48 protein-coding genes, 1 tRNA gene and 1 pseudogene (2 of these 50 running past the window's edge) are annotated in these 56,943 nt (G+C 71.7%); 32 read left to right on the forward strand and 18 right to left on the reverse strand.

What is annotated here, in order from left to right:
- The 5 genes in view from ACZ45Z_RS20840 to ACZ45Z_RS20860 are tightly spaced (at most 59 nt apart) and all read left to right on the forward strand, a layout consistent with a single transcriptional unit that may run on beyond the window.
- Positions 1-363: the 3' portion of a Rid family hydrolase gene (locus ACZ45Z_RS20840; protein WP_468364324.1), read on the forward strand. 42 nt of this gene lie to the left of the window's left edge; only the last 363 of its 405 coding nucleotides appear in the window; its start codon lies beyond the left edge, outside the window; the stop codon is at positions 361-363.
- On the forward strand, positions 360-1,115 hold the full coding sequence (gene hisF / locus ACZ45Z_RS20845) for an imidazole glycerol phosphate synthase subunit HisF (protein ID WP_468364327.1): 756 nt from the start codon (positions 360-362) through the stop codon (positions 1,113-1,115). Before ACZ45Z_RS20840 ends, hisF begins: the two co-directional genes overlap by 4 nt.
- A 59-nt stretch (positions 1,116-1,174) precedes the next feature.
- On the forward strand, positions 1,175-1,444 hold the full coding sequence (locus tag ACZ45Z_RS20850) for a hypothetical protein (protein ID WP_468364330.1): 270 nt from the start codon (positions 1,175-1,177) through the stop codon (positions 1,442-1,444).
- Complete coding sequence (locus ACZ45Z_RS20855) at positions 1,437-1,721, forward strand: SH3-like domain-containing protein (RefSeq protein ID WP_468364332.1); 285 nt, start codon at positions 1,437-1,439, stop codon at positions 1,719-1,721. Before ACZ45Z_RS20850 ends, ACZ45Z_RS20855 begins: the two co-directional genes overlap by 8 nt.
- Positions 1,718-2,308 carry a nitrile hydratase subunit alpha gene (locus ACZ45Z_RS20860; protein WP_468364335.1) on the forward strand — a complete coding sequence of 197 codons (591 nt, stop codon included), beginning with the start codon at positions 1,718-1,720 and terminating at the stop codon, positions 2,306-2,308. The genes ACZ45Z_RS20855 and ACZ45Z_RS20860 overlap by 4 nt, the downstream gene beginning before the upstream one ends.
- 1 nt (position 2,309) lies before the next feature.
- Here the strand turns inward: ACZ45Z_RS20860 and ACZ45Z_RS20865 are convergent, their stop codons facing one another.
- From ACZ45Z_RS20865 to ACZ45Z_RS20875, 3 genes are read right to left on the reverse strand one after another with little or no spacing between them, the layout of a single operon-like run.
- Positions 2,310-3,053, reverse strand: coding sequence for a succinate dehydrogenase/fumarate reductase iron-sulfur subunit (locus ACZ45Z_RS20865; RefSeq protein WP_468364338.1), 744 nt, complete (start codon positions 3,051-3,053; stop codon positions 2,310-2,312).
- Positions 3,050-5,008 carry a fumarate reductase/succinate dehydrogenase flavoprotein subunit gene (locus tag ACZ45Z_RS20870; RefSeq protein ID WP_468364341.1) on the reverse strand — a complete coding sequence of 653 codons (1,959 nt, stop codon included), beginning with the start codon at positions 5,006-5,008 and terminating at the stop codon, positions 3,050-3,052. Before ACZ45Z_RS20870 ends, ACZ45Z_RS20865 begins: the two co-directional genes overlap by 4 nt.
- A gap of 1 nt (position 5,009) precedes the next feature.
- Positions 5,010-5,756, reverse strand: a complete 747-nt coding sequence (locus tag ACZ45Z_RS20875) for a succinate dehydrogenase cytochrome b subunit (protein ID WP_468364344.1) — start codon at positions 5,754-5,756, stop codon at positions 5,010-5,012.
- Positions 5,757-5,852: 96 nt separating this feature from the next.
- Between ACZ45Z_RS20875 and ACZ45Z_RS20880 the strand changes: the two genes are divergently transcribed.
- On the forward strand, positions 5,853-6,743 hold the full coding sequence (locus ACZ45Z_RS20880) for a LysR family transcriptional regulator (RefSeq protein WP_468364347.1): 891 nt from the start codon (positions 5,853-5,855) through the stop codon (positions 6,741-6,743).
- A 37-nt stretch (positions 6,744-6,780) separates the two neighbouring features.
- Here the strand turns inward: ACZ45Z_RS20880 and ACZ45Z_RS20885 are convergent, their stop codons facing one another.
- Positions 6,781-7,413 carry a TIGR03085 family metal-binding protein gene (locus ACZ45Z_RS20885; RefSeq protein ID WP_468364350.1) on the reverse strand — a complete coding sequence of 211 codons (633 nt, stop codon included), beginning with the start codon at positions 7,411-7,413 and terminating at the stop codon, positions 6,781-6,783.
- A gap of 142 nt (positions 7,414-7,555) precedes the next feature.
- Here ACZ45Z_RS20885 and hisI point away from each other — a divergent pair, with 142 nt between their 5' ends.
- The 10 genes from hisI (at position 7,556) to lgt (ending at position 17,109) form a co-directional block, all read left to right on the forward strand.
- Positions 7,556-7,948, forward strand: coding sequence for a phosphoribosyl-AMP cyclohydrolase (hisI, locus tag ACZ45Z_RS20890; protein ID WP_468364353.1), 393 nt, complete (start codon positions 7,556-7,558; stop codon positions 7,946-7,948).
- An 11-nt stretch (positions 7,949-7,959) separates the two neighbouring features.
- Entirely contained in the window at positions 7,960-9,525 is a 1,566-nt protein-coding gene (locus ACZ45Z_RS20895; protein WP_468364356.1) for an anthranilate synthase component I, read from the forward strand.
- 70 nt (positions 9,526-9,595) lie between these two features.
- The gene (locus ACZ45Z_RS20900; RefSeq protein ID WP_468364359.1) at positions 9,596-10,261 is read left to right on the forward strand and encodes a TIGR02234 family membrane protein; all 666 of its coding nucleotides are present in this window, start codon (positions 9,596-9,598) and stop codon (positions 10,259-10,261) included.
- Between the two features lie 83 nt (positions 10,262-10,344).
- Entirely contained in the window at positions 10,345-10,593 is a 249-nt protein-coding gene (locus ACZ45Z_RS20905) for an HGxxPAAW family protein (protein ID WP_468364362.1), read from the forward strand.
- A 193-nt stretch (positions 10,594-10,786) separates the two neighbouring features.
- Complete coding sequence (locus ACZ45Z_RS20910; RefSeq protein ID WP_468364365.1) at positions 10,787-11,317, forward strand: DUF2752 domain-containing protein; 531 nt, start codon at positions 10,787-10,789, stop codon at positions 11,315-11,317.
- Positions 11,318-11,558: 241 nt separating this feature from the next.
- Complete coding sequence (gene trpC, locus ACZ45Z_RS20915; RefSeq protein WP_468364368.1) at positions 11,559-12,368, forward strand: indole-3-glycerol phosphate synthase TrpC; 810 nt, start codon at positions 11,559-11,561, stop codon at positions 12,366-12,368.
- A 453-nt stretch (positions 12,369-12,821) separates the two neighbouring features.
- Positions 12,822-14,078, forward strand: a complete 1,257-nt coding sequence (trpB, locus tag ACZ45Z_RS20920) for a tryptophan synthase subunit beta (RefSeq protein WP_468364371.1) — start codon at positions 12,822-12,824, stop codon at positions 14,076-14,078.
- Positions 14,078-14,896, forward strand: coding sequence for a tryptophan synthase subunit alpha (trpA, locus tag ACZ45Z_RS20925; protein WP_468364374.1), 819 nt, complete (start codon positions 14,078-14,080; stop codon positions 14,894-14,896). Before trpB ends, trpA begins: the two co-directional genes overlap by 1 nt.
- A gap of 121 nt (positions 14,897-15,017) precedes the next feature.
- Positions 15,018-15,827 (forward strand): DsbA family protein, encoded by an 810-nt coding sequence (locus ACZ45Z_RS20930; RefSeq protein WP_468364377.1) that lies wholly within the window; start codon positions 15,018-15,020, stop codon positions 15,825-15,827.
- Between the two features lie 118 nt (positions 15,828-15,945).
- On the forward strand, positions 15,946-17,109 hold the full coding sequence (gene lgt, locus ACZ45Z_RS20935; protein WP_468364379.1) for a prolipoprotein diacylglyceryl transferase: 1,164 nt from the start codon (positions 15,946-15,948) through the stop codon (positions 17,107-17,109).
- A gap of 118 nt (positions 17,110-17,227) precedes the next feature.
- Here lgt and ACZ45Z_RS20940 read toward each other — a convergent pair whose 3' ends face one another.
- Positions 17,228-18,454, reverse strand: a complete 1,227-nt coding sequence (locus tag ACZ45Z_RS20940; RefSeq protein ID WP_468364382.1) for an ADP-ribosylglycohydrolase family protein — start codon at positions 18,452-18,454, stop codon at positions 17,228-17,230.
- A gap of 687 nt (positions 18,455-19,141) precedes the next feature.
- Between ACZ45Z_RS20940 and ACZ45Z_RS20945 the strand changes: the two genes are divergently transcribed.
- The 3 genes from ACZ45Z_RS20945 to ACZ45Z_RS20955 all read left to right on the forward strand — a co-directional run bounded on the left by ACZ45Z_RS20945 (position 19,142) and on the right by ACZ45Z_RS20955 (position 26,248).
- The gene (locus ACZ45Z_RS20945) at positions 19,142-19,873 is read left to right on the forward strand and encodes a VIT1/CCC1 transporter family protein (RefSeq protein ID WP_468364810.1); all 732 of its coding nucleotides are present in this window, start codon (positions 19,142-19,144) and stop codon (positions 19,871-19,873) included.
- A 290-nt stretch (positions 19,874-20,163) separates the two neighbouring features.
- On the forward strand, positions 20,164-24,795 hold the full coding sequence (gene gltB, locus ACZ45Z_RS20950; RefSeq protein ID WP_468364385.1) for a glutamate synthase large subunit: 4,632 nt from the start codon (positions 20,164-20,166) through the stop codon (positions 24,793-24,795).
- Positions 24,788-26,248, forward strand: coding sequence for a glutamate synthase subunit beta (locus ACZ45Z_RS20955; RefSeq protein ID WP_468364387.1), 1,461 nt, complete (start codon positions 24,788-24,790; stop codon positions 26,246-26,248). The genes gltB and ACZ45Z_RS20955 overlap by 8 nt, the downstream gene beginning before the upstream one ends.
- Before the next feature lie 150 nt (positions 26,249-26,398).
- Here the strand turns inward: ACZ45Z_RS20955 and ACZ45Z_RS20960 are convergent, their stop codons facing one another.
- A complete protein-coding gene (locus ACZ45Z_RS20960; RefSeq protein WP_468364388.1) occupies positions 26,399-26,971 on the reverse strand; it encodes a hypothetical protein in 573 nt (190 codons plus the stop codon).
- Between the two features lie 66 nt (positions 26,972-27,037).
- On the opposite strand from ACZ45Z_RS20960, the gene ACZ45Z_RS20965 reads away from it, so the two are divergent.
- A complete protein-coding gene (locus ACZ45Z_RS20965) occupies positions 27,038-27,799 on the forward strand; it encodes a winged helix-turn-helix domain-containing protein (RefSeq protein WP_468364391.1) in 762 nt (253 codons plus the stop codon).
- Position 27,800: 1 nt separating this feature from the next.
- On the opposite strand, the gene ACZ45Z_RS20970 is transcribed toward ACZ45Z_RS20965, so the two are convergent.
- The gene (locus ACZ45Z_RS20970; RefSeq protein WP_468364393.1) at positions 27,801-28,283 is read right to left on the reverse strand and encodes a hypothetical protein; all 483 of its coding nucleotides are present in this window, start codon (positions 28,281-28,283) and stop codon (positions 27,801-27,803) included.
- Between the two features lie 156 nt (positions 28,284-28,439).
- On the opposite strand from ACZ45Z_RS20970, the gene ACZ45Z_RS20975 reads away from it, so the two are divergent.
- The 3 genes from ACZ45Z_RS20975 to ACZ45Z_RS20985 all read left to right on the forward strand — a co-directional run bounded on the left by ACZ45Z_RS20975 (position 28,440) and on the right by ACZ45Z_RS20985 (position 30,470).
- A complete protein-coding gene (locus ACZ45Z_RS20975; protein WP_468364395.1) occupies positions 28,440-29,171 on the forward strand; it encodes an MBL fold metallo-hydrolase in 732 nt (243 codons plus the stop codon).
- A complete protein-coding gene (locus ACZ45Z_RS20980) occupies positions 29,168-29,698 on the forward strand; it encodes a GNAT family N-acetyltransferase (protein WP_468364398.1) in 531 nt (176 codons plus the stop codon). The genes ACZ45Z_RS20975 and ACZ45Z_RS20980 overlap by 4 nt, the downstream gene beginning before the upstream one ends.
- Positions 29,699-29,774: 76 nt before the next feature.
- Entirely contained in the window at positions 29,775-30,470 is a 696-nt protein-coding gene (locus tag ACZ45Z_RS20985; protein ID WP_468364401.1) for an alpha/beta fold hydrolase, read from the forward strand.
- 63 nt (positions 30,471-30,533) lie between these two features.
- Here the strand turns inward: ACZ45Z_RS20985 and ACZ45Z_RS20990 are convergent, their stop codons facing one another.
- Complete coding sequence (locus tag ACZ45Z_RS20990; RefSeq protein ID WP_468364404.1) at positions 30,534-31,433, reverse strand: hypothetical protein; 900 nt, start codon at positions 31,431-31,433, stop codon at positions 30,534-30,536.
- Between the two features lie 266 nt (positions 31,434-31,699).
- Between ACZ45Z_RS20990 and ACZ45Z_RS20995 the strand changes: the two genes are divergently transcribed.
- Both ACZ45Z_RS20995 and ACZ45Z_RS21000 read left to right on the forward strand, forming a co-directional pair.
- Complete coding sequence (locus tag ACZ45Z_RS20995) at positions 31,700-32,509, forward strand: S1 family peptidase (RefSeq protein ID WP_468364407.1); 810 nt, start codon at positions 31,700-31,702, stop codon at positions 32,507-32,509.
- 212 nt (positions 32,510-32,721) lie between these two features.
- Positions 32,722-35,802 (forward strand): endo-alpha-N-acetylgalactosaminidase family protein, encoded by a 3,081-nt coding sequence (locus ACZ45Z_RS21000; protein ID WP_468364410.1) that lies wholly within the window; start codon positions 32,722-32,724, stop codon positions 35,800-35,802.
- Positions 35,803-35,833: 31 nt separating this feature from the next.
- Here the strand turns inward: ACZ45Z_RS21000 and ACZ45Z_RS21005 are convergent, their stop codons facing one another.
- On the reverse strand, positions 35,834-37,648 hold the full coding sequence (locus ACZ45Z_RS21005) for a glycoside hydrolase family 35 protein (protein WP_468364413.1): 1,815 nt from the start codon (positions 37,646-37,648) through the stop codon (positions 35,834-35,836).
- A 147-nt stretch (positions 37,649-37,795) separates the two neighbouring features.
- Here ACZ45Z_RS21005 and ACZ45Z_RS21010 point away from each other — a divergent pair, with 147 nt between their 5' ends.
- The 4 genes from ACZ45Z_RS21010 (at position 37,796) to ACZ45Z_RS21025 (ending at position 44,436) form a co-directional block, all read left to right on the forward strand.
- A complete protein-coding gene (locus ACZ45Z_RS21010) occupies positions 37,796-38,683 on the forward strand; it encodes a helix-turn-helix domain-containing protein (protein WP_468364416.1) in 888 nt (295 codons plus the stop codon).
- A 140-nt stretch (positions 38,684-38,823) separates the two neighbouring features.
- Complete coding sequence (pepN, locus tag ACZ45Z_RS21015) at positions 38,824-41,373, forward strand: aminopeptidase N (RefSeq protein WP_468364419.1); 2,550 nt, start codon at positions 38,824-38,826, stop codon at positions 41,371-41,373.
- A 214-nt stretch (positions 41,374-41,587) separates the two neighbouring features.
- Positions 41,588-43,006, forward strand: a complete 1,419-nt coding sequence (locus tag ACZ45Z_RS21020; RefSeq protein ID WP_468364812.1) for a pyridoxal phosphate-dependent decarboxylase family protein — start codon at positions 41,588-41,590, stop codon at positions 43,004-43,006.
- Positions 43,003-44,436, forward strand: a complete 1,434-nt coding sequence (locus ACZ45Z_RS21025) for a lysine N(6)-hydroxylase/L-ornithine N(5)-oxygenase family protein (RefSeq protein ID WP_468364421.1) — start codon at positions 43,003-43,005, stop codon at positions 44,434-44,436. The genes ACZ45Z_RS21020 and ACZ45Z_RS21025 overlap by 4 nt, the downstream gene beginning before the upstream one ends.
- A 57-nt stretch (positions 44,437-44,493) precedes the next feature.
- On the opposite strand, the pseudogene ACZ45Z_RS21030 reads toward ACZ45Z_RS21025, so the two are convergent.
- A pseudogene (locus ACZ45Z_RS21030) lies at positions 44,494-46,301 on the reverse strand (bifunctional metallophosphatase/5'-nucleotidase).
- Positions 46,302-46,471: 170 nt separating this feature from the next.
- Here ACZ45Z_RS21030 and ACZ45Z_RS21035 point away from each other — a divergent pair.
- Together ACZ45Z_RS21035 and pyk are read left to right on the forward strand one after the other, a co-directional pair.
- On the forward strand, positions 46,472-47,161 hold the full coding sequence (locus tag ACZ45Z_RS21035) for an SIMPL domain-containing protein (protein WP_468364423.1): 690 nt from the start codon (positions 46,472-46,474) through the stop codon (positions 47,159-47,161).
- A 145-nt stretch (positions 47,162-47,306) separates the two neighbouring features.
- Positions 47,307-48,743, forward strand: a complete 1,437-nt coding sequence (pyk, locus tag ACZ45Z_RS21040) for a pyruvate kinase (RefSeq protein ID WP_468364425.1) — start codon at positions 47,307-47,309, stop codon at positions 48,741-48,743.
- Positions 48,744-48,795: 52 nt separating this feature from the next.
- Here pyk and ACZ45Z_RS21045 read toward each other — a convergent pair whose 3' ends face one another.
- Positions 48,796-49,569: a transcriptional regulator gene (locus ACZ45Z_RS21045; protein ID WP_468364426.1), complete on the reverse strand. Its 774-nt coding sequence runs from the start codon at positions 49,567-49,569 to the stop codon at positions 48,796-48,798.
- Positions 49,570-49,679: 110 nt separating this feature from the next.
- A tRNA-Leu gene (locus ACZ45Z_RS21050) sits at positions 49,680-49,754 on the reverse strand.
- Between the two features lie 96 nt (positions 49,755-49,850).
- Between ACZ45Z_RS21050 and ACZ45Z_RS21055 the strand changes: the two genes are divergently transcribed.
- The gene (locus ACZ45Z_RS21055; RefSeq protein ID WP_468364427.1) at positions 49,851-50,504 is read left to right on the forward strand and encodes an ANTAR domain-containing response regulator; all 654 of its coding nucleotides are present in this window, start codon (positions 49,851-49,853) and stop codon (positions 50,502-50,504) included.
- Between the two features lie 74 nt (positions 50,505-50,578).
- Here ACZ45Z_RS21055 and ACZ45Z_RS21060 read toward each other — a convergent pair whose 3' ends face one another.
- The 6 genes from ACZ45Z_RS21060 to ACZ45Z_RS21085 all read right to left on the reverse strand — a co-directional run.
- A complete protein-coding gene (locus ACZ45Z_RS21060) occupies positions 50,579-51,295 on the reverse strand; it encodes an ABC transporter ATP-binding protein (RefSeq protein ID WP_468364430.1) in 717 nt (238 codons plus the stop codon).
- Entirely contained in the window at positions 51,292-52,218 is a 927-nt protein-coding gene (locus tag ACZ45Z_RS21065) for an ABC transporter ATP-binding protein (RefSeq protein WP_468364433.1), read from the reverse strand. The genes ACZ45Z_RS21060 and ACZ45Z_RS21065 overlap by 4 nt, the downstream gene beginning before the upstream one ends.
- A 7-nt stretch (positions 52,219-52,225) precedes the next feature.
- Positions 52,226-54,031 (reverse strand): branched-chain amino acid ABC transporter permease, encoded by a 1,806-nt coding sequence (locus ACZ45Z_RS21070; RefSeq protein ID WP_468364436.1) that lies wholly within the window; start codon positions 54,029-54,031, stop codon positions 52,226-52,228.
- 5 nt (positions 54,032-54,036) lie between these two features.
- Positions 54,037-54,966, reverse strand: coding sequence for a branched-chain amino acid ABC transporter permease (locus ACZ45Z_RS21075; RefSeq protein ID WP_468364438.1), 930 nt, complete (start codon positions 54,964-54,966; stop codon positions 54,037-54,039).
- 125 nt (positions 54,967-55,091) lie between these two features.
- Entirely contained in the window at positions 55,092-56,312 is a 1,221-nt protein-coding gene (locus ACZ45Z_RS21080; protein ID WP_468364815.1) for a branched-chain amino acid ABC transporter substrate-binding protein, read from the reverse strand.
- Between the two features lie 487 nt (positions 56,313-56,799).
- A protein-coding gene (locus tag ACZ45Z_RS21085; protein ID WP_468364441.1) for a PaaI family thioesterase crosses the window boundary here: on the reverse strand, positions 56,800-56,943 show its end. Its footprint extends 330 nt past the window's final position; the window shows 144 of its 474 coding nt (coding positions 331-474); its start codon lies beyond the right edge, outside the window; it ends in the stop codon at positions 56,800-56,802.

Here is a 56,943-nt window from a genome sequence, read left to right on the forward strand (position 1 = left end):
GCCCTCGGCTTCGCCCGCGCGGTGGCGGCCGGCGACCGGGTCCTGGTCGCCGGCACCATGCCGCTGGCCGACGGCGTCCTTCTGGGCGAGGGCGACCCGTACCAGCAGACCAAGGCCGCCTTCGCGGGCGCCCTCGCGGCGCTGAAGCCCTTCGGTCTCGGCGCCGACGCCGTACTGCGCACCCGCATGTACCTCACCCACGCGCGCGACGTGGACGCGGTCGGCCGCGCCCACAAGGAGATCTTCGCCCCGCACCCACCCGCCGCGACCCTGGTCGTGGTCTCCGGATTCCTCGATTCCCGGGTGCTGGTCGAAGTCGAACTCGAAGCCTTCCGAGAAATCCCCGAGGAGCCTGACCAATGACCCTGGCGGTCCGTGTCATCCCTTGCCTGGACGTGGACAACGGCCGGGTCGTCAAGGGCGTCAACTTCCAGAACCTGCGGGACGCCGGCGATCCCGTCGAGATGGCCAAGATCTACGGCGACGAGGGCGCCGACGAACTGACCTTCCTCGACATCACGGCCTCCTCGGGCAACCGCGAGACCACCTACGACGTGGTCCGCCGCACCGCCGAGCAGGTCTTCATCCCGCTCACCGTCGGCGGCGGCGTGCGCACCGCCGAGGACGTCGACAGGCTGCTGCGGGCCGGCGCCGACAAGGTCGGCGTCAACACCGCCGCCCTCGCCCGGCCCGACCTGATCCGCGAGATCGCCGAACGCTTCGGCAGCCAGGTCCTGGTGCTGTCCGTCGACGCCCGCCGCACCGCCACCGGCTCCTTCGAGGTCACCACGCACGGCGGCCGCCGCTCCGCCGGCGTCGACGCCGTGGAATGGGCCCACCGCGCCGCCGAGCTGGGCGCCGGCGAGATCCTTTTGAACTCCATGGACGCCGACGGCACCAAGGACGGCTACGACATCGAGATGATCCAGGCCGTCCGCGAGCACGTCACCGTCCCGGTCATCGCCTCCGGTGGCGCCGGCACCCTCGACCACTTCCCCCCGGCCGTCGCCGCCGGCGCCGACGCCGTCCTGGCAGCTTCCGTCTTCCACTTCGGCGACCTGCGCATCGGCCAGGTCAAGGACGCGCTGCGCGAGGCGGGCCACCCGGTCCGCTGACGGCGGCGCGTCCCGCCCGGTCCTGTCCCGCGCCACCCCGCGCCTCGTAGGATCCGCCCATGAGCCGTGTCAACGACGTGGGTGGCCAGAGCGGATTCGGGGCGCTGGAGATCGAGGCGGACGAACCGCCGTTCCACGCGGACTGGGAGGCGCGGGTCTTCGCGCTGAACTCCGCGCTGGTGCGCGAGGGCGTCTACAGCCTCGACGAGTTCCGGGACACCGTCGAGCGGATGGAACCGGGGCGGTATCTGGCGACGCCGTACTACGAGCGGTGGCTGCTGGCGATCGAGACGCTGCTGCGGGAGCGGAAGGTCCTCGGCGATGACTGAGTTCCGGGCCGGGGACCGGGTACGGGTACGGGCCACCGATCCGGCGGGCCACACCCGGGCGCCGCGCTATGTGCGCGGGCACACCGGACGGGTCGTGGAGGCGCAGGGCAGTTGGGCGCTGGCCGACGAGATCGCGGCGGGCGCCGCCCAGCCACGGGTGGAGCCCGTTTATACCGTGGCCTTCGCCGCGCGCGACCTGTGGGGCGAGGGCGATCACGAGGTCACCGTCGACCTGTGGGAGTCGTACATCGAGCGGGCACGGAAGGACGAGGGATGAGCGGCGAGCACACCTCCGCGCCGGTCGCGGCGCGGGTCAGGCGGCTGGAGGAACGGCTGATCGAGGCCGGCGTGATCTCACAGGCGCGGCTGGACGCGGCGCTGACCGGGCTGCTCAAGGGCGCCGCGCCGGTCAACGGAGCCCGCATCGCGGCCCGCGCGTGGGTCGACGCGGACTTCCGCGCCCGGCTGCTGGCCGACGCGAACGCCGCACTGCCCGAGGTCGGCCTGTCGATGGCCGGCGGCATCAAGGAACAGCGCCTGAAGGTCGTCGAGAACACCGCGACGACCCACAACGTCCTCGTGTGCACCCTGTGCTCGTGCTATCCGGTGGGGCTGCTCGGCCCCTCCCCGTCCTGGTACAAGAGCGAGGCGTACCGCTCGCGGGTGGTACGCGAACCGCGCGCCGTACTCGCCGAGTTCGGGCTGGAGCTGCCGGCGGACACCACCTTGCGGGTGTGGGACTCCAGCGCCGAGAGCCGCTATATGGTCCTGCCGCGGCGGCCCGACGGCACCGGGCACCTGAGCGAGGCGGAACTGACCGCGCTCGTCACCCGGGAAGGGCTCATCGGGACCGCCGCGGTGTGACTCAGCGGCCCTTGCGGGCGGCCCGCACGAACTCGCGGTTCATCGTGGCGATGCTGAACAGCGGAATGCCCTTGGGGCACGCCGTCGCGCACTCACCGGTGTTCGTGCAGCCGCCGAACCCCTCGGCGTCCATCCGACCGACCATGTCCAGCACCCGGCTCTCGCGTTCCGGCGCGCCCTGCGGCAGGGAGTTGAGGTGGACGACCTTGGCGGCGGTGAACAGCATCGCCGAGCCGTTGGGGCAGGCCGCCACGCACGCGCCGCAGCCGATGCACTCGGCGTGCTCGAAGGCGGTGTCGGCGACCGGCTTGGGCACGGCCGTGGCGTGCGCCTCGGGCGCGGCGCCGGTCGGTGCGGTGATGTAACCGCCGGCCTGGATGACGCGGTCGAACGCGGAACGGTCGACCACCAGGTCCCTGACGACGGGGAAGGCGGCGGCCCGCCACGGCTCCACGTCGATGGTGTCGCCGTCCTGGAAGGACCGCATGTGGAGCTGGCAGGTGGTGGTGCGCTCGGGGCCGTGCGCGTCACCGTTGATGACCAGGCTGCACGCGCCGCAGATCCCCTCGCGGCAGTCATGGTCGAAGGCGACCGGATCGTCGCCCGCCAGGATCAGCCCTTCATTGAGGGTGTCGAGCATCTCCAGGAACGACATGTCGGGGGAGACGCCGTCCACCTCGTACGTGGACATCGCGCCGTCGGCGTCGGCGCTCTTCTGGCGCCAGACGCGCAGGGTGAGCTTCATGCGTAGCTCCGCTGGGTGGGGTGGACGTACTCGAAGACCAGGTCTTCCTTGTGCAGGACGGGGGGCCGGCCGGCGGGGGTGAATTCCCAGGCGGCGGCGTAGGAGAACTCCTCGTCGCGGCGGGCCGCCTCACCGTCGGGGGTCTGCGACTCCTCGCGGAAGTGGCCGCCGCACGATTCCGCGCGGTGCAGCGCGTCGAGGCACATCAGCTCGGCGAGCTCCAGATAGTCGACGACGCGGTTGGCCTTCTCCAGCGACTGGTTGAACTCCTCGCCGACTCCCGGCACCTTGACGCGCCGCCAGAATTCCTCGCGAATCCGCGGAATGCGCTCCAGCGCCTTGCGCAGCCCGGCCTCCGTGCGGGCCATTCCGCAGTATTCCCACATGAGTTCGCCGATCTCGCGGTGAAAGGAGTCCGGCGTACGGTCACCGTCGACGGCCAGCAGTTGCGCCAGCCGCGCCGTGGTCTCGCCGACCGCGGCCACGGCCGCCGGGTGGGCGGCGTCCACATCGTCGGTGAGGGGATTGCGGGCGAGATAGTCGTTGACGGTGGCCGGCAGTACGAAATAGCCGTCGGCCAGCCCCTGCATCAGCGCCGAGGCGCCGAGCCGGTTCGCGCCGTGATCGGAGAAATTGGCCTCGCCGATCGCGAACAGTCCCGGAACGGTGGTCTGGAGGTCGTAGTCGACCCACAGCCCGCCCATCGTGTAGTGCACGGCGGGATAGATCCGCATCGGCACCTCGTACGGATTCTCCGCGGTGATCCGCTCGTACATCTCGAAGAGGTTGCCGTACTTCTCCTCGACCTTGGCCCGGCCCATCCGTCCGATGGCGTCCGCGAAGTCCAGATAGACGCCCTGCCCGCCCGGGCCCACCCCGCGTCCCTCGTCGCAGACGTTCTTCGCCGCCCGGGAGGCGATGTCCCGCGGTACGAGATTCCCGAACGCCGGATAGATCCGCTCCAGGTAGTAGTCGCGCTCGCCCTCGGGGATCCGCTCCGGCGGCCGCCGGTCACCCTTCGCCTTCGGCACCCAGATCCGGCCGTCGTTGCGCAGCGACTCGCTCATCAGCGTCAGCTTCGACTGGTGCTCACCGGTCCGCGGAATGCACGTCGGATGGATCTGCGTGAAGCAGGGATTCGCGAAGTACGCGCCCCGCCGGTGCGCCCGCCAGATCGCCGTCGCATTGGAGTTCATGGCGTTGGTCGACAGGTAGAAGACATTTCCGTAGCCGCCGCTCGCCAGCACCACCGCGTCCGCGAAGTACGTCTCGATCCGGCCCGTGACCAGATCCCGGGCCACGATTCCCCGGGCCCGTCCGTCCACCACGATCAGATCGAGCATCTCGGTCCGCGCGTGCAGCCGCACATTCCCCGCCGCGATCTGCCGGGACAGCGCCTGATAGGCGCCCAGCAGCAACTGCTGCCCCGTCTGGCCCCGTGCGTAGAACGTCCGGGACACCTGCACACCGCCGAACGACCGGGTGTCGAGCAGACCGCCGTACTCCCGCGCGAACGGCACCCCCTGCGCCACGCACTGGTCGATGATCTCCACCGAGATCTGCGCCAGCCGGTGCACGTTGGACTCCCGCGCCCGGAAGTCGCCGCCCTTGACCGTGTCGTAGAACAACCGGTGAACGCTGTCCCCGTCGTTGCGGTAGTTCTTCGCCGCGTTGATACCGCCCTGCGCCGCGATCGAATGCGCCCGGCGCGGCGAGTCCTGGTAGCAGAACTGCTCGACGCGGTAGCCCTGTTCGGCGAGCGTCGCGCCCGCCGCGCCGCCGGCCAGTCCGGTGCCGACGACGATGACGGTGTGCCGCCGCCGGTTGGCGGGGTTGACCAGTTGCGCCTCGAAACGGCGCCGGTCCCATCGCTCGGCGATCGGCCCGCCGGGAGCCGCGGTGTCGGCGACGGGCGCGCCCGTCACGAATCCGCCCGTCATGGATCCGCTCTGCATGTCAGCTCACTACTCCGGTCGTCACGGACAGGGGAACGGCGAGGAAACCCGCGGTCAGCAGGGCCGCGAGGCCATTGGCCAGCCCTTTGAGCAGCCGGTCGCGGCCGGGCCGGTTGGCGCCCAGCGTCTGCGCGGCACTCCAGAAGCCGTGCCGGATGTGCAGCCCCAGGGCGAGCATCGCCACGCCGTAGACGGCGTTGCCGTACCAGGTGGAGAAGGTGGCGAGGACGTTCTCGTACGGGTGGCCGGCCTCGGCGCGCGGGTTCACCGTCAGCGTCGTCAGGTCCAGCAGATGCCAGACGAGGAACAGCCCGAGGATCACCCCGCCCCAGCGCATCGTCCGCGTCGCGTAGCTCACCCGGCGCCGGGGGAGGCGCGGCGTGAGGCGCCCCGGCCGGGGTCCGGACGACGGGCGGACGTACTTGACCGGCCGGGCGGCGAGGTCCCGGCGGCTCAGTTGCCAGGCGGCCACCGCGTGCGTGACGACGGCGGCGACCAGCACCACCCGCGCGATCCACAGGAACCACTCATGGTGCAGGAACGGCTCGCCGATCGTGCGCAGCCAGGCGGCGTATCCGTTGAATTCCGCCGGCCCGAAGAAGATCTTGAGGTTGCCCAGCATATGGACGACCAGATACAGCAGCATCACGATGCCGCTGACGGCCATCGCCGTCTTCTTGCCGACGGTCGAGCGCCACAGAAGGCCCGCGAAGGACGGCCGTCGATCCGTCCGAGTGTCCAGTGCCATGGGCCCTGACGTTAGGGACCGGCCACCGGATCAGTCCAAGACATGCACCGGCTCATATCCATAGCCAACGCCTATCGTCCGCCTAGGATGCCGCCCATGCAGCTCCAGCAGCTCCGCTACTTCACGGCCGTCGCCGACACCCGCCACTTCACCCGCGCCGCCGAACGCGAACACGTGGCCCAGCCCTCCCTATCTCAGCAAATCCGTTCCCTGGAACGGGAGTTGGGCGCCGAACTCTTCCACCGCGCCCGCGGCCACATCACCCTCACCGACGCCGGGGAGACCCTCCTGCCGCTGGCCCGCCGCATCCTCGCCGACACCGAGACCGCCCGCCGCGAAGTCCAGGAGGTCGCCCAGCTCCGCCGCGGCCGGCTCCGCCTCGGCGCCCCGCCCAGCCTCTGCGCCAGCCTTGTGCCCGACGTACTGAGCGCCTTCCACGCCGCCTACCCCGGCGTCGACCTGATCGTGAACGAGGACGGCTCCCAGGACCTCGTCCGCGCCCTCGCCGACGGCCAGCTCGACCTGGCCCTGATCATCACGCCCCTGCCCGTCCAGGCCCCCGCCCTCGCCACCTCCGACCTGCTGCGCGAAGAGCTCGTCGTGGTCTCCGCCCCCGACCGCCCCGCCCCCGTGGGCCGCCGCGCCCGCATCCGCGTCGAAGACCTCCGCGGCCGCCCCCTGGCGATGTTCCGGCGCGGCTACGACCTGCGCGAATTCACCACCGCCGCCTGCCGCGCGGCGGGCTTCGACCCCACCTTCACCGTGGAGGGCGGCGAGATGGACGCCGTCCTGGGCTTCGTCCGCGCGGGCCTGGGCCTCGCCGTCGTCCCCAGCATGGTCGCCGAACGCTCCGGCCTGACCATCACCCGCTTCGCCACCCCCGGCATGCACCGCGTCATCTCCGTCGCCCACCGCGCCGACGTCTCCCCACCCCGGGCCGCCCGCGAACTGGAACGCATCCTGAGAGCCCACCTGGGGGAGCCGTAGGCCCGGCGCGGGGGCGACCCCGCGCCCGAGCGCCCCGTCACACCCCCAGTTTCGCGGTCATCACAAGGTCGATCGCGTCCTTCTCGCCCTCCGCCGCGATGTCCGCCACCGCCTGCCGCCCGTACGCGAACATCGTCAGCTCACCCGGCTCGCCGACGACCGTCACGACCGGCGTGCCCCGCCGGGCCACCGCCGTCCGCCCGTCGGGCCGCCGCAGCACCAGACCCACCGGCGACTTCCGCCCCAGCACCCGCGCGATCTTCTCCAGCCGGGACCACAGTGCGTCCGCGAACACCGGGTCCAGCTCCCGCCGCGCCCAGTCCGGCTGCGCCCGCCGCACGTCCTCGGAGTGGATGTAGAACTCCACGGTGTTGGATGCCTCGTCGATCTGCTTCAGCGCGAACGGCGACAACCGGGGCGGCCCGGACCGGATGAGCTGGAGCAGTTCCTCGTACGGCTTGCTCACGTACTCCGCCTGCACCCGCTCCAGCCGCGCGGCCAGCGGCTTGATGACGATGCCGGACGCGGCGTCGGGGCGCCGCTCACGCACCACGATGTGCGCGGCGAGTTCCCGCGCCGTCCAGTTCCCGCAGAGCGTCGGTGCCTCGGGGCCCGCGCTCTCCAACAGGTCGGCGAACAGCAGCCGTTCACGCTTCGCATGGGTCGACATGCGGCCCAGCCTACGACGGGCCCCCGCCCCCTGCCACGACGCCGCGCCACACCGGCCCCGCGCCCCGCGGAGCCACACCCGGCCGACCCGAACCCCACCCGCCCCGGCATGCCGGCGGAACACCGCACGGCACAATGGAGCCATGAGCAGCCGCGCCCCCCTCCCGGACACCACCCCGCCCGCCCTGGACCCCGCCCTCGCGGCCCGCCTCAAGCGCGGCCCCGACGGCCTGGTCCCCGCCATCGCCCAGCAGTACGACACCGGCGAGGTACTGATGCTGGGCTGGATGGACGACGAGGCGCTGCGCCGCACGCTCACCACCGGCCGCTGCACGTACTGGTCCCGCAGCCGCCAGGAGTACTGGGTCAAGGGCGACACCTCCGGCCACGTCCAGCACGTCAAGTCCGTGGCCCTGGACTGCGACGGCGACACCGTCCTGGTGAAGGTCGACCAGGTCGGCGCCGCCTGCCACACCGGCGACCGCACCTGCTTCGACGCCGATGTGCTGGCCCCCGCGCCGGCCCCCGGACAGTAGGCTCCGCTGTCATGACCACGGGAACCACCGGCACCGCCCATCCGGACCTCGACACCTTCCGCACCCTCGCCAAGGACCGGCGGGTCATCCCCGTCACCCGTCGGCTGCTCGCGGACGGCGACACCCCCGTGGGCCTCTACCGCAAACTCGCGGCCGAGCGCCCCGGCACCTTCCTCCTGGAGTCCGCCGAGAACGGCCGGACGTGGTCGCGCTACTCCTTCATCGGCGTACGCAGCGCGGCGACCCTGACCACCCGCGACGGCCAGGCGCACTGGCTGGGCACCCCGCCCGTCGGCGTGCCCACCGAGGGCGACCCGCTCGCCGTCCTGCGCGCGACCGTCGAGGCGCTGCACACCCCCCGGGACCTCATCGAGGGCGAGGGCCTGCCGCCGTTCACCGGCGGCATGGTCGGCTACCTCGGCTACGACATCGTGCGCCGCCTGGAGAAGATCGGCGAGCAGACCGCCGACGACCTCCGGCTGCCCGAACTGACGATGCTGCTCACCTCCGATCTGGCGGTCCTGGACCACTGGAACGGCACGGTCCTGCTGATCGCCAACGCCATCAACCACAACGCCCTCGAAACCGGGCTGGACGAGGCGTACGCCGACGCCGTGGCCCGGCTGGACGCCATGGCCGACGACCTGGCCCGCCCCGCGCAGGCCAGTGCCGCGGCCCTCCCGCCGTCCGAGGTGCCCGCGTACACCGCGGAATGGGGCGGCGCCGCCTACCAGGAGGCCGTCGAGGACATCAAGGAGCGCATCCGCGCGGGCGAGGCGTTCCAGGTGGTGCCCTCCCAGCGGTTCGAAACCCCGTGCACGGCAAGCGCGTTGGACGTCTACCGCGTGCTGCGCGCCACGAACCCCAGCCCGTACATGTACCTCTTCCGCTTCGACGGAGGCGACGGCGAGGGCGGCGGCGCGCACTTCGACGTGGTCGGCTCCAGCCCCGAGGCGCTGGTCAAGGTCGAGGCCGGCCGCGCGATGCTGCATCCCATCGCCGGCACCCGCCCGCGCGGCGCGACCGTCCAGGAGGACCAGGCGCTCGCGGACGAGCTGATGGCCGACCCCAAGGAGCGCGCCGAGCACCTGATGCTCGTCGACCTGGGGCGCAACGACCTGGGCCGGGTGTGCGAGCCCGGCAGCGTCGAGGTCGTCGACTTCATGTCCGTGGAGCGATACAGCCACGTCATGCACATCGTCTCCACGGTCACCGGCCGGGTCGCCGCCGACCGCACCGCCTTCGACGTGCTCACCGCCTGCTTCCCCGCCGGCACCCTCTCCGGCGCGCCCAAGCCGCGCGCCATGCAGATCATCGAGGAGCTGGAGCCGACCCGGCGCGGCCTGTACGGCGGCTGCGTCGGCTACCTCGACTTCGCCGGCGACTCCGACACCGCCATCGCGATCCGCACCGCCCTGCTGCGGGACGGCACGGCCTACGTCCAAGCGGGCGCCGGCGTCGTCGCCGACTCCGACCCGGTCGCCGAGGACACCGAGTGCCGCAACAAGGCGGCCGCGGTGCTGCGGGCCGTGAACACCGCGAACAGGCTGGAGAAGGCCGGCCCGACCGGCCTGTGAGGGGGCGGCGGTCCCGGGCCGCGCACCCCCGCCCGCCGGGCCGCGTCGCGCCGTACGCGATAGTGGAGAGGTGAGCGCCGAACCCCAGCCCCGTACCGACCCCGAGCCCCCGGGCGCGCCCGAGCCCACGCCGGAGAAGGCCGCGCGCGGCGCGAGGCGCAGCCTGGCGCTCGCGCTGCTGGCCGGCGCGGCCGGCGCGAGCCTCGCGCTGCTGTCCTCCGGCCGTACCTGGGCGGAGGGCACCGCGCTCCTGGCTCAGGGCGCCCTGCCGCGCAGCGTGACCGGCAGCGATGTGACGGGCGTGCCCGGCGCGCTCGCCGTCGTCGGCCTCGCCGCGCTGGTCGCCGTCTTCGCGGTGCGCCGGGCCGGCCGGGTGGCGGTCGCCGCCCTGCTCGCCCTCAGCGGCCTGGGCATCGTCGTCGCCTCGGTCCTCGGCCGGTCCGACACCGCCGCGCTGCGCGAGAAGGCGGCCACCGCGGTCGGTCTGAGCGGAACCGATGTGCATCACGTCACGCACACCCTGTGGCCGTGGGTGGCCGCGGCCGGCGGCCTGCTGCTGCTGGTCGCCGGGCTCCTCGCACTGCTGCACGGCCGCTACTGGCCCGCGATGTCGGGCCGTTACGACCGCGCGCCGGGCGGCGCCCGCGGCTCCCGCCGCGCCGCCGCGCCCCCGGACCTGGACCGTCCCGAGGAGATCTGGAAGTCCCTGGACCGCGGCGAGGACCCGACCCGGTAACGGGGCCCCCTCCGGCATCGGTGACAATGGACGACGAGGATCACGCGCCCGGACCCGGCGCGATGGAGCAACGAGGAGCTTTCATGTCGAGCAGTGGCCACGGACACACCCCCGCCGCCTGGACCGGCGTCATCATCTCGTTCATCGGCTTCTGTGTCGCCGGCGCCTTCATAGTGATGGCGAACGTCGCCGGTTTCTGGGCGGGCATGGTCCTGATCGGCCTCGGTGCCGTGGTCGGTGGCCTCATGCGCATGGCGGGCCTGGGCTCGGTCCCCAAGGCCGCCTCCTCGCCGGCGCGTGCCAAGGCGACCGCGCAGCCGCAGGAGGGCTGACCTCCGCGACCCGTGTGGCGCCGGGGCCCGGCGCCACCGCGGCACCACTTCCCGAAGGCGCCGCTTCCCGGCCCGTACGCACCGGGCGTGCCCTGCCCCCGCGCTCCCGGCGTATGGTCCCGGCCGTCCGTGCCCGCCCCGTACGGCGGCCGAGAAGCTGCGCCTTCGCGCGCGCGGCGGAACAATCGGGGCCGTGAGCGAACCCGCGGCCCCGACCCGAGCACCGGCCCCGCCGCCGGCCCGCCCCGGCGCCCCGCCGGCCGCCGGCCCGCACCCCCCGCCGCTCACTCCCTGGCGGCCCCGGCTCCCCGAGGCCCCCCGGCGCGGCCCGCTCCGCCGCCTCCTGCCTCCCCTGGCCACCCTCGCGGCCGTCACCGCCGCCTTCGCCTACGTCGGCGCCGTCGATCCCCACGAGCCCGGCCACTACCCCCTGTGCCCGCTGCCGCGCCTGACCGGCCTGTACTGCCCGGCCTGCGGCGCACTGCGCGGCGCGCACGCCCTGGCACACGGCGACCTCCCGGCGGCGCTGAGCGCGAACGCCCTGGCGATGGCCGGCTACGCCGTCCTCGCCGTCCTGTGGATCCGCTGGCTGGTCCGGGCGGTACGCGGCCGCCGCACGCCCGGCCCGCGCCCGGCGGCCGCTCACTGGTGGGCGCTGGCCGGGCTGACGCTGGCCTTCACGCTGGTGCGCAATCTTCCCTTCGGCAGTGGCCTGGCCCCGTGACCGGCCCGCCGCGCGATCCCGCCGCACCCCGCCGAAAACCGTGTCCGGACCTTCCCCGAGCCCCCGGATACGGAGGTTTCCGCAGGTCGAAACCGCGTACCGGCGTCCAGGTAATGGGACCGTTCACAACCGGATGCGGGACCTTCGCCCCCTGGCGGATACCATCGGAGAGCCTGCTGGGACGGCTTGTCGTCTCATGGGCCACTGTCCACCTCCACCGTTCAAGAAGGAGGCCGCTCGCGTGAGCGTGCTCGACGAGATCATCGACGGAGTCCGCGCCGACCTCGCCGAGCGGCAGGCGCGTGTGGGCCTCGACGAGCTCAAGGAGCGGGCGCACAAGGCCCGCCCGGCCAAGGACGGTGTGGCGGCCCTCAAGGGCGACAGCGTCACGGTGATCTGCGAGGTGAAGCGCTCCAGCCCCTCCAAGGGCGCACTCGCCGCGATCGCCGATCCCGCCGGGCTCGCCGCCGACTACGAAGCGGGCGGCGCGGCGGTCATCTCCGTCCTCACCGAGCAGCGCCGGTTCGGCGGCTCCCTGGCCGACCTCGAAGCGGTCCGCGCCCGGGTCGACATCCCCGTGCTGCGCAAGGACTTCATCGTCACCGCCTACCAGTTGTGGGAGGCCCGGGCCTACGGCGCCGACCTCGCGCTGCTGATCGTCGCCGCGCTGGACCAGGAGGCGCTGGTCTCGCTCATCGAGCGGGCCCAGTCGATCGGGCTGACGCCGCTGGTCGAGGTGCACGACGAGGAAGAGGCCGCCCGCGCGGTGGACGCCGGCGCCCGGATCATCGGCGTCAACGCCCGCAACCTCAAGACCCTCGAGGTCGACCGCGGCAACTTCGCCCGGATCGCCCCCGAGATCCCCGACCACATCGTCAAGATCGCCGAGTCCGGGGTGCGCGGGCCGCACGACCTGATCGCGTACGCCAACGACGGCGCGGACGCCGTCCTGGTCGGCGAGTCGCTGGTCACCGGCAAGGACCCCAAGACGGCCGTCGCCGACCTGGTCGCCGCGGGCTCGCACCCGGCGATCCGCCACGGCCGGTCCTGAAAGGCCACGGCAGCGACATGACCGCCACCGGCATCCGCATCCGCCGCCCGGCCCGGGAACTCCACCCGGGTCCGGTCGGCGCGCGCGGTGCGGCGGAGGCGGTCCGTGTCCTCCCTCCGGCGACGGGCCGCGGTTTCCCGCGTGTCGCCCCTCGCCGCCCCGAACCCAAGCGCAGCGCGCTGCCGCCCTGGCACCGTGGCTGCCGCGCGCCCGCGCGACGCGTCCACGGGCGCCGGGTCAGGTATCACATCGGCTCGGAGCCGGGACAGATCAACGGCATGCGATGGCGACCGGGGTCCGCGCGCTGACGCGTCGGCCCCGTGCCGGCGCAGGGCTGCCGTGTAGGACACGGCTTGAAGCGACACGCTTCCCCCCGCGCGCCCCCTCCCGCATGCCTCTATCCCGACATATCCGGACTTCCGGGGCGACTGCCCCGGTCTAGGAGTGCGTCAGATGTCCTCCGAGTTCTTCGTTCCCGACCCCGAGGGTCTGGTCCCCAGCCCCCAGGGCTACTTCGGCGCCTTCGGCGGCAAGTTCATCCCCGAGGCGCTGGTCGCCGCGGTCGACGAGGTCGCCGCCGAGTACGAGAAGGCGAAGGCGGACCCCGCCTTCGCCGCCGAGCTCAACGACCTCATGGTCAACTACACCGGGCGCCCCAGCGCGCTCACCGAGGTGCCGCGGTTCGCCGAACACGCCGGCGGCGCCCGGGTGTTCCTCAAGCGCGAGGACCTCAACCACACCGGCTCACACAAGATCAACAACGTGCTGGGCCAGGCGCTGCTCACCAAGCGGATGGGCAAGACCCGCGTCATCGCCGAGACCGGCGCCGGCCAACACGGCGTCGCCACCGCCACCGCCTGCGCCCTCTTCGGCCTCGAATGCGTCATCTACATGGGCGAGGTCGACACCCAGCGGCAGGCGCTCAACGTCGCCCGGATGCGGATGCTCGGCGCCGAGGTCGTCTCGGTCACCTCCGGCAGCCGCACCCTCAAGGACGCCATCAACGAGGCGTTCCGCGACTGGGTCGCCAACGTCGACCGCACCCACTACCTCTTCGGCACGGTCGCCGGCCCCCACCCCTTCCCGGCGCTGGTACGCGACTTCCACCGCGTCATCGGCGTCGAGGCGCGCCGCCAGATCCTGGAGCGCGCCGGACGGCTGCCCGACGCCGCCGTGGCCTGCGTCGGCGGCGGCTCCAACGCCATCGGCCTCTTCCACGCCTTCCTGCCCGACGCCCAGGTCCGCCTCGTCGGCTGCGAGCCCGGCGGACACGGCGTCGCGACCGGCGAGCACGCCGCCACCCTCACCGAGGGCACCCCCGGCATCCTGCACGGCTCGCGCAGCTACGTCCTCCAGGACGAGGACGGCCAGATCACCGAGCCGTACTCCATCTCCGCCGGCCTGGACTACCCCGGCATCGGCCCCGAGCACGCCTACCTCAAGGACGCCGGCCGCGCCGAGTACCGCGCGGTCACCGACGACGACGCGATGCGGGCGCTGCGGCTGCTGTCGCGGACCGAGGGCATCATCCCGGCGATCGAGAGCGCGCACGCGCTGGCCGGCGCGCTGGAGCTGGGCCGCGAGCTGGGCCCCGAGGGGCTGCTGCTGGTGAACCTCTCCGGCCGTGGCGACAAGGACATGGACACCGCCGCCCGCTACTTCGGGCTGTACGACGACGCGCGCAACGACGACAGCCAGGGGGAGAAGTGATGGCGGGCAACGTGGAACTGCTCAACGAGGTCCTGGCCGCGGCACGGGCGGAGAACCGCGCCGCGCTCGTCGGCTACCTCCCGGCCGGCTTCCCCACCGTCGACGGCGGCATCCAGGCGATGACCGCGATGCTGGACGGCGGCTGCGACGTCGTCGAGGTCGGGCTGCCGCACAGCGACCCGGTCCTGGACGGGCCGGTCATCCAGACCGCCGACGACATCGCGCTGCGCGGCGGCGTGAAGATCACCGATGTGATCCGCACGGTCGGGGAGGTGCACACCGCCAGCGGCGCTCCGGTGCTGTGCATGACGTACTGGAACCCCGTCGACCGCTACGGCGTCGAGCGGTTCGCGGCCGACCTGGCCGCGGCGGGCGGTGCCGGCTGCATCCTGCCCGACCTGCCGGTCGAGGAGTCCGAGGTGTGGCGCAAGGCCGCCGAGCAGCACGGCCTGGCCACCGTCTTCGTGGTCGCGCCGAGCAGCCGGGACGACCGGCTCGCCAAGATCACCGCGGCGGGCAGCGGCTTCGTCTACGCCGCGTCCCTGATGGGGGTCACCGGCACCCGCGAGTCGGTCGGCCGCGAGGCGCAGGACCTGGTGGAGCGCACCCGCGCCACCACCGACCTGCCGGTCTGCGTCGGCCTCGGCGTCTCCAACCCGGTGCAGGCCGCCGAGGTCGCCCAGTTCGCCGACGGAGTGATCGTCGGCTCGGCGTTCGTCAAGCGCCTGCTGGAGGCGGACGGCGACCTGGAGGCCGGTCTCGCCGGCGTCCGCGCCCTGGCGGGCGAGCTGGCCGAGGGCGTGCGCAAGCGCGTGTGAGGCGTCCGGAGGCGCCGCCCGCGCGGGCACGCGTGTGCGGGCCCGGTGGAGCTGTCCTCCGATAGGGCGAACATCGGTGCGGAGGGGTGCGAGGGCACCCCTCCGCTTCGTTTCCAGGGATGTGAGCCAGAAAAACCAAGACGGACAGAGCAGCGCCCGCGAGCGGCTGCAGGCACAGCGTGAGAAGGAGAAGGCGCGCGCCCGGCGCGGCCGCCAGGCGATCGTCGCCGGGTCGGTCGTGGCGGTGCTGGCGCTCGCCGGCGGCATCGCCGTCTGGGCGGCGGCCAGTGGCGGGGACGGCGGCGGCAGCCAGAAGATGGCCCTGCCCAAGGCGGCGAGCGGCGGCGACAAACCCGCCGTCCCGGTGGGCGCCGGCAGCGCGCCGTCCACCCTCGCGATCTGGGAGGACTTCCGCTGCCCCGCCTGCCGGCAGTTCGAGACCGGCTTCCGCTCGGTCATCCACGAACTGGAGGACTCCGGCCAGCTCAAGACCGAATACCACCTCGCCACGCTCATCGACGGCAACATGGGCGGCAAGGGCTCCCTCAACGCCGCCAACGCGGCGCTCTGCGCCCAGGACGCGGGCAGGTTCCGCGAGTACCACGACACCCTCTACTCCCACCAGCCGCCCGAGCCGCAGGACAAGTTCGCCGACAAGCAGTACCTCCTCCAACTCGCGGGCAAGGTCAAGGGCCTGGTGAGCGACTCCTTCACCGCCTGCGTCAACAACGGCACCTACGACGGCTTCGTCGCCAAGTCCAACGAAGCCTTCGCCGCCTCCGGGTACGGCGGCACGCCGACCATCCTGCTCAACGGCCAGAACCTGGCGAAGGTCAAGGGCGGCCAGGTCACCCCCGCGGTCCTCAAGAAGATGGTCCGGGACGCCAACAAGGGGAAGCGGCCGGGAAAGCCGGCCCCGGCGGCGTCCTAGCCGCTCCCGGGCACGGGGGCGGACACGCAGCGTCACGGAGCGGGCGCGGGGTCGTTACGCAGCCGTAGCCGGGTGGGTTGTCGCCGACCCCGCCCGGCGCGGTAGCGTCGACCCTGCCATGGACCTCGCATTCATTCCCAGCCCGTCGACCGGTGTCGTCTATCTCGGCCCGGTCCCGCTGCGCGGCTACGCGTTCTGCATCATCATCGGCGTCTTCATCGGCGTCTGGCTCGGCAACAAGCGCTGGGTTCAGCGCGGTGGCCGCTCCGGAACCGTCGCGGACATCGCCGTATGGGCCGTGCCCTTCGGGCTCGTCGGTGGACGCCTCTACCACGTCATCACGACGTACGAGCCGTACTTCGGCAAGGACGGCCATCCGCTCGACGCACTCAAGGTGTGGGAGGGCGGCCTCGGCATCTGGGGCGCGGTCGCGCTCGGCGCGGTGGGCGCCTGGATCGGCTGCCGCCGGCGCGGCATCCCGCTCCCCGCGTACGCCGACGCCCTCGCGCCCGGCCTCGCCTTCGGACAGGCCATCGGCCGCTGGGGCAACTGGTTCAACCAGGAGCTCTACGGCCGCGCCACGGACGTGCCCTGGGCGCTGAAGATCGACTCCGACCCGGACATCGGCCGGGTCGGCGGCACCTACCACCCGACGTTCCTGTACGAGTGCCTGTGGTGCATCGGCGTCGCCCTGCTGGTCATGTGGGCCGACAAGCGCTTCCGCATGGGCCACGGCCGGGTCTTCGCGCTCTACGTCGCCGCCTACTGCGCGGGTCGCGCCTGGATCGAGTACATGCGCGTCGACGAGGCGCACCACATCCTCGGCCTGCGGCTGAACGTGTGGACCTCGATCATCGTCTTCGTCTGCGCCGTCGCCTACCTGCTGATCTCCGCCAAGAAGGTCCCGGGCCGCGAGGCGGTCGTGGAGCCGGGTGCGCAGGCGGGCGCGGTGGCGGCCGCCGACGCGGACCGTGCGTACGCCGACGCGGAGAGCGCCGAGAGGGACGCGGCCGGGAAGGTGTCGTTCGACAAGGCCGCGGTCGGCGAGTCCGATGCGGCGAAGGAGACCGCCGGGGCCGTGGAGGCCGAAGGGGCGAAGGAGGCCACGGAGGCTGAGGAGGCCGCCGAGACCGGTGAGGCCGCTGAAGCCGCTGAGGCCGCGCCCGGGATCTCCGAGGCCGCCGGCGAGCCGGTCGCCGAGGCCGAGGCCGACGCCGACCCGTCCGCTCCCGCCGACGACTCCGCCAAGCCCGCCGGAAGCGGCGGCGCCAAGAAGTCCTGACCCACCGCGCGCCACCCGTCGCGGTGACGCGCCACCCGTCGAAGAGCGCCGGGAGACTCGCTGACACCGAGCCTCCCGGCGCTTTCCTCTTCGCTGCCGGTTCTCCTCCGGCGGGTCCTCATCCCGCCGCGGTGAGGGCCGCGAACGCGTCCGTGTGCGCCTGATGGCGGGCGGCGTCGCGATGGAAGATCTCCCGGGTGACGCCCGCCAGCGCCGTCGCGGGGGCCCGCAGATCGAGGCGGCTGGCCCGCGCGACCTCGCCGCTCCACTCCTCCGGAACGGCCCGAGCGCCGTGCAGCGCGCCGGCGAGCGCGCCGCTCATCGTGGCGATCGAATCGCAGTCCCGCCCGTAGTTGACCGAACCGAGCACCGTATGCCGGTAGTCGCCGCCGCCGACGACCAACATGCCCAGGGTGACGGGGAGTTCCTCCACGGAATGCAGGCGGGACGGGCGCCGGGCGCCCAAGGACGGGTTGTGGTAGTCCGGGCCGACGGTGTCGAACGGGGTGACGGCCGCGCGCAGCGGCGCCAGCGCCGACTCGTAGTCGGTGTGCCGCGCGGCCGTTTCGCAGACCTCCTCGATCGCCGCCCGGGTACCGTCCTTGGCGAGCCGCAGCGCGTGACCGACGACCGAGTCGACGGTGGCGTCCGGCGCGCAGGCGGCGGCGACGGCCGCGGCGAAGACACCGGCCGCCTCGCGCCCGTACGAGGACTGGTGGGTGGCCGCGATGTCCAGCGCCTCGGCGTAGGCCCGGTCGGGATGACCGGCGTTGACGACGCCGACCGGCGCCATGTACATCGCCGCCCCGCAGTTGACGATGTTCCCGACGCCCGCCTCCCTGGGGTCGACATGCCCGTAGTGCAGCCGGGTGACGATCCACTTCTCCGCGAGAAAGATCCGCTGAAGCGGCAGCGCCTCGGTCTCCAGCTCCGGGATCCAGCGCGGGGTCCCGATCAGGTCCGGCACGAGGTGGTCGGCGATGTCGTAGGCGTCGAGGTGATCGCGGACCGTCTCGTAGACCCGTACGAGCGCGTGCGTCATCAGGGTGTCGTCGGTGACGTGCCCGTCGCCCTTGTGGTACGGCGTGAGCGGCCGGGCGGTGCGCCAGTCGGGGTGGAACGGCCCGACGATGCCCGTCACGCGCCCGCCGTGCCGCGCCACGATCTGCTCCGGCGTCCAGCCCTCCACCGGCCCGCCCAGCGCGTCGCCGACGGCGGCACCGACCAGGCAGCCGGTCGCCCGGTCCTCCAGGGCCGACCCGGTGCCGGCGGACGGGGCGGGCGCGAGTGCCTCCGTGGACGGCGCGGCCGGGTTCTCCGGCGACCTGGGTGCCGTGTACGTCATGAGCGGGGGCGCCCTTCCAGGGGTCGCGCGACGGCCGTGCAGGTGGCGGTCGGCCCGGTGGGCCCGGCCGGCCCGACCGGACCGCCGGGTCCGACGGGCCTGACCGGTCCGCCCGGCACACCGGTCTCGTCCGGTCCCACCGGCTTCATCGGTCCCACCGGTCCTACAGGTCCCCCCGGCCCGACCGGCCCGTCGGGTCCCACCGGCCCGACCGGGCCCCCGGGCTCGCCCGGCGTGCTCCGGGTGCGCGGCGCGCCGGTCGCGTCCGGCCGGTCCGGGCGCTCCGACGGGGAGTCCGGCGCGTCAGCGGCCGGGGGTGGCGGTGTGCTCATGGTCGGTGCCCTTCTGTCATGCGGGTGGGCCGCCGGTCCGGCCGGGCGGACCGCTGCCTGGTGTATCCGTGCCACGCGGCGGCCCCGCTCTCCTGCGTCGCGCGGCACGGTCACCCGGTCGCCCCCTGGAGCCGGACGCCGCGGCGCCCGGAAGAGTCCCCGGTAGCCGCCGAAGCGGGCATGTGATCCAGATCTCACCACGACCTTTCCCGTAAAACCGCAGGTCAGCGCGGTAAGTACGGCCTTCCTTGCTAGCGGTGAGGGGTGATTCGCGCATAGCTTCGAGGTGTTGGAGGGGGAAGTGCCGCCATCGGCCCACACCTCGCTGAAGGGAGTAGGTCCCGATATGTCGGTCATGGAGATCATGGATGCCGCGGCGCCGACGCACGCCGCCCACCGCGACAATCACACCCACCGCGATGTGAACGGCGGCTGGCTGCGTCCCGCGGTCTTCGGCGCCATGGACGGGCTGGTCTCGAACCTCGCGCTGATGACGGGCGTCGCGGGCGGCTCCGTATCGCAGCAGACGATCATCATCACGGGTCTCGCGGGTCTGGCCGCCGGTGCCTTCTCGATGGCCGCGGGGGAGTACACCTCGGTCGCCTCGCAGCGCGAGCTGGTCCTCGCCGAGCTGGACGTCGAGCGGGCCCAGTTGCGCAAGCACCCCCAGGACGAGCAGGAGGAGCTGGCCGCGCTCTACCGGTCGCGCGGGGTGGAGCCCGCGCTGGCCCGGAAGGTGGCCGAGCAGCTCTCGAAGGACCCCGAGCAGGCGCTGGAAATCCACGCCCGCGAGGAATTGGGAATTGACCCCTCGGACCTTCCTTCTCCCGCCGTAGCCGCCATTTCCTCCTTCGGATCGTTTGCTCTCGGCGCCCTGTTGCCTGTTCTTCCCTACCTTCTGGGGGCCTCCGCGCTGTGGCCCGCGGTGCTGCTCGCGCTGCTGGGTCTGTTCGGTTGCGGGGCGGTCGTGGCGCGGGTGACGGCGCGCTCGTGGTGGTTCAGCGGATTGCGCCAACTGGCCCTGGGCGGCGCCGCCGCAGGTGTGACGTACGCCCTGGGAGCATTGTTCGGAACCGTCGTAGGGTGACGTGTCATACGGGTGGCCGCATAATTAACGCGTTACCCAGCGGTTTCGTTTTGTTGAAGGCGGGGCATAAGGCCCAGGCGCGTCCGGGGCAATGTCGCCTGCCGAACGCCGCTGTCGGGACGGCTGGTTTCCGTCCGCGTCCTTGATTACCGCCGTGCGCGGTGTCCGCATGTTGGAAGGCACTATCCGCTTTTCGAGAAGCGGGCCATCCTGTAACCTGCACGAAATTTCGCGGAGGGCCAACGTCGTCCCTCGGCAATGCCTATGCCACGACGACGTTGGGAGAGCCGATGCGTTCCGCGTCCACGCACTCCGCGACCACCGGCAGCGCCCGCGCCGCCGCCTGGTCGCCCATGGACGGGCGCCCCGCCCAGCAGGGGATGTACGACCCGCGCAACGAGCACGACGCCTGCGGCGTCGGCTTTGTGGCCACCCTCACCGGCGAGGCCAGCCACGCACTGGTCGAGCAGGCGCTCACCGTTCTGCGGAACCTCGAACACCGCGGTGCCACCGGCTCCGAGCCCGACTCCGGCGACGGCGCCGGCATCCTGCTCCAGGTGCCCGACGCCTTCCTCCGCGAGGAGGTCACCTTCGACCTCCCCGAGGCGGGCGCGTACGCCGTCGGTATCGCCTTCCTGCCGTCCGACGCCCAGGACGCGGCCGACGCCGTCTCCCGCATCGAGACGATGGCCACCGAAGAGGGCCTGAACGTCCTCGGCTGGCGCATCGTCCCCGTCGCCCCGCAACTGCTCGGCAACGGCGCCCGCGCCACCATGCCGGCCTTCTCCCAGCTCTTCGTCGCTGGGGGCACCTCCCAGACGGAGTCCGGGGGAGGCGAGAGCACCGGGCTCGCCCTGGACCGCAAGGCCTTCGCGCTGCGCAAGCGCGCCGAGCGCGAGGCCGGCGTCTACTTCCCGTCGCTGTCGTCCCGGACGATCGTCTACAAGGGCATGCTGACCACCGGCCAGCTCGAGCCCTTCTTCCCCGATCTGTCCGACCGCCGCTTCGCCACCGCCATCGCGCTGGTCCACTCGCGGTTCTCCACCAACACCTTCCCGAGCTGGCCGCTCGCCCACCCGTACCGCTTCGTCGCGCACAACGGCGAGATCAACACGGTCAAGGGCAACCGCAACTGGATGCGGGCCCGCGAATCGCAGCTCGCCTCGCAGCTCTTCGGCGAGGCCGACCTCGCGCGGATCTTCCCGGTCTGCACCCCCGACGCCTCCGACTCCGCGTCCTTCGACGAGGTCCTGGAGCTGCTCCACCTCGGCGGCCGCTCGCTGCCGCACTCCGTGCTGATGATGGTCCCCGAGGCGTGGGAGAACTCCCCCTCCATGGACCCGGCCCGGCGCGCCTTCTACCAGTACCACTCCACGATGATGGAGCCCTGGGACGGCCCGGCCTGCGTCACCTTCACCGACGGCACCCAGGTCGGCGCGGTCCTGGACCGCAACGGTCTGCGCCCCGGCCGCTACTGGGTCACCGACGACGGCCTCGTCGTCCTGTCCTCCGAGGTCGGCGTCCTGGACATCGACCCCGCCAAGGTCGTCCGCAAGGGCCGCCTCCAGCCGGGCCGGATGTTCCTCGTCGACACCGCCGAGCACCGCATCATCGAAGACGACGAGATCAAGGCGCAGCTCGCCAACGAGCACCCCTACCAGGACTGGCTCGAAGCCGGCCTGATCGACCTCGCCGACCTGCCCGAGCGCGAGCACATCGTGCACACCCACGCCTCGGTCACCCGCCGCCAGCAGACCTTCGGCTACACCGAGGAAGAGCTGCGCGTCATCCTCGCGCCGATGGCCAAGGCCGGCGCCGAGCCCATCGGCTCGATGGGCACCGACTCGCCGATCGCCGCGCTCTCCGAGCGCCCCCGGCTGCTCTTCGACTACTTCACCCAGCTCTTCGCGCAGGTCACCAACCCGCCGCTGGACGCCATCCGCGAGGAGCTCGTCACCTCGCTGATCTCCTCCCTCGGCCCCCAGGGCAACCTGCTGGAGCCGACCGCGTCCTCCTGTCGCAGCGTGACCCTGCCCTTCCCGGTCATCGACAACGACGAGCTCGCCAAGCTCGTCCACATCAACGCCGACGGCGACATGCCCGGCATGAAGGCCGTCACCCTCTCCGGTCTCTACCGCGTCTCCGGCGGCGGCGAGGCCCTGGCCGCCCGGATCGCCGAGATCTGCGCGGAGGCGGACGCCGCCATCGACGACGGCGCCCGGCTCATCGTGCTCTCCGACCGTCACTCCGACGCCGAGCACGCGCCGATCCCGTCGCTGCTGCTGACCTCCGCGGTCCACCACCACCTCATCGCCACCAAGGAGCGCACCCAGGTCGGGCTGCTCGTCGAGGCCGGCGACGTGCGCGAGGTGCACCACGTCGCGCTGCTCATCGGCTACGGCGCCGCCGCGGTCAACCCCTACCTGGCCATGGAGTCCGTCGAGGACCTCGTCCGCGCCGGCACGTTCCTGCCGGGCGTCGAGGCCGAGACCGCCATCAAGAACCTCATCAAGGCGCTCGGCAAGGGCGTGCTGAAGGTCATGTCCAAGATGGGCATCTCCACCGTCGCCTCCTACCGCGGCGCGCAGGTCTTCGAGGCCGTCGGCCTGGACGAGGCGTTCGTCGACACCTACTTCCACGGCACCGCCACCAAGATCGGCGGCGCCGGCCTCGACGTCATCGCCAAGGAGGTCGCCGCCCGGCACGCCAAGGCGTACCCCGCCTCCGGCATCGCCGCCACGCACCGCGCGCTGGACATCGGCGGCGAGTACCAGTGGCGCCGCGAGGGCGAGCCGCACCTCTTCGACCCGGACACCGTCTTCCGGCTCCAGCACTCCACCCGCTCGCGCCGCTACGACATCTTCAAGCAGTACACCGAGCGGGTGAACGAGCAGTCCGAGCGGCTGATGACGCTGCGCGGCCTGTTCTCGTTCGACTCCGGCCGCCCCTCGATCCCGATCGAGGAGGTCGAGCCGGCGTCCGAGATCGTCAAGCGCTTCTCCACCGGCGCGATGTCCTACGGATCGATCTCCCGCGAGGCCCACGAGACCCTCGCCATCGCCATGAACCAGTTGGGCGGCAAGTCCAACACCGGTGAGGGCGGCGAGGACCCCGACCGCCTCTACGACCCGGCGCGGCGCTCGTCCATCAAGCAGGTCGCCTCCGGCCGCTTCGGCGTCACCTCCGAGTACCTCGTCAACTCCGACGACATCCAGATCAAGATGGCGCAGGGCGCCAAGCCCGGCGAGGGCGGCCAACTGCCCGGCCACAAGGTCTACCCGTGGGTCGCCAAGACCCGGCACTCCACGCCGGGCGTCGGCCTGATCTCGCCGCCGCCGCACCACGACATCTACTCCATCGAGGACCTGGCCCAGCTCATCCACGACCTCAAGAACGCCAACCCGGCGGCCCGCATCCACGTGAAGCTGGTCTCCGAGGTCGGCGTCGGCACCGTCGCCGCGGGCGTCTCCAAGGCCCACGCCGACGTCGTGCTGATCTCCGGCCACGACGGCGGCACCGGCGCCTCCCCGCTGACCTCCCTCAAGCACGCGGGCGGCCCCTGGGAGCTGGGCCTGGCCGAAACGCAGCAGACGCTGCTGCTCAACGGCCTGCGCGACCGCATCGTCGTGCAGACCGACGGCCAGCTCAAGACCGGCCGCGACGTCATCATCGCCGCCCTGCTGGGCGCCGAGGAGTTCGGCTTCGCGACCGCGCCGCTGGTCGTCTCCGGCTGCGTCATGATGCGCGTCTGCCACCTGGACACCTGCCCGGTCGGCATCGCCACCCAGAACCCGGTGCTGCGCGAGCGGTTCAGCGGCAAGGCCGAGTACATCGTCAACTTCTTCGAGTTCATCGCCGAAGAGGTCCGCGAACTCCTCGCCGAGCTGGGCTTCCGCACCCTCGACGAGGCCATCGGCCACGCCGAGATCCTCAACACCTCGCAGGCCGTGACCCACTGGAAGGCGCAGGGCCTGGACCTGGCCCCGCTGCTGCACGTCCCCGAGCTGCCCGAGGGCGCCGTCCGCCACCAGGTCACCGTCCAGGACCACGGCCTGGAGAAGGCGCTCGACAACGAGCTGATCAAGCTCGCCGCCGACGCCCTGGCCGCGGACACCGCCGAGGAGGCGCAGCCCGTACGCGCCCAGGTCGCGATCCGCAACATCAACCGGACCGTCGGCACCATGCTCGGCCACGAGGTCACCAAGAAGTTCGGTGGCGCCGGCCTGCCCGACGACACCATCGACATCACCTTCACCGGCTCCGCCGGCCAGTCCTTCGGCGCGTTCCTGCCGCGCGGTGTCACGCTGCGCCTGGAAGGCGACGCGAACGACTACGTCGGCAAGGGCCTGTCCGGTGGCCGCGTCATCGTCCGCCCGGACCGCGGCGCCGACCACCTCGCGGAGTACTCCACCATCGCGGGCAACACCCTCGCCTACGGCGCGACCGGCGGCGAACTGTTCCTGCGCGGCCGGGTCGGCGAGCGGTTCTGCGTCCGCAACTCCGGCGCCACGGTGGTGTCCGAGGGCGTGGGCGACCACGGCTGCGAGTACATGACCGGCGGTCACGCCGTCATCCTGGGCGAGACCGGCCGCAACCTCGCGGCGGGCATGTCCGGTGGCGTCGCGTACGTCATCGACCTCGACCCCGACAACGTCAACCGCGAACTGACCGACGCGGTCACCACGCTGGACGACACCGACAAGCGGTGGCTGCACGACGTCGTGCGCCGTCACCAGGAGGAGACCGGCTCCACCGTCGCCGAGAAGCTCCTCGCCGACTGGGACGCGGCCGCCGCCCGCTTCAGCAAGGTCGTCCCGGCCACCTACCAGGCAGTGCTCGCCGCCAAGGACGCCGCCGAGCGAGCGGGACTCTCCGAGTCCGAGACCCACGAGAAGATGATGGAGGCGGCGACCAATGGCTGACCCCAAGGGCTTCCTGAACACCGACCGCGAGGTCGCCAAGACCCGCCCCGTCCAGGAGCGCGTCAAGGACTGGAACGAGGTCTACCAGCCCGGTTCCCTGCTGCCGATCATCAGCAAGCAGGCCGGCCGCTGCATGGACTGCGGTATCCCCTTCTGCCACAACGGCTGCCCGCTGGGGAACCTCATCCCCGAGTGGAACGACTACGCCTACCGCGACGACTGGACCGCCGCCAGCGAGCGGCTGCACGCCACCAACAACTTCCCGGAGTTCACCGGGCGGCTGTGCCCCGCACCCTGCGAGGCGGCCTGCGTCCTGGGCATCAACCAGCCCGCCGTCACCATCAAGAACGTCGAAGTCACCATCATCGACAAGGCGTGGGACAACGGCGACGTCACCCCGCAGCCGCCCGAGCGGCTCTCCGGCAAGACCGTCGCCGTCATCGGCTCCGGACCGGCCGGTCTGGCCGCCGCCCAGCAGCTCACCCGGGCCGGCCACACCGTCGCCGTCTACGAGCGCGCCGACCGGATCGGTGGACTGCTGCGCTACGGCATCCCCGAGTTCAAGATGGAAAAGCGCCACATCAACCGCCGCATCGAGCAGATGCGCGCGGAGGGCACCAAGTTCCGCACCGAGGTGGAGATCGGCCGCGACATCGACGCGCAGAAGCTGCGCAAGCGCTACGACGCCGTCGTCATCGCCGCCGGCGCCACCACCTCCCGCGACCTGCCGGTGCCCGGCCGCGAGCTGAAGGGCATCCATTTCGCGATGGAGTACCTCCCGCTCGCCAACAAGGTGCAGGAGGGCGACCTGACGGTCGCCCCGATCACCGCCGAGGGCAAGCACGTCGTCGTCATCGGCGGCGGCGACACCGGCGCGGACTGCGTGGGCACCGCCCACCGCCAGGGCGCGGCCTCCGTCACCCAACTGGAGATCATGCCCAAGCCGGGCGAGGAGCGGTCGGAAGGCCAGCCCTGGCCGACCTTCCCGATGCTCTACAAGGTCACCTCCGCGCACGAGGAGGGCGGCGAGCGGGTCTACTCCGTCTCCACCACCCACTTCGAGGGCGACGAGGACGGCAACGTCCAGTTCCTGCACCTGGTCGAGGTGGAGTTCAAGGACGGCAAGCTGGAGCAGAAGCCCGGCACCGAGCGGAAGATCCCCGCCCAACTGGTCACCCTCGCGATGGGCTTCACCGGCACCGACCAGGACAACGGCCTGGTCTCCCAGTTCGGCCTGGAGCTCGACGCGCGCGGCAACATCGCCCGCGACGCGGACTACGCCACCAACGTCCCGGGCGTGTACGTCGCCGGTGACGCGGGCCGCGGCCAGTCGCTGATCGTGTGGGCCATCGCCGAGGGCCGTTCCGCGGCCAAGGGCGTGGACCGCTTCCTCACCGGAGCCAGCGCCCTGCCGGCTCCCATCAAGCCGACGGACCGCGCGCTGACCGTGTGATCCGTCGTCCGATGTCCCGTACAACGGCGTACGGCGGCATGGGGCCCTGGGGTTGACCCCGGGCCCCATACCGCGGCGCCTGTCCCCTCCCCCCGACCGGAGGGCAGGCGCCGCGCGTGTGTGCGGGCCCGGCCGCGCCAGGCCGCCCGCCTAGGAGCCGCTGCGCTGCCCCGGGAAGCGGCGGCCCAACTGCCGGGCCAGCTCCCGCGCGGGCGCCGGCACCGCCCGCCGCGGCGGCGTACCCGACGGCCGGAAGTCATGGACCGGCGGGCACCACGCCGGCGGCTCCGCCCGGGTGCCGGCCAGCGGCAGCAGCCAGCGCGGATCGGCGTGCACCCGCAACACCTGCGCCTCGATCCGCGTCCACGCCCCGTCGGTCAGCGTCAGCTCACCGATGCTGCGCGCCTCCAACTGCACCGGGCAGTGCACCAGCCGCGGCGGCCGCACCAGCTCGGACGGCTCCGTCCACGGCGCGTCCCGCGCGGACCGCCCGCCGCCCGCCTCCTCCTCCGCGCCCGGCCCGGCCGGCGGCAGGTTGAAGACCACGTCCGGGCGTACCGCGAGATTGCGCGCGGTACGGCAGCGCGCGGGCAGCCAGACCCTCACCACCGGGCCGAGCTCCCAGCGGATCCGCATGATGACCAGCCCGAATGTCCCGTCGTCGTTCTCCGTGGACAGCAGCGCCGGCGCGACCGGACCGCTCTTCTCCAGCACGCCTTTCATGCCCTGAGGATAGAAGCCGGACGATTCGGTGCTCACCGAAGTGTGATGACCGCTTACTCTCTGCACATGAACCGACGGGACGCCGACCACGAAAGCACCGCGGAAACCCCCGACCTGGCGGCCCTCGCGGCACTCCTGGCCGACCGTACCCGCGCCGCCATCTGCATGGCCCTGCTGGACGGCGGCGCCTGGACCGCGGGCGAACTGGCCGAATACGCCGCGGTCGCGCCGTCCACCACCACCGAACACCTCAACCTCCTCGTCGCCGGCGGCCTGCTCGCCGAGGAACGACGGGGCCGGCGCCGCTACGTCCGGCTGGCCGGTCCGCACACCGCTGAAACCCTGGAGAACCTCGCCGGCCTGGCCCCCTACCGCCAGGTCCCCATCCGCTCCCTGGCCGAGGCCAACCACCGCAGAGCGCTCCACCACGCCAGGACCTGCTACGACCACATCGCGGGCGCCCTGGGCGTCGCGATCGCCGAGTCGATGACCGAACGCGGCCTGCTCGCCCGCGACTACGGCCTGGTGCTGACGGGCGCCGGCGCCGGCTGGCTGGCCGCCCTCGGCATCCCCGACGCCGGCCCGCCCGCCGCCCACCACGCCCATGTGCGCACCTGCCTGGACTGGACGGTGCGCCGCCAGCACCTCTCCGGCGCGGTCGGCGCCGCGTTGTGCCGGCACGCCCTGGACCGGCGGTGGATCGTCAAGTCGCCGGCCACCCGCGTCCTCACCGTCACCGAGGCGGGCCGTACGGCGTTCCGCGAGCACCTGGGCCTGCCCGACGAGGCGCTGTCGCCGTCCCTGGCGCTGCTGCCACCGCGCGGCTGACCTAGCGGGCGCCGAGCAGTTGCTCGCCGGTGGCCGCGTCCACGACCTTCCGGCCGTCCAGCGGACTCTTCAGCCACACCGTCACCTTGTCCGTGACGAGCCGCTGGACGCACATCCCCTTCGGCTTCTTCGGCTCGCCCCACCCCGAGACCACCACGAACCGCTTGGTCTCGTGGACGTGCGCGCCGTGGCGGGCGTCGCAGGCGTTGTGCCCGACGGTGACCGTGAGCTTCCGTACCGCCGTGCTGTGCGGACGGTCCGCGGCCACCAGCGGCAGCAGCGCGCCGTGCCGCCCGGAGACCGGCGAGACCTTCGGCCAGTCCCGCACGACCTGCTCCGCCCGCCGCTCGAACGGGTCCTTCTTCTCCGGCGGCGCGGTGCCCACCTTCTGCGTGCCGCCGCCGCAACCGGCCAGCGCGACGACGCAGGCCACGGCCGGCGCCGCCAGGGCGGCGAACGTACGGGCACGGGGGGTTCCTCGCATGACATGCCTCCTCGGTCCACGGATGGGACGCGCCGGACCGGGAGGCGGTTCCGGCCGCTCCCGCCGCACCGCGCGGGCGCCCGCGCGCGCCCCCGCCCGGTCCGCCCAGGGCGGAAAACGCCCGGTGCCGGGCGCGCGGCCACTAGCGTCCGCGGTATGGACGATGCACTCACCCAACTGACCTCCCACGTCTGGCAACTCCCCTTCGCCGTCGGCCATGTGTACGTCGTCGCGCTGCCGGACGGCGGCTACGCGGTGGTCGACACCGCCCTCCCGGGATCGGCCCCGGCCATCCTCGACGCCCTCGGCCGGCTGGGCGGCCGGCCGGGGGACCTGCGGCAGATCGTGCTGACGCACTCCCACCCCGACCACATGGGATCGGCGGCCGACCTCGCCGCGGCCACCGGCGCCCGGGTACTGGCCGGCGCGTACGACGCCCCCGTCATCCGCGGTACCGCCCCCGAACCGGCCCCCACCTACACCCCCGCCGAACGGGCCCTGCACGAGGGGATCATGGCGGACCTGGCCGGCGCCGGCACCCCGCCGCCGCGGCCGGTGGAGGTGGACGTCGAACTCCACGACGGCGACACCCTGGAGGGCTGGCCGGAGCCGGTCCGGGTGCTGCACGTGCCCGGCCACACACCGGGCGGCATCGCCCTGCACCTGCCCGCCGCCGGACTCCTCTTCCCCGGCGACATCATCGGCACGGGGGAGGGCCGCGCGGTCCTCGGCCCGTTCAACGTCGACCGCGAACAGGCCATCGCCTCCTTCCGCCGGCTCGCCGCCCTCCCGGACGTCGACACCGTGTGCGTGCCGCACGGCGACCCGATCCGTACGGGCGCCCGGGAGGTCCTGGCGGCGGCCACACCGGAGAAGGACTGGCTGTGAGGGAGGCGGAGCACGCCGCGGAGGGGGCGACTCTCACCGTGCCGCTGACCGTACGGGATCTGACGCCCGGCGATCTGCCGCGCTGCGGCTGGTCCGGGTCACCGCTCCACCTGGAGCGGGTGGCCCGGACCCTGGAGCGCGTCCGCCGCGGCGAGGCGGACTATCTCGCCCTGTGCCCGCCGTCCGGACATCCCGTCGCGATCGGCGGGGTCGACTACCGCGCCCGCCCCGACGCGGGCCTGTTGTGGCAGCTCGTGGTCATGCCCGCACTCCGCTCCTGCGGCCTGGGCGGCCTCCTCATCGCCGCGGCCGAGCAGCGGATCCTCGCCCGGAACCTGCGCCGCGCCGAACTCGCCGTCGAGGAGGGCAATCCGCGGGCCCGCGCGCTGTACGAGCGCCTGGGCTACGCCGCGTACGGACGCGAGGCCGAGGTCTGGGACGAGCAGGGGCCGGACGGCGTGGTGCGGCGCCATGAGGCGATGTGTGTCCGGATGCGCAAGGAGCTGACAGGGCCGGGACGCGAGTGACCCGTGTAGCCTCCCGTGCTGTTACGGGGAGCGGGGCGGCGGGCGGGCGCCACCGAGCGGAAGGGGGGCCACGGGCATGCGACTGCACACCCATGAATGGGGCACCGGCGATCGGATCGCGGTCCTGGTGCACGGCATCATGTCGGACCACCGCACCTGGCACCGGGTCGGCCCGGCGCTGGCCGAGCGGGGGTACCGCGTCATCGCCGTCGACCTGCGCGGCCACGGCCGCAGCCCGCGCGGAGACTACGGCCCCGAACTGTTCGCCGACGACCTCGTGGACACCCTGCCGGCCGGCCCCGAACTGGCGCTCGGCCACTCGCTCGGCGGCCTGGCGCTGTCCCTGGCCGCCGCACGGCTCCGGCCGCGCCGCGCGGTCTACAGCGATCCGGCGTGGACACTCGGCGACCCCGACCGGACCGTGGACCCGGCCGTGTTCGTCACGTTCAAGCGGGCCGACCGCACGATGGTGCGGACCTTCAACCCGCGCTGGGACGACGCCGACGTCGACCTGGAGCTGGCGACGGTGGCCGCCTGGGACGCCGACACCGCCCTCGCCCTGTCCGGCACCCATCTCCAGGACCGTACGCCCGAGCGGCCGGTCGTCCCGTCGCTTGTGCAGATCGCGGGGGAGGGGTTCTTGTTCACCGAGGAGACGGCGGCGCGACTGGCGGCCCGCGGCTTCGAGGTCCGTACGGTCCGGGGCGCCGGGCACACCATCCACCGCGACGACTTCGACGGCTTCATGGACGGACTGGCCGGGTGGGTGTAGGCGCGTGCGGGATCACAGTCAACCAGCGTCATTCACCGGCCGGTTGGGCACGTCGGCGCTCTCTCACGTCTCGCAGTCCAGCAGTGACCCGCACAGGCCGCAGCGCGCCTGGAGTCGGCCGCGGACCGGGACGCGGACGCGCTGGTGGCAGGTGGGGCAGGGGAACGTCACCCGCAGCGGGTCGGACCCCTCGAAGGCGTAGCCGGCGGCGGACGCGCGGGCCGGGCCGCGGCGCCCGGCGACCTGGGCCGCGCGGCGGTCCTTGGCGTACCGCAACCGGGCCGGCCAGGGCGCGGCGGCCAGCGGCGGGCGCCGGGCGTCCTGGCGGGCCGGCGTCCGGCCCGCCGTGTACGCCTCGTACGCCTGCGGGCTGGTGAACCACGGCGCGGGATCCTCGCCGAAGACCGCGGCGCGCTTGGCTAGGACGTAGCCGAACTCCTCCGGCGTCAGATAGCCGAGCTTCTGCGACAGGGGGCCGTGCTCGCGGTAGGCGTCCAGCAGCAGCCAGCCCGCGCCGAGGTAGGTGGTGGCGGTGTCGGTGAGGATCTCGTTGTCGCGGGTGCCGGGGAAGGACAGGTCCAGGCGGTGCAGGTAGACGTGCGTCACCTCGTGGGCGAGGGCGGCGCCGATGTCCTTGCGGTGGCTCTTGAACCGCTCGTTGAGCTCGATGAAGTACTCGGGCCCCGCGGTCAGCTCGATGTTCGCGGCGTGTTCCATCTCACGGAAGGAGACGACCATCCGGGCGTCCGGCAGCCGCAGATGCCGCACCATCACCCGGGCCACCCGCTGCGCCCCCAGGTACGGGTCCTCGGTGTCCGCGAAGGCCACATCGACGGGCGGCACACTCGTGTCGAACGTGCGCACCGTGTCCGGCGACAGACGTTTGTAGAGCGCCGTGAGCGCCGCGCGCACCGTGTCGAGATGAGGGAATCCGTGTGTGATCTCACTGCCGCCCGTTGCCACCCGGCCACTGTACGGGTGACCGGGATCGGCCGGTATGGGCCGAACGGGGCGGGTGCGGCAAGGGAGTTGGCCGGATGCGCACCCTTGTCACCCTGATCGTGAATTCCACATAATCACAGTGCGCTTTGCGGACTCATCCCCCACTGGGTCCGGACGCCTTGCGGCGTGCTGCCCGCTTCCTTCGTAGGTTTTCCGGCGGCCCGTTCCGGCTCCGGTGTTGGCATGGGCTCGTCATCGACGTGCAACCCCCCACGAAAGGAAGCCCGTTGCGCACCTACCTGAAGCACCTCAAGAGAAGCACCGCCGTCGGCGCGGTCGCCCTGGCCGCCTTCAGCCTCCAGCCCGGCTCCGCCTTCGCCGCCCCCGCGCCGACCCCCACCGGCACCGTGGACACCAAGGTCGTCGGCGGCACCAAGGCCGACCAGGGTGAATTCCCCTTCATGGTCCGGCTCTCCATGGGCTGCGGCGGCGCCCTCTACGCCAAGGACGTCGTGCTCACCGCGGCTCACTGCGTCGACGGCAGCGGCCCCAACACCTCCATCACCGCCACCGCGGGCGTGGTCGACCTGGAGGACGCCAAGGCCGTCACCGCCAAGTCCACCGAGATACTCCAGGCCCCCGGCTACAACGGCAAGGGCAAGGACTGGGCGCTGATCAAGCTCGACAAGCCCCTCGACCTGCCGACCCTGAAGATCGCCGAGGACGACAAGCTCAACAACGGCGACTTCACCATCGCCGGCTGGGGCGCCGACAAGGAAGGCGGCGAGCAGCAGCGCTACCTCCTCAAGGCGACCGTCCCCTTCATCGACGACGCCACCTGCCAGAAGGCGTACGGCGACTCCCTGACGCCGGGCGACGAGATCTGCGCCGGCAAGCTGGACACCGGCGGCGTCGACACCTGCCAGGGCGACTCCGGCGGCCCGATGTTCCGCAAGGACGAGGCCGGCGAGTGGCTCCAGGTCGGCATCGTCTCCTGGGGCGAGGGCTGCGCACGGCCCGGCAAGCCCGGTGTCTACAGCGAGGTGAGCGCCTTCGCCGCCGACATCAAGAAGGCCGCCGGCGAACTGGGCGGCTGAACGGCTGACGCGCTGATCCGCTGACGCGCCGACACCAGGGGCCCGGGAGCACGCTCCCGGGCCTTTCGCCTGCCCTCACCGGCCGGCACCCGCGGCATCCCCGGCCCCGTTAGTCCAACACCTGTGCCCCCTTTGTCCATAGGCTCACCCCCGGCCGGGGCAGCACGCTGTCCGGCGACAGGCAGTGCCGGTGCGAAGGAGGACAGTGCATTGTGAACGACCAGTCAGGTGCCCGCCGCGGGCCCAGCCGCAGAAAAATCGTCACCGCCACCGCGCTCGCCGGGGTCGCCACCACTCTCCCCCTCGGCGCGCGCCCCGCCACCGCCGCGCCCCGGGCCGGCGAGGCGCTGCTGCGCTCCGACGCCCTCGACGTCCGCGTCGACACCGCCTTCCCGCGCGTCATCTCCTACACCGACCGCGGCACCGGCGCCGTCCTGCACGGCCAGGACAGCCCCGTCACCCAGGTCCTGATCAACGGCACCGCCCACACCCCCGCCGTCACCCACCGGGCCCGCGCCGACCGCGCCACCTACACCCTCGCCTTCCGCGGCGGCACCACCCTCACCGTGCGCATCACCGTCCGGGGATGGCAGGTCGCCTGGCAGGTCACCGACATCACCGACACCGACGACCTGCGCGTCGGCACCCTGGAGATCCCCTCCCTCGCCCTCCTGAGCGTCCGCGGCGACCAGCCCGACGCCGCCCTCCTCGCCGCCCGCATCGACCTGGACAAGGCCAAGAGCGGCGACACCCTCGTCAAGCCCGCCGCCGGCCCGCCCGTGGACCCCAAACCCGTCGGCTGCGCCTACGCCGTGGCCGCCACCGGCAAGCTCGCCGCCGCCATCGAGACCAACACCGTCCACGACAAGCCCGCCGCCGGCGCCACCTGGGAGAACGGCCGGCTCTGGCGCCAGACCACCCGGGGCGACGGCCACCTCCAGGCCCGGCTGGGATGCGGCCAGTGGACACACCGGGCGGCCGGCCAGCCGGTGGACGCCACCGAACCCCTCCCGTACGCCACCGTCATCCTCACCCGCGACCGCAACGGCGACGGCACCGCCGACTGGCAGGACGCCGCCATCGCCCTGCGCGACATCATGGTCATGCCGCTGGGCGCCCGCGAACAGCACCTGCGGGTCGTCCACCACATCCCGTACAACTTCGCCAGCCAGGCCACCAACCCCTTCCTCGCCACCCTCGACAGCGTCAAAAGGATCGCCCTGGCCACCGACGGGCTACGGCAGTTCACCCTGCTCAAGGGCTACCAGTCCGAGGGCCACGACTCCGCGCACCCCGACTACGGCGGCAACTACAACAAGCGCGCCGGCGGCCTCGAAGACCTCAACGTGCTGCTCCGCGCCGGCAAGAAATGGCACAGCGACTTCGCGGTGCACGTCAACGCCACCGAGTCCTACCCCGTCGCCCGCGCCTTCTCCGAAACCCTCGTCAACAAGGACGACAAGGAATGGGACTGGCTCGACCTGTCCTACCGCATCGACGCCCGCCGCGACCTGGTCTCCGGCGACATCGTCCGCCGCTTCGCCCAACTGCGCCAGGAGACCGACCCGGCCCTGAACACCCTCTACATCGACGTCTTCCGCGAATCCGGCTGGAACTCCGACCGGCTCCAGCGCCACCTGCGCGACCAGGGCTGGCAGATCGCCACCGAATTCGGCCATGCCCTGGAGCGGTCCGCCCTGTGGGCGCACTGGGCGACCGAGACCGACTACGGCGGCGACACCTCCCGCGGCGTCAACTCCCAGCTCATCCGCTTCCTGCGCAACGACCACAAGGACGTCTTCGCCGACAAGTGGCCCACCCTGCTCGGCGCCGCACGCATGGGCAACTTCGAGGGCTGGGTCGGCAAAACCGACTGGCACGCCTTCTACAGCGTCATCTGGACCCACGCGCTGCCCGCCAAGTACCTCCAGGCCCACCCCATCAGAACCTGGACCGCCCACGAGATCACCTTCGAGGGCCCCACCCGCACCTCCGTCAGCGACCGGGACGGCACCCGGAAGATCACCACGGACGGACGGCTGGTCTACGACGACGGCACCTACCTGCTGCCCTGGGAACCCCGCCGCGCCACCGACCCCGCCAAGCTCTACCACTACAACCCCCGCGGCGGCACCACCACCTGGACCCTGCCCCGCGGCTGGCAGACCAGCGCCACCGTCCACGCCTACCGCCTCACCGACCAGGGACGCACCGAGGAAAAGCGGCTCCCGGTCACCGGCGGCCGCGTCACCCTCACCGCGCTCCCCGGTGTCGCCTACGTCCTGTACCGCACCAAGGCCCCCGCGCAGGCCGACCCCGGCTGGGGCGAAGGCACCCCCCTGACCGACCCCGGCTTCCACTCCGGGGCCCTCGACGGCTGGCAGCACACCGGCCCGGCCACCGTCCGGCCCAACGCCCGCGGCGACTACGAACTGGTCATCGGCCCCGGCGGCGCCGCCACCGTCGCCCAGAAACTCGCCCGCCTGGCACCCGGCGACTACGCCGCGTCCGTACAGACGGAGGTCGGCGCGACGGCGGGGGAGCGGCGGCGGGCCGCACTGGAGATCACCACCGCCGACGGCATCACCGCGGTCAACTGGACCGACACCTCCACCGCCGGCAACCACGTCGCCGCCGACCGCAAGTCCGGCACCCGCGGCCAACGGCTGTTCACCTACTTCACCGTCCCCGAGGGCGGCGGCCCGGTCACCCTCGCCCTCACCGCCGCGCCCGGCCGGGCACGCGTCACGTTCGACAACGTACGCGTCGTACCCGCCGTCCGCAGCACCAGGAAAGGCGCCCTGGCCTTCGAGGACTTCGCGCACGTCCCGCAGGGCTGGGGCGTCTTCGTCAAGGGCGACGCCGGCGGCGTCACCGACCCCCGCACCCACCTCGCGCAACGGCACGCGCCGTACACCCAGCGCGGCTGGAACGGCAAAGCCATCGACGACGTCATCGACGGCGGCGAATCCCTCAAGTCCCGCGGCGAGAACACCGGCCTGGTCTACCGGACCGTGCCGCACACCGTCCGCTTCACCGCCGGCCGCCGCTACCGCGTCACCTTCCGCTACGAGAACGAGAAGGCCGGCCAGTACGCCTGGATCACCGCCACCGACGACCCCGCCCCCCGGGAACTCACCCGCCACCCCCTGCCCACCGCCACCGCCCCGGCCACCCACTCCTACACCTTCACCGCGCCCCCCACCGGCGAGGCATGGGTGGGCCTGCGCAAAACCGGCGACGACAGCACCGCCGAATTCGTCCTGGACACCTTCGAGGTACGGGAGCTGTAACCCCCGACGCGGCCAGCCCCGCGGCCCCTGGTCAACACGTCCCGCACGGATACAGACCGGGCGTCCCCGCCCCCGCCCCCACCAGGGGCGGGGCGCCCTCCAACTCCCAGATCAGCAACTCGTTGACGCCCTCCCGCAGCACCGGACCCGGCACGAACAGGGTCCGCTGCGGGCCGGCCGCCCAATAACGGCCCAGACAGAAGCCGTTGACCCACACGAAGCCCCGCACCCAGCCCGGCAACGCCAACTCCGCGTCCCCGCCCCCGCACGCCGTCGTCAGCGTGCCCCGGTAGAGCCCCCTCCCCGGCGCCTCCCCGGCACCCGGCAGGTCCCGGAACGCGACCTTCTCCACCGCCCCGGGCTCCTCGAACGCGTCCAGCCGCACCCCCCGGGCCCGCACCCCGTGCACAAACTGCCGCTCGTGCAACAACCCGCCGGTGATCCCCTTCGGCTCGCCCAGCCGCGGCCCGTAATTCACCCGCCCCAACGACTCCACCCACAACTCCACCGACGCCGGCCCCGCGACGTCCCCCACCAGCGCGTCCTCACCCTCCACCACCACACCCGGCCCCCCGTCCACACACACCACCGCCCGGTCCCGCAACCCCACCACCCGCAGCGGATACGCACCCCGCGGCCCCGGCACCACCGCCCGGTACCGCACCACCCCCCGGTCCACCCCCAACTCCTCGAACGTCACCGGCCCACCCGCCTCGACCTCCGCACCCCCCAGCGCCCGGAACACCTCATCCATCGGAGCCCACCGCGTCACCACCGCGCGCACCGCGGCGGGCAGCACCGGCGGCGGCTGCGGCACCCGAGGCAGCGGCCCCTCCGCCCACTCGGCCAGCACCTCCCGGAACCGCCAGAACTTCTCCGTCGGCCGGCCGAACTCATCGACCGGCGCCTGGTAGTCGTACGACGTCACCGTCGGCTCCAGCGCCCCGTCATGCAGCGCACCCGCACGGTTGGCGCCCGCCCAGCCCCCGAAACTGGTCCCGCCGTGCGCCATGTACACATTGACCGACGCCCCGCACTCCAAGACCTCCCGCAGCGCCGCCGCGGCCTCCTCCGGCGGCCGCGCCACCTGACCCTCCCCCCAGTGCGCGAACCACCCGCACCAGAACTCCATACACATCAACGGCCCGTCCGGCCGGTGCCGACGCAACGCCGCGAACGCCTCCCGCGCCCCCGACCCGAAATTCACCGTCGCCAGCACCCCCGGCAGCGACCCCCCGGACAGCATGTGGTCCTCCGGCCCGTCCGACGTGAACAACGGCACCCGCACCCCCAGTTCCCGCAGGCGCTCCGCCATACGCGCCAGATAGACCGCGTCACTGCCGTACGAGCCGTACTCGTTCTCCACCTGGACCATGAGCACCGGACCGTCGGCCGGACCGCCCCGCCCCGAAGCCTCGGTGCACTGCCGCGCCACCACCTGCGGCAGCAACCGCGCGAACCAGGCGTCCACCGCCCGCAGATACCCCGCGTCCCGCGTCCGCACCCGCCGTCCCAACGGTCCCGTCAACCACTGCGGCAACCCCCCGTTCTCCCACTCCGCGCAGATATACGGGCCCGGCCGCACGATCGCCCACAACCCCGCCGCCCCCGCCGCGTCCAAGAACCGTCCCAGCGCCTCCGGATCCCGGAACTCACCCGGCCGCGGCTCGTGCAGATTCCACGGCACATACGTCTCCACACAGTTCAGCCCCATCGCCCGCAGCATCGCCAGCCGGTGATCCCACTGCGCCTCGTGCACCCGGAAGTAGTGCAACGCCCCGGACAACAACCGCACCGGCCGCCCGTCCAGCGTGAAATCCCGCTCACCCACCACGAACCGCGCCATGCCCGACCGCCCCTTCGTCCACCGCGCCCCGTCCCTCACACGCTCACCGTCGCCCTCTGGCGGCATGGCGGTCCATGGACAAAGATCGGCGTTGTTTGGACGGAGCGGCGGCACACACCGCGGCCGTACGGCGACGGGAGGCCGGCCGTGTACCACACCTGGATGCGCTACTTCACCCCCAGCCCGGTCCACCACCGGCTCGGCCTGGTCTGCCTGGGCGTCGGACTCCAGCACGGCACCCTGCCCCCGGTGGGGCCCCGCACCCTCGACCACCACGTCGCCGTCGTCATCAGCGCCGGGCGCGGCTGGTGCACCGGCCCCGACGGACGGCGCCGCCCGGTCACCGCCCCCGCCCTCCTGTGGCTCCTGCCGGGCGTTCCCCACCACTACGGCGCCGACCCCGAAACCGGCTGGGACGAAAGCTTCGTCGACTTCACCGGGCCCGCCGCCACCACGTACACCGAGCTGGGCTACATCGAACCCGACCGGCCGCTCGTACCCCTCGCCGACACCGGGCCGGCCCGCGCCACCGTCGGCCGCATCGCCCGCGCCGCGCGCCGCGGCAACCCGCTGCTGGAGGTCGAGACCTCCGCCGCCGTGCACGAACTCCTCGTCGCCCTGCGCCGCGCCCGCGCCGACACCGACGCCGACGGCGATCCCGTCCTCCAAGCGCTCGCCCGCGACGCGTTCCTGCCCCTGTCCGTCACCGAACACGCCGCCCGCCACGGCATGACCCCCGCCGAACTGCGCACCGCCGTACGCCGCGGCGCCGGCTGCAGCCCCAAGGACTACCTCCTGGGCATCCGCCTGGGCCGCGCCAAGGAACTCCTCGTCGGCACCGAACTCCCCGTCGCCGCCGTCGCCCGCCGCGTCGGCTACGACGACCCGGCCTACTTCAGCCGCCTCTTCACCCGCCGCGTCGGCACCGCCCCCATCCACTTCCGCGACCGCCAGTCCCACACCGTCCCCGGCGGCTGGTCCACCCAAATCCCGGACCCCGACGACCCACCACGGATCACGGGGCGCGCTCCCTGACCTGCCGGTGGGCGCGGGGCCGGTTGCGCGGTCGCTTGCTGAGGGGTGGGGCACCTCCCAGCGGTAGCCCGGTGCGCCCCCCGCCCCCCGACGCCCCAGAACCCCCACCCACGCCACACCCCATACGGCAGCATGACCCCATGCCCGCACTACAGCGCGCCGAGGCGCAAACCCGAGCCCGGTTCATCGACGTCCACCGCTACGAGATCGCCCTCGACCTCACCCAGGGCGACGACCACTTCGGCTCGCGGACGGTCATCCACTTCACCACCCGCGAACCCGCCGACACCTTCGTAGAGATCAAGCCCGCCGAGCTGCACACCGCCACCCTCGACGGCCACCCCCTCGACCCCGCGGCCCTCGCCGACAACCGCCTGCCGCTGACCGGCCTCGCACCCGGCCGCCACGAACTCCGCCTCGACGCCACGATGCGCTACTCCCGCACCGGCGAAGGCATGCACCGCTTCACCGACCCCGCCGACGGCGAAACCTACGCCTACACCCAGCTCTTCATGGAAGACGTACAGCGCGTCTTCGCCGCCTTCGACCAGCCCGACCTCAAGGCCGTCTTCGCGCTCACCGTCACCGCCCCCACGGACTGGTCCGTGCTGGGCAACGGCATCGCCACCCAGGACACCCCCGGCCACTGGACGCTCGCCGAGACGCCCCTGCTGAGCACGTACCTCGTCGCCGTCGCCGCCGGCCCCTGGCACTCCGTACGCACCGAACACGCCGGCCTGCCCTTCGGCATCCACTGCCGTCGCTCCCTGGCCCCCCACCTCGACGCCGACGCCGACGAGATCCTCGACATCACCCGCCGCTGCTTCGACCGCTACCACGAGATCTTCGACGAGCCCTACCCCTTCGACTCCTACGACCAGGCTTTCGTCCCCGAATTCAACGCCGGCGCCATGGAGAACCCGGGCCTGGTCACCTTCCGCGACGAGTTCGTCTACCGCTCGGCCGTCACCGACACCGAACGCCAGACCCGGGGCATGGTCATCTCCCACGAGATGGCCCACATGTGGTTCGGCGACCTCGTCACCCTCCAGTGGTGGGACGACATCTGGCTGAACGAGTCGTTCGCCGAGTACATGGGCTACCAGGTCCTCGCCGAAGCCACCCGCTTCACCGACACCTGGACCGACTTCGCCGTCGCTCGCAAGGGCTGGGGATACGACGCCGACCAGCGGCCCTCCACCCACCCCGTCGCCCCCGCCCCCGACGACGTCCCCGACACCGCCTCCGCCCTCCTCAACTTCGACGGCATCTCCTACGCCAAGGGCGCCTCCGCCCTGCGCCAACTCGTCGCCTGGATGGGCGAGAAGGACTTCCTCGCCGGCATCAACGACCACTTCGCCCGGCACCGCTTCGCCAACGCCACCCTCGCCGACTTCATCGACTCCCTGGCCGGCGCCACCGACCGGGACGTGCACGCCTGGGCCGAACGCTGGCTGCGCACCACCGGCGTCGACACCCTCACCCCCGTCGTCGGCGTCACCCACGACTCCTGGCGGGTCGACGTCGAGCACACCGGCAGCCGCCCGCACCGCATCACCGTCGGCGTCTACGACCACGACCCGGCCGAGACCGGACGCCTGACCGTGCGCGAGCGCTTCGAGATGGACATCCCCGAGGAAGCCGGCCACACCTCCCGGGAGTTCGCCGCCCCCGCCCCCGCCCTCGTCGTCCTCAACGACGGCGACCTCACCTACACCAAGATCCGCTTCGACCCGTCGTCCTGGCGCACCGTCGCCGACTCCCTCTCCGGCCTGCCCGACCCGCTCACCCGTGCCGTCATCTGGAACGCCGCCCGCGACCTGGTCCGCGACGGCGACCTCCCGCCCGCCGCCTACCTCGACGCCGCCCGCACCCACCTGCCGTACGAAACGGACCTGGCCATCGTCCAGGGCGTGCTCGCCTTCGCCCGCACCCAGATCGCCGACCGCTACCTCTCCGGCGACGAGCGCCACACGGCCCTCACCACCCTCACCACCATCAGCCGCGCCCTGCTGCGCCACACCGAGGGCCCCGAACACGGCACGAAGGCCGGCCTGCGCCTGACCGCCGTACGCGCCCTGATCGACAGCGCCACCACCCCCGAGATCATCCAGGACTGGCTCGACGGCGCCGGCGTCCCCGGCGGCCCCCTCCTCGACCCCGAACTGCGCTGGCGCATCCTCGGCCGGCTCGCCACCCTCGGCGCCACCACCCCCGAGACGATCGACGCCGAACTCGCCCGCGACCCCAGCGCCACCGGCCGCGAAGGCGCCGCCCGCTGCCACGCCGCCCTGCCCGACCCGGCCGCCAAACAAGCCGCCTGGGACGCCCTGTTCACCACCGACGAGGCGACCGCCCTGTCCAACTACCTCTTCACCGCCACCGCCACCGGCTTCTGGGCCCCCGAACAACACGACCTGCTCCGCCCCTACGTCACCCGCTACTTCACCGACGTCCCCACCCTCGCCGCCCGCCGCGGCCCCGCCCTCGCCGAAGCCGCCGGCCGCCACGCCTTCCCCGCCACCTTCGTCGAGGACGACACCCTCCACCTCGGCGAACGCTGCCTCACCGCCGCCGACCCCGCCCCCACCCCGGCGCTGCGTCGCAAACTCGTCGACCAACTGGACGATCTGCGCCGCGCGTTGCGGGTACGCGCCGCCGCCGACCACGACCGCCCCCCGGCCGGCTGACCCGCCGGGGAGGGCCGCACACGCGACCTGACTCCGGGTGCCGCCGGGACGCGGCCGGCGGCACCCGAACACGTGCGGCAGACCCGTACCACGTATGGGTGGAACCCACCGGACCGGTGGATACCGCGCGCGGGGGGAAAGTAACTTAGGGCGGCCTAAGACCCCGGGTGGCACGTCACCCGAACTCCCCCTGGAGAACAGCCCCTTGACGTCCGTGCCCCCTGCCGGTACCGCCCTCGCAGGCGGCACCAACGGCCCCCGCGCGCTCCGCCCCCTCCTCGACACCGTCCTCGACGCCCTCACCACCGGCGCCGAGGACCGCGCCGGCCCCCTCCCGCGCGGCGGCCCCGACGCCGTCACCCGCGTCGTACGCGCCACCTGCGCCCCGCTCCTGCCCGAACACGGCACCGGCGACCACGACGCCCTGCGCACCCTCGTCCACACCCTCGCCGCCGGCGCCGCCGACCCCGCCGACCCGCACTGCGCCGCACACCTGCACTGTCCGCCACTCGCCCTCGCCGCCGCCGCCGACCTCGCCGCGAGCGCCCTCAACCCCTCCATGGACTCCTGGGACCAGGCCCCCGCCGCCTCCGCCCTCGAAGCCCTCACCAGCCGCGAACTCGCCGCCCTCGTCTACCCCGAGGCCACCGCCCCGGACGCCCTGGTCACCACCGGCGGCACCGAATCCAACCAACTCGCCGTTCTCCTCGCCCGCGAAAGCACCCGGCCGACCACCACCCCGCAGGAAGCCACCGCCCCCCTCCGCATCGTCTGCGGCGCCAACGCCCACCACAGCATCCACCGCGCCGCCTGGCTCCTCGGCCTCCCCGACCCGATCACCCTCCCCACCCCCCACGGCATCCTCACCCCCGACACCGCCCACACCGCCCTCACCGGCCTCGCCGCACACCCCGGCCCCCTCCTCCTGGCCGCCACCGCCGGCACCACCGACTCCGGCGCCATCGACCCCCTCGCCGCCCTCGCCGACCTCGCCGACCACCACGGCGCCCGCTACCACATCGACGCCGCCTACGGCGGATCGCTCCTGTTCAGCGACACCCACCGCACCGCCCTCCAGGGCCTCGCCCGCGCCCACACCGTCACCCTCGACCTGCACAAACTCGGCTGGCAGCCGATCGCCGCCGGCCTCCTCGCCGTGCCCGACCCCCTCCTCCTCACCCCCCTCGACCACCGCGCCGACTACCTCAACGCCGACGACGACACCGCAGCCGGCCTCCCCGACCTCCTCGGCCGCTCCCTGCGCACCACCCGCCGCCCCGACATCCTCAAAATCGCCGTCACCCTCAAAGCGCTGGGCCGCCAGGGCCTGGGCGAACTCGTCGACCGCACGCTCGCCGCCGCCCACACCCTCGCCGACCTCATCGAGGCCCACCCCCGCTTCGAACTCCACTCCCGCCCCACCCTCAGCACCGTCCTCTTCCGCCCCACCGGAGCCGACGACGCCACCCTCGCCACCATCCGCCGCACCCTCCTCACCGACGGCCACGCCGTCCTCGGCCGCGCCGCGACCCCCCACGGGCTCTGGCTCAAAGCCACCCTCCTCAACCCCCACACCCAGCCCGGAGACCTCACCACCCTCCTCACCCTCGTGGAAGGCCACACGCCCCGATGACCACCACACCCCATCCCGAACCCGGCCCCGACGGCGCCACCGGCCCCGACCAACCCCTCGACCTCGCCGGCATCGGCATCGGCCCCTTCAACCTCTCCCTCGCCGCCCTCGCCCAGCCCCTCACCCACCTGCGCACCGCCTTCTACGACCAGCGCCCCGCCTTCCACTGGCACCCCGGCCTCCTCCTCGACGGCGCCACCCTCCAAGTCCCCTTCCTCGCCGACCTCGTCACCCTCGCCGACCCCACCAGCCCCTGGAGCTTCCTCAACTACCTCAAAACCCGCGAACGCCTCTTCCCCTTCTACTTCGCCGAGCGCTTCCACACCCACCGCGCCGAATACGACGCCTACTGCCGCTGGGTCAGCGAATCCCTGCCCGGACTCCACTTCGGCCACCAGATCGACGCCCTGCGCTGGAACCCCGAACACGAACTCTTCGAAGTCGACTTCACCCAACTCGACACCGACGGCGAAGCCGAAGCCCTCGGCCGCACCTACGCCCGCAACGTCGTCCTCGGCATCGGCACCGCCCCCCACATCCCCGAACCGCTACGCCCCCTCGCCGAGGCCCCCACCGTCCCCGTCATCCACTCCGCCGACTACCTCGACCACCGCGAACGCCTCCTCGCCGCCGACCACATCACCGTCATCGGAGCGGGCCAGTCCGGCGCCGAAATCTTCCTCGACCTGCTCCGCGCCCGCCCCGCCGGCCGCGAGAAACTCCACTGGCTCGCCCGCACCCCCGCCTTCGCCCCCATGGAATACAGCAAGCTCGGGCTCGAACACTTCACCCCCGACTACACCCGCTACTTCCACGCCCTCCCCGAACGCGCCCGCGACGAGCTGCTGCCCGGCCAATGGCAGCTCTACAAAGGCATCGACCACGACACCCTCGCCGCCATCCACGACGAGCTCTACCGCCGCACCCTGCACGGCGGCTGGCCCGACACCACCCTCACCCCGGGCGTCTGCGTACGCACCGCCGGCCGCGTCGGCACCACCAAAGTCGAACTCCACCTCGACCACACCCAGCAGGGCACCCGCTCCCGCCTCACCACCGACGCCGTCATCCTCGCCACCGGCTACCGCGAACGCCGCCTCGACACCCTCCTCGCCGCCCTCGCCCCCCACCTGCGCCGCGACAACGCCGGCCGCCCCCGCGTCGACGCCCACCACCGCCTCGTCCTCGACCCCGCCGTCAGCGGCGCCCTCTACGTACAGAACGCCGAGCGCCACACCCACGGCGTAGGCACCCCCGACCTCGGCCTCGCCGCCTGGCGCAGCGCCACCATCCTCAACTCCCTCACCGACGAACCCGCCTACCCCCTCCCCACCCGCACCGCCTTCACCACCTTCGGCCTCCAACAACCCGCCACCGGCCGCACCGGCCACGTCCCCCGCCAAGGCTCCACCCTCGTCCCCCGCCACTGACCACCCCGGCAGAGCCCCGGCCCGACGGCCGCCACGGCAACGCGGCGGCCACCGCCCTCAGAACACCGGCACACCCTCCCGCGTGAGCACCCAGTCCACCGACGCGAACTTCGCCGGATCGATCTCCCCGCTCTCCCGCACCCAGCCGATAATGAGATTCCGGATCTCGTCCGACGTCGACCACACCTGGTCCGCGGCCGCCACATGCGGGAAATTACCGCCGCCCCCCGCACGATAATTGTTCACCGCCAAAACGAACCGCGCCGCATCCTCGACCGGCTTCCCGGAAAAACGCAGATTCACGATCCGCTGCCCCACCGGCTTCGCGATATCGATCTCGTACGACACACCCCGCACCGCGTCGTAGTTGTAATCCGGCGTCCCCTCCGCATTCGTGATCCGCGACGGATCCACCGGACCGCCGGCCGCCGTCCGCACGTAATACCGCGCCGAAAATTCCAGATAATCCCGCAACTGCGCCCCCGTCAGAACCCGCGCCTCCAGCGTGTTGTCGAACGGGTACACAGCCGCCATCGCCCGGATCGTCACCGCACCCGCCGGCACCCTCGCCGTACGCGAGAAACACGACGCCTGCGACACCACCGGCAATCCCGCGTACGCCGAACCCGCGAGCGCCTTACGCACCACCTCCGCCTGCACGAACGCGATGAAATCCACCATCGGCGTGTCCGTCACCGGCGCCCGCTCCGCCGTCATCTCTACCACGGAGCGACCGATCACCCGGTTCACATACGCCACCACCTTGCGCTGCTCCGCCCGCAGCAACCCGGTGATCCGCCCGTCCTCCGCCACCGCGTTGGCGTTCAGCACCTTCGACCCGACCGACGCCACCTGCCAGCGCCCCCGGCACCACTCCACCTCCACATCGAAAACGGTCAGCCGCTGCCCCCACTTCAACGGCTCCGACAACACCACCTCCCGGCCCGACTGAGCGTTCACCACCCGGCGCTCCGGTATCTCCACATGCGCGTGCCCCACCAAAACCGCGTCGATCCCCGGCACCCGCTCCGCCACCAGCGCCGCCGCGTTCTCCACATACGGCAACTGATCCCCGTAGGACGACGTCCCGCTCGTCCCCGAATGCGCCGCCACGATCACCACATCCGCGCCGATCGACCGAAGCCTCGGCACCCACCGCGCCGCCTGCTCCTCCAACCCCACGAATTCCAGTTGCCCCCGCACATGCGCCCGGTCCCAGATCGCGATCCCCGGATTCGTCAGACCCAGCACCGCCACCCGCACCTCCCGCCCGCGCGGCGTCCGCAACCGCTTGATCACATACGGCGCGAACGCCGGCCGCAGCGACTTCGCGTCCACCGCGTTCGCCCCCAGCAGCGGAAAGTCACAACTCTCCTCGAACTTTCGCAGGACCTCGATCCCGTAATTGAACTCGTGATTACCCAACGCCGCCGCGTCATAGCCGATCGCGTTCATCGCCCGCGCCATCGGATGCACCGGACCGTTCGGCCCCGTGATCGGATCCACCTTGGCGTAGTAATACGCCAACTGCGTCCCCTGAATCGTGTCACCCGCATCGATCAGCAGCGTGTTGTGCCGGCCCTTTTCCGCCCGCACACCATCGACCAACGTCGAGATCTTCGCCAGCCCGACATCGTTGTGCTCCTTGTCGTCGAACTCCGCGTCCGTGACGTAATCCCAGTTGAAGACATTGCCGTGCAGATCCGTCGTGCCCATCACCGAGAACGCGTACCGCTCGCGGGCCCGCCCCCCCCGCGACGGTCCGCCACCGCCGCCTCCGCGGCCGGCGCCACCGCCCCCGCGAGCGCCACCCCCGCACCCGTCACCACAGAGCCACCCACGAACTTCCTACGGTCGAGCGACATACCCAACTCCTCGGACAGAACGGCGCCACAACCAACCGGCACCACACGGACAACGCGCGTAGATTCTGGCCCAGCCACCCCTCACGCAACACCCCCCACACAGGCCGTGTGCCACCCTTGCCCCGCCACCCCAACTACCCCACCCACCAAGCCAACCCGGGAGCCAGACCATGACCGACCCCCTGCCCTACGGGACCCCCGACACCCCCCGTCTCGCCGTACGCGGCGAAGCCCGCATCGAAGCCGACCCCGAAATCGCCCGCATCACCGTCACCGTCAGCGCCCGCGGCACCGACCGCCACGCCGCCCTCACCGACCTCACCCGCCGCAACGAACAAGCCCTCACCCTCATAAAGAGCTACGACCAAGCCCTCGAAAAGCTCGAAACCGGCACCTTCAGCCTCACCCCCCAACTCACCGAGAAAGGCCGCAGCGAACGCGTCCGCGCCTACCACGGCCGCGTCACCGTCACCGCCACCCTCAACGACTTCACCACCCTCGGCGAACTCACCACCCGCCTCGCCGCCCTCGACCTCACCCGCGTCGACGGCCCCTGGTGGGCCCTGCGCCCCGACTCACCCGTCCACCGCCAAGCCCGCACCCAAGCCGTCCGCGAAGCCGTCCAACGCGCTCGCGAATACGCCGAAGCACTCGGCGCCCGCCTCGACGCCCTCGTCGAGCTCGCCGACCTCGGCGCCGAAAGCACCCCCGGCCCCGCCGCCCCCGGCGGCCTGCGCGGCTACGCCGGCGGAGCCCCCCGCGGACAAGCCGACGCCCCCGCCCTCGACCTCGAACCCCGGCGCCAGACCGTCTACGCCCACGTCAACGCGCGCTTCACCATGACCCGTCCCGCACTCTGAGACAGCCCGGCGCGAGGCCCGCGATCCGCTCATCGGAGCGGCTCCGCGCCCATTCCAATACTTGTCAACAGCCTTTCATCCAACGGCCGTTGAGCAGTCACTTCCCCACAGTCCCCTACCAGTGGGTAAGTCATAGGGTCGAAACATGCGCCGAGCAAAAATCGTCTGCACCCTGGGACCCGCCACCGACACGTACGAGCAGATCAAGGCACTCGTCGACGCCGGAATGGACGTGGCCCGCTTCAACCTCAGCCACGGCACCTACGCCGACCACGAGGCGCGATACGACCGGGTCCGCAAGGCATCCGAGGAAACCGGCCGCAGCGTCGGCATCCTCGCCGACCTTCAAGGCCCGAAGATCCGCCTCGGCCGATTCCGCGAAGGCCCCGTACTTCTCGAACGCGACGACGAGTTCACCATCACCGTCGAACCCGCCGTCGAAGGCGACCGCCAACTCTGCGGCACCACCTACGACGGCCTCGCCGCCGACGTCACCACCGGCGAACGCATCCTCGTCGACGACGGCAAAGTCACCCTCGAAGTCACCGCCGTCGACGGACCCCGCGTCCACACCAAGGTCATCGAAGGCGGCATGGTCTCCGACCACAAGGGCCTCAACCTCCCCGGTGTCGCCGTCTCCGTCCCCGCCCTCTCCGAAAAAGACAAAGACGACCTCCGCTGGGCCCTGCGCATCGGCGCCGACGTCATCGCCCTCTCCTTCGTCCGCAGCGGCCGCGACATCGAAGACGTCCACCGCATCATGCGCGAAGAAGACCGCTTCCTCCCCGTCATCGCCAAGGTCGAGAAGCCCCAGGCCGTCGACAACATCGACGACATCGTCGCCGCCTTCGACGGCATCATGGTCGCCCGCGGCGACCTCGGCGTCGAAATGCCCCTCGAAACGGTCCCGATCGTCCAAAAGCGCGCCATCAAGCTCGCCAAACGCAACGCCAAGCCGGTCATCGTCGCCACCCAGATGCTCGACTCGATGATCGACAACTCTCGGCCCACCCGCGCCGAAGCCTCCGACGTCGCCAACGCCGTCATCGACGGCACCGACGCGGTGATGCTCTCCGGCGAAACCAGCGTCGGCAAATACCCCACCGAAACCGTCCGCACCATGAGCCGCATCGTCGAGGCCGCCGAGGAGGACATCCTCGCCAAGGGCCTCCCGCCGCTCACCGAACGCAGCAAGCCCCGCACCCAGGGCGGCGCCGTCGCCCGTGCCGCCGCCGAGATGGGCGACTTCCTCGGCGCGAAATTCCTCGTCGCCTTCACCCAGTCCGGCGACACCGTCCGCCGCCTGTCCCGCTACCGCTCACCCATCCCGCTCCTGGCCTTCACCCCCGACCCCGCCACCCGCTCCCAGCTCAACCTCACCTGGGGCGTGGAGACCTTCCTCGGCCCGACCGTCGACTCCACCGACGAGATGGTCGCCCAGGTCGACGAACAGCTCCTGAGGATCGGCCGCTGCCGCAAGGGCGACGTCGTCATCATCACCGCCGGCTCCCCACCCGGCGTCCCCGGCTCCTCCAACCTCGTCCGCGTCCACCACATCGGCGACGAGAACAACCCGAAGTAGCCCACCGCCCCCGCGCGTTGGCGCTGGGCCGAGGTCCTGACCGCCGTCCCTGTCAGAACTTCGGCCCGATGTGCCGGTCCATGAGGGCGACGGACGCCTTCCTGGCGACCGAGATGTTGTAGGGCTCCGTGCCGCGCCGGGTGACTCTCCACTCGACCCCGACCTTCGTCAGGGTGTCCGAGAACAGCTCGCGGATATCGTCGGACTTGTTGGTGAAGAAGTACCGCGGGTATTCATAGCGCCTGCGTTCGCCGCCGACCGTGCGCGTCGTCCAGTTGGTGATGCGGCAGCCGTCGGAGTGGACGAGCCCGCGGAGGAACTCCCAGGGATGGTCATCCACGATCCGCTGCTGCCAGGCTTCGAGTGCGATCCGCCGCTCGTGCTTCTTACCGGGGCCGTGCTGGGGGAACAGGCAAGGCCAGTGGCGGCTGTAGCTGGTCACCATGACGCAGCCCCGCTGCTGGATCACGCAGACGCTGTTCATGGGGCGTACGGCCTTCATCGCGTCGCGACACGCCCCGATCAGGCCGGGCCAGGCGTCGGCGCACGCGATCCGCAGGGCGTACCCGCCTCGCCGGGCCTGTTCGCTCACACAGCCGTCGCCGAGATAGAGGCCGAGTAAGTAGGAGTACGCCGCCAGGTCTTCCGGAGGCCGTGGCTCCCGCTCGCACCGCACGCAGTGCGTGACGCGGGAGACCGGCTCGATCCGAATCTGCCAGGATCGGATGGCGTACCGGGATATGCCGGTCTGCTTGCTGACGGAGTTGAGGCTGCGGCCTTGAGCGACAAGGGCGAGGGCCTGCCGACGGGTCTCGTGGTCGTACATGCAGGCGACTCTGGCCTGGAACGAAGATTCGCGCGCTCGTTCGACTGGACGATCACTCCATCGAGCGAACCGCCTCCGAGATTCACGCGACCATGGAATCGAAGGAAAAGTGCCCCGGGTCGGACTCGAACCGACACTGTATGGGTTTTGAATCCATTGCCTGCTGCCAATTGGGCTACCGGGGCCAGCGGAATCCAAGGCTAGTGCCTACCTGCTGTGGAACTACCTTACAGGAGCTAGGTAGGCTCATGGGGCACCACCTGCCTGGAACGAGGAGTCCCGTGAGCGCCGCCGAGCCCGAGCAGCCCGTCGCCGATGACGATCAGTCGCATGTCCCGCCGCTGACCACGCGCGTCGTGATCGCCGAGGACGAGGCACTCATCCGTCTCGATCTCAAAGAGATGCTGGAGGAAGAGGGCTACACCGTCGTCGGCGAGGCCGGGGACGGGCAGAAAGCCGTGGAGCTGGCCCGGGAGCACCGTCCTGATCTGGTGATCCTGGACGTGAAGATGCCGGTGCTGGACGGTATCTCGGCGGCGGAGAAGATCGCCGAGGAGAGCATCGCGCCGGTGCTGATGCTGACCGCGTTCTCGCAGCGTGAGCTGGTGGAGCGGGCGCGGGACGCGGGGGCGATGGCGTATCTGGTGAAGCCGTTCTCCAAGAGCGACGTGGTGCCGGCGATCGAGATGGCCGTGAGCCGGTTCACGGAGCTGAAGACGCTGGAGAACGAGGTCGCCGACCTCACGCAGCGGCTGGAGACGCGGAAGCTGGTGGACCGCGCGAAGAGCATTCTGCAGACGCAGTACGGGCTGACGGAGCCGGCGGCGTTCCGCTGGATCCAGAAGACGTCGATGGATCGCCGGCTGTCGATGCAGCAGGTCGCCGAGGCGGTTATCGAGGACGCCGAGGAGAAGAAGAAGCAGAAGGACCAGTAGCGCGCGGTCGCAGCGCGCGCGGCCCCGTACCGGTGTTCGGTACGGGGCCGTCGGCGTTTTGCGGGGCGGGCGGGTCAGTCCTCGCCGAGGTAGGCCTTGCGGACGGATTCGTCGTGGAGGAGGTCGGGCCCGCTGCCGGAGAGGACGATGCGGCCGATTTCCATGACGTGCCCCTGGTCGGCGAGGGAGAGCGCGGCCTGGGCGTTCTGTTCGACGAGGAGGATGGTGGTGCCTTGGGAGCGGAGTTCCCGGATGGTCTCCATGATTTTCTGCATCATGATCGGCGAGAGGCCCATGGAGGGTTCGTCGAGCATGAGGAGTTTGGGGCGGGACATGAGGGCGCGGCCCATGGCGAGCATTTGTTGTTCGCCGCCGGAGAGGGTGCCGGAGGCTTGTTTGCTGCGTTGGCCGAGGATGGGGAAGAGGTCGTAGACCTTTTTGATGTCGGCTTCTATTCCGGCGGTGTCTTTGCGCAGGAAGGCGCCGAGCTGGAGGTTCTCGCCGATGGTGAGGCGGGGGAAGAGGTGGCGGCCTTCGGGGGAGTGGGCGAGGCCGCGTTCGACGATTTTGTGGGCGGGCACGCCGTTGAGGGGTTCGCCGTCGAAGGTGATTTTTCCGGCGAGGGGCTTGAGGAGGCCGGAGAGGGTGCGCAGGGTCGTGGTTTTCCCGGCGCCGTTGGTGCCGATGAGGGTGACGGCCTGGCCGGCTTCGACGGAGAAGGAGATGCCTTTGACGGCTTCGATTTTTCCGTAGGCGACGCGGAGGTCCTCGACTTCGAGAAGTGCGGTCATGGGGTGTCTCCGGTCTCTCCCTCGGACGGCTCCTGCGCCGGGTGGGCGTCGTCGGTGGTGTCGGCCGCGGGTGGAGCTTCGGCGGTGGTTTCGGTGGGTGGGGTGCCGGTGGGGGCCGGGGCGTCCTGGACGGGTTCGCCGAGGTAGGCGGCGACGACGCGTTCGTCCGCCTGGACGACGTCGGCGGTGCCCTCGATGAGTTTTTGGCCTTGGACGAGGACGGCGACGCGGTCGCAGAGGTTGAAGATGAAGCGCATGTCGTGCTCGATGACGAGGACGGCGGTGCCTTGTTCGCGGATGGCGAGGACGAGGTCCTGGGTGGCGCGGGTTTCTTGTGGGTTCATGCCGGCGGTGGGCTCGTCGAGGAGGAGGAGTCCGGGTTCGCTGGCGAGGGCGCGGGCGATTTCGAGCTTGCGTTGTTCGCCGTAGGGGAGGTTGCGGGCGAGGTGGTCGCGCTTGTGGGCGAGGCCGGTGAATTCGAGGAGTTCCATGGCGCGTTCTTCTGAGGTGCGTTCGGCTTTCTTGAAGCCGGGGCCTCTCAGGAGGGCGGACCAGAGTCCTTCTTTGGTGCGGGTGTGGCGGCCGACGAGGGTGTTTTCCAGGACGGTCATGTTGGCGAAGAGCCGGATGTTCTGGAAGGTGCGGGCGACGCCGGCCTGGGTGACGAGGTGGGGTTTGCGGGAGAGGCGGGTGCCTTTGTAGCTGACGGTGCCTTCGGTGGGGACGTAGAGCCCGGTGAGGCAGTTGAAGAAGGTGGTTTTTCCCGCGCCGTTGGGGCCGATGAGGCCGACGATTTCGCCGGTGCCGACGGTGAGGTCGACGCCGCGTACGGCGGTGAGTCCGCCGAAGCGCATGGTGACGCCGGCGGCTTCGAGGACGGTGCCGGTGTCGGCGCGGGGTGCGGTTTTGGTGGGTGTGGTCATGGTGTCGTCACGCCTTTGCCTTGGTGACGCCGAGCGTCGCGTCTCCGTCGGGGAGGCGCTGGTCGGGCACGTCGAGCTGGCCGGTCTCGTGGAATTCGAGTTGCTTCCTGCGGTCGGGGATGAGGCCCTCGGGCCGGAAGCGCATCAGCAGGACCAGGGCGATGCCGAAGAGCAGTAGCTGGTAGTCCTGGAGGAAGTCGAGTTTGGCCGGGATGAGGAAGAGCAGTGCCGCGCCGACGAGGGGTCCGCTGAGGGTTCCCATGCCGCCGAGGATGACGGCGGCGAGGAGGAAGGCGGAGTTGGGGGGTTGGGGGCCGGCGAACTGGAACTGTTCGGGGGTGGCGGTGGTGACGACGTGGGCGTGGACGGTGCCGGCGAGGCCGGCGAGTGAGGCGCCGAGGGCGAAGGCGAGGAGGCGGAGGCGGAAGCTGTTGATGCCCATGGCGATCGCGGCGGTTTCGTCTTCGCGGATGGCGATCCAGGCGCGGCCGATACGGGAGGCGGCGGCGCGGCGGAAGACGAGGACGACGAAGGCCGTCACGAGGATCATCAGCAGGTAGTAGTTGCCGTAGGTGGCGACGGGGAAGCCGAGGATGTCGTGGGGTTCGCCGAAGTTGAAGCCGAAGATCTCCAGGTTGGGGATGTTCGGGATGCCCATGGCGCCGTTGGTGACGTCGGGGCCGGTGGTGCCGTTGAGGTTGAGCATGGCGATGCGGAAGATCTCGCCGAAGCCGAGGGTGACGATGGCGAGGTAGTCGCCGCGTAGGCGGAGGGTGGGGGCGCCGATGAGGACGCCGAAGACGAGCGAGGCGGCGGCGCCGGTGAGGAGGGCTGCCCAGAAGGGGAAGTGGAATCCGAGGGCGGATTCGGGGGAGCCTGAGACGAGGGCGGCCGCGTAGGCGCCGACGCCGAGGAAGGCGACGTAGCCGAGGTCGAGGAGGCCGGCGAGGCCGACGACGACGTTGAGGCCCAGGGCGACGGTGGCGAAGATCAGGATGTTGGCCCCGATGATCGTGTACTGGTCGGTGTCCTGGGTGAAGGGGAAGCAGGCGGCGGCGATGAAGGCCGCGCCGAGGGCGGGACCGCGGTGTTTGTGGGTGAGTGCGGTGAGTCGCGCGATGAGTCCGGCCCGGTTGAGGGCGGGGAGGGCGAGCACCATGAAGAGGAGGTAGCCGACGAAGGGGGCGCCGTCGTCGGTGTCGATGCCGTAGGTGAAGGCGAGCAGTCCGGCGGCGAAGGCGGCCGCGATGACCAGGATCTCGGCCCAGGCGGGGAGTTCGCGGGTGGCGCGTTTGACGGGGGTGGCGCCGAGGGCGGTGGTGAAGCGTTGCCAGGCGCCGGTGGGTGGTGGCCCGGTGGTGTCGTCGGGCGGCAGGCCGAGGGCGCCGAGGAGGGTGACCAGGGAGGTCAGGGCTGCGAGGAAGCCGCCGGGTTCGAGGTTGACCAGGCCGCCGAGTTCGACGGCGATGGCGATGAGGGTGAACCAGGTGGCGGCGAAGGTGGCCAGGGCGGCGAGGAGTACGGGGGCGTTGCGACCGCCGGGGGTGAGCCAGCGCAGGCCGGGCAGGCCGAGTCCGGCGGCGGCCAGGAGGAGGGTGAGGACGCCGCCGGCGAGGGTGACGATTTGGAGGCCGGCGGGGGATCCGTAGTAGGTGAGGTCGCCGGGGAAGTCGTGGCTCCAGGTCCAGGCCAGGGCCGTGGTGACGGCGGTGGCGAGGGCTGCCGCGGCGGTGGTGAGGCGGGCGGTGTGTTCGGGGAGGGGGAGCACGCCGGGGTGGGTGCGGGGGGTGGTTTTCGTGGTGTCTGTGGTCATCGGTATCACGCCCGATCCGCGACGCGTTCGCCCAGTAGGCCTTGTGGTCTCAGGAGGAGTACGAGGATGAGGAGGACGAAGGCCCAGACGTCCTTCCAGGCTCCGCCGCCGAATTGCTGCATGCCGGGGATTTCTTCGATGTAGGCGGTGGCGAGGGCTTCGGCGACGCCGAGGACGATGCCGCCGAGCATGGCGCCGTAGATGTTGCCGATGCCGCCGAGGACGGCGGCGGTGAAGGCTTTGAGGCCCATGATGAAGCCCATGCGGAACTGCACTTCGCCGGTGCGCAGGCCGTAGGCGACGGCGGCCACGCCGGCGAAGGCGGCGCCGATCGCGAAGGCGAGGACGATGATCCGGTCGGTGTTGATGCCCATGAGTTTGGCGGTGTCGGGATCCTGGGCGGTGGCCTGCATGGCGCGGCCGCTGCGGGTCTTGGCGACGAAGAAGCCGAGGGCGATCATGCAGGCGGGGGCGGCGAGGAGGACGAAGAGGTCGCCGCGTTGGACGGTGGCGCCCAGGATGTCGAACGAGTCGCCCTTGAACTGGGGGAACACGCGGGCTTGTTTGCCGTCGGGGTACCACTTCCAGATGGCTTGCTGGAGGGCGATGGACAGGCCGATGGCGGTGATGAGGGGGGCCAGGCGCGGGGCGCCGCGCAGGGGGCGGTAGGCGAAGCGTTCCGCCGCGACGGCGACGAGGACGGATATGGCGATGCCGCCGATGAGCATGAGGGGCAGGGCGAAGATGAGGGAGACGCCGGTGGGCAGGGCCAGGTAGACGCTGAGCGCTCCGAAGCCACCCACCATGAAGATCTCGCCGTGGGCGAAGTTGATGAGCTGGACAATTCCGTAGACCATCGTGTAGCCGATCGCGATGAGTCCGTACATCGCGCCGAGGATGAGTCCATTGGCCAGCTGTTGCGGCAGTTCGTTCACCGCAGGGCCTCCGTTGGGTGGGAAGTTACGAGATTCGGGTGCGCCGGTGTGCCGCGGGCCGCGCCAGGGTGGTGTGCGGTGTCCTGGCGCGGCCCGGATTCATCGGTGTGGTTCTCGTCGGGCGGTCAGCTCTTGTCGAACTTCTTGAATTCCGCGCTGAAGCGGGAGGCCCAGGCGCCCTTGTCGACCTGGTAGGCGGTGATCATCGTGTTGGTGGTGTCGCCGAACTTGTCGAAGGCGATGGGGCCGGTGACACCCTCGAAGGAGACCTTGTTCATGGCCTCGACGACCTTCTTGCGGGCGTCTTCGGGGAGCTTGCCGCTGTTGTCCTCGACGACCTTCTTGACGGCCTGGATGACGGACCAGGTGGCGTCGTAGGTGGAGCCGCCGTAGGCCTCGTAGGCCTCCTTGAAGCCGGCCGCCTTGTAGTCGGCGATGAACTTCTTGGCGGAGGGGAGTTCTTCGACGGGCTTGCCGACGGAGGAGGCGTAGTCGCCCTGTGCCTTCTTGTTGAGCTTGATGTAGTCGCCGCTGTACATGCCGTCGCCGCCCATCAGGGGGACGGTGACGCCGCCGTCCTTGAGCTGCTGGCTGAGCGGGCCGGAGGCGGGGTATTCGCCGCCGTAGAAGACCAGGTCGGGCTTGGCGGACTTGACCTTGGAGACGACGGCCTTGAAGTCGCGGTCGTCGGGGCTGACGTGTTCGGTGCCGACGATCTTGCCGCCGAGCTTGCTGAACTGGTCCTTGAAGGAGGTGGCCAGTCCGACACCGTAGGTCTTCTGGTCGTCGATGATGTAGGCCTTCTTGACCTTCATCTTCTCCCAGGCGTACTGGCCGTCGAAGGCGCCTTGCACCTCGTCGGTGGTGGCGGTGCGGAAGTACGTGGGGAAGGGGCGGACGCGCTTGCCCTGCTTCCAGTCCTTGCCCTGGGTCAGGTCGGGCGTGGTGTTCGCCGGGGAGATCAGCGTGAGGTCGTTCTGCTTGGAGACCTGCTGCATCGACTGGGCGACGCCGGAGTTGAGGGGGCCGACGACGCCGAGGACGTCCTTGTCGCCGGCGAGTTTGGTGGCGTTCTGCTGACCGACGTTGGGCAGCGCCTTGTCGTCGAGGGCTTCGAGTTTGAAGGTGACGCCCTTGACCTCGCCGGCCTTGTTGGCGGTGTCGATGGCGAGCTGGGCGGAGTTGCGGATGCCCAGGCCCAGGGCGGAGAGCTCCCCGGTGGTGGGGGCATCGAGGCCGATGACGACGGTCGTCTTGGATCCGTCGCCGCTCTTGTCGTCGCCGCGGGAGCCGCACGCGGAGAGCGTGAGGGCGCCGGCGGTGACCGCGGTGGTGAGGATGAGCAAGGAACGGTGACGCACGATCAGTCCTTTCCCTGGCGCGGCCTTGCGTGTGGCATGGCCGTTTCACGCGCCGGGCTGTACGGGTGGTACAGGTCCCGTGCTGGGCTGCGCCCGGCGGTGCGGTGAGTGGCGGTGACTCTAAGCCGGTGTCCGGCGCGGTGGCAGGGGCGCTGACCAGGATGTGACGCTCTTGTTATGACATGCGATGAGCGTTATGCCCTCATGGTCCTTACCGCTCGGGCGGACACCGGCCGGAGGACGAACTCGCACTTCCGCGGGGGGATGAGGCGCGCAGTGACGGAAGGGCGTCCGGTTATCGGACGAGGCGAGGGCGCGGGGGCCGGAGGCGGTGGGGCGTCCGGGGTGCGGCGGCGGGGCGGCCGGCGCGGGTCTCACGCAGGGTGACGAAAACGCGGACGGCCCCGCTCCCGGTGAGGGGATGCGGGGCCGTCGCGAGGCCGTGGGCGAGGCCGGCTCGCGGGTCGGGCGGTCAGCCGCGGTAGGCGTCGGCCTCCACGTCGCGCAGCATGCACGTCAGGCGGGCGGTGCAGACCCGCTTGCCCTGTTCGTCGCTGACCACGATCTCGTACGTCGCGGTGGAGCGGCCGCGGTGGACGGGGGTGGCGACGCCGGT

It is taken from the genome of Streptomyces sp. NPDC031210 (assembly GCF_055570395.1).

Excerpts from the sequence above, each read along its gene's own strand:
- ACZ45Z_RS20985 (WP_468364401.1), top strand. The coding sequence starts at position 29,775 with ATGCGACTGCACACCCATGAATGGGGCACCGGCGATCGGATCGCGGTC.
- ACZ45Z_RS20850 (WP_468364330.1), top strand. The coding sequence starts at position 1,175 with ATGAGCCGTGTCAACGACGTGGGTGGCCAGAGCGGATTCGGGGCGCTG.
- ACZ45Z_RS21060 (WP_468364430.1), bottom strand. The coding sequence starts at position 51,295 with ATGACCGCACTTCTCGAAGTCGAGGACCTCCGCGTCGCCTACGGAAAA.
- ACZ45Z_RS20965 (WP_468364391.1), top strand. The coding sequence starts at position 27,038 with ATGAACCGACGGGACGCCGACCACGAAAGCACCGCGGAAACCCCCGAC.
- ACZ45Z_RS21065 (WP_468364433.1), bottom strand. The coding sequence starts at position 52,218 with ATGACCACACCCACCAAAACCGCACCCCGCGCCGACACCGGCACCGTC.
- ACZ45Z_RS20855 (WP_468364332.1), top strand. The coding sequence starts at position 1,437 with ATGACTGAGTTCCGGGCCGGGGACCGGGTACGGGTACGGGCCACCGAT.
- ACZ45Z_RS20870 (WP_468364341.1), bottom strand. The coding sequence starts at position 5,008 with ATGCAGAGCGGATCCATGACGGGCGGATTCGTGACGGGCGCGCCCGTC.
- lgt (WP_468364379.1), top strand. The coding sequence starts at position 15,946 with ATGGACCTCGCATTCATTCCCAGCCCGTCGACCGGTGTCGTCTATCTC.
- ACZ45Z_RS20970 (WP_468364393.1), bottom strand. The coding sequence starts at position 28,283 with ATGCGAGGAACCCCCCGTGCCCGTACGTTCGCCGCCCTGGCGGCGCCG.
- ACZ45Z_RS20955 (WP_468364387.1), top strand. The coding sequence starts at position 24,788 with ATGGCTGACCCCAAGGGCTTCCTGAACACCGACCGCGAGGTCGCCAAG.
- ACZ45Z_RS21045 (WP_468364426.1), bottom strand. The coding sequence starts at position 49,569 with ATGTACGACCACGAGACCCGTCGGCAGGCCCTCGCCCTTGTCGCTCAA.
- trpB (WP_468364371.1), top strand. The coding sequence starts at position 12,822 with ATGTCCTCCGAGTTCTTCGTTCCCGACCCCGAGGGTCTGGTCCCCAGC.
- ACZ45Z_RS20940 (WP_468364382.1), bottom strand. The coding sequence starts at position 18,454 with ATGACGTACACGGCACCCAGGTCGCCGGAGAACCCGGCCGCGCCGTCC.
- ACZ45Z_RS20960 (WP_468364388.1), bottom strand. The coding sequence starts at position 26,971 with ATGAAAGGCGTGCTGGAGAAGAGCGGTCCGGTCGCGCCGGCGCTGCTG.
- ACZ45Z_RS20905 (WP_468364362.1), top strand. The coding sequence starts at position 10,345 with ATGTCGAGCAGTGGCCACGGACACACCCCCGCCGCCTGGACCGGCGTC.
- ACZ45Z_RS20895 (WP_468364356.1), top strand. The coding sequence starts at position 7,960 with ATGACCACGGGAACCACCGGCACCGCCCATCCGGACCTCGACACCTTC.
- pepN (WP_468364419.1), top strand. The coding sequence starts at position 38,824 with ATGCCCGCACTACAGCGCGCCGAGGCGCAAACCCGAGCCCGGTTCATC.
- ACZ45Z_RS20860 (WP_468364335.1), top strand. The coding sequence starts at position 1,718 with ATGAGCGGCGAGCACACCTCCGCGCCGGTCGCGGCGCGGGTCAGGCGG.
- ACZ45Z_RS20945 (WP_468364810.1), top strand. The coding sequence starts at position 19,142 with ATGGAGATCATGGATGCCGCGGCGCCGACGCACGCCGCCCACCGCGAC.
- ACZ45Z_RS21005 (WP_468364413.1), bottom strand. The coding sequence starts at position 37,648 with ATGGCGCGGTTCGTGGTGGGTGAGCGGGATTTCACGCTGGACGGGCGG.
- ACZ45Z_RS20865 (WP_468364338.1), bottom strand. The coding sequence starts at position 3,053 with ATGAAGCTCACCCTGCGCGTCTGGCGCCAGAAGAGCGCCGACGCCGAC.
- ACZ45Z_RS20875 (WP_468364344.1), bottom strand. The coding sequence starts at position 5,756 with ATGGCACTGGACACTCGGACGGATCGACGGCCGTCCTTCGCGGGCCTT.
- hisF (WP_468364327.1), top strand. The coding sequence starts at position 360 with ATGACCCTGGCGGTCCGTGTCATCCCTTGCCTGGACGTGGACAACGGC.
- ACZ45Z_RS21025 (WP_468364421.1), top strand. The coding sequence starts at position 43,003 with ATGACCACCACACCCCATCCCGAACCCGGCCCCGACGGCGCCACCGGC.
- ACZ45Z_RS21070 (WP_468364436.1), bottom strand. The coding sequence starts at position 54,031 with ATGACCACAGACACCACGAAAACCACCCCCCGCACCCACCCCGGCGTG.
- ACZ45Z_RS20885 (WP_468364350.1), bottom strand. The coding sequence starts at position 7,413 with ATGTCGACCCATGCGAAGCGTGAACGGCTGCTGTTCGCCGACCTGTTG.
- ACZ45Z_RS21035 (WP_468364423.1), top strand. The coding sequence starts at position 46,472 with ATGACCGACCCCCTGCCCTACGGGACCCCCGACACCCCCCGTCTCGCC.
- trpA (WP_468364374.1), top strand. The coding sequence starts at position 14,078 with ATGGCGGGCAACGTGGAACTGCTCAACGAGGTCCTGGCCGCGGCACGG.
- gltB (WP_468364385.1), top strand. The coding sequence starts at position 20,164 with ATGCGTTCCGCGTCCACGCACTCCGCGACCACCGGCAGCGCCCGCGCC.
- ACZ45Z_RS20880 (WP_468364347.1), top strand. The coding sequence starts at position 5,853 with ATGCAGCTCCAGCAGCTCCGCTACTTCACGGCCGTCGCCGACACCCGC.
- pyk (WP_468364425.1), top strand. The coding sequence starts at position 47,307 with ATGCGCCGAGCAAAAATCGTCTGCACCCTGGGACCCGCCACCGACACG.
- hisI (WP_468364353.1), top strand. The coding sequence starts at position 7,556 with ATGAGCAGCCGCGCCCCCCTCCCGGACACCACCCCGCCCGCCCTGGAC.
- ACZ45Z_RS20975 (WP_468364395.1), top strand. The coding sequence starts at position 28,440 with ATGGACGATGCACTCACCCAACTGACCTCCCACGTCTGGCAACTCCCC.